This is a genomic window from Pseudomonas fulva NBRC 16637 = DSM 17717 (genome assembly GCF_000730565.1).
In the GTDB taxonomy this organism is placed as follows: domain Bacteria; phylum Pseudomonadota; class Gammaproteobacteria; order Pseudomonadales; family Pseudomonadaceae; genus Aquipseudomonas; species Aquipseudomonas fulva.
This window is the reverse complement of sequence record NZ_BBIQ01000014.1, coordinates 1-56217: the sequence shown is the minus strand read 5'-3', so window position 1 is coordinate 56217 and position 56217 is coordinate 1. Positions and strand designations below refer to the sequence as shown.

The following is a 56217-nucleotide window of genomic DNA, read 5'->3' as shown; positions in this document are numbered from 1 at the left end:
TCACGAGCCAATGCACTGGAGTTGGTAGAGCAAGTGCCTGGGGCGCAGCTGTTGAACTTGGCACTGGCTGATCATTCACCTCATGAAACGCATCCGCAATGGCTATTGCCTGTGATGGAAGCTTTTTTAATCAACGATGAAGGGGGGCGAAATCGGTAATCGCTCAACGAGCATTCGCCCGGTGCCTGCCTCCCACTGCCGGGCTACGCCTTGGGCGCCATGTCAATGACCGCACAGCGACCATTGGCCCTGACTTTCTGCACCACGTGCGCCCTGTCGACAAAAACGTTGATCTCGCAACTGCCTGAGTGCTCGACATCCTGCCAATACTCGCGGTGCACCAATTGGCCATTTTCAGGGCCGGTATAGGTGCCCGCAGCCTCCCGGGAAATATACGTGCTGTCGCGCACGTACCTGAGCACCACCATGTCCTGATCAGGCGCCACCATGATGACCCTGGGCACGCCAAAGTAATCGATCAGCTCGCCGACCGGGCGGCCTTTCCACGCACTGGTTGCCTCCAGCGACGAGCATCCGCCAAGCAGTACAGCGCCCAGGCATAACACAAGCAGACGGATCATGGCTTCTCTCCTTGGTGGACAGTTACTTGGCAGGCATCTGTGTGAAGGCGTCATCGATCTGCCTGATGATCTCGGCCCTGAGCGCCTCGCGTGTCAGTATCTCGAATAGCTGCGGGCCAGAGCGGCTCAACTCCGAAGCTGACATTACGCCCAAGTGCTCCATCTTGAGGGCTTGGCGCTCAGCTGGCTTACAGATGAAATCACGGCTTTGCGCCAACCACGGTTGTTGATCGCCCTGCCATTGGTTGGAGAACTTGGCCTTGCGCAAGGTATTGGCCACGCTGCTGAAGTCGAGCGCTCCTGTGACACGAGCCCGCTTGTTCTTGCAATCGACTTCGACGTCGTAGACCGTGAAATCGGGCTTGCCGGGCTGCTGGTCAAACAGATAGACGCCCACGGATTTGACGCCGCCGGGGCGCTCGTAGATGTTTCCGGGGTCGCCGTCTACAAGGTATGCCTTGCTCTTGCCCAGGCTGGCTTGATGATGAACGACCCAGTAGTCGCCCTTCGGGGCATTGTCCGCGTGGACGGGTAAGGCGCCTAACAGGAGTGCAAGCGACAGCAGATGTTTCACTGGGGAGCGCATGACTGGCCATCTCTCTGCCATTACTTAGACAGAGAATTTTCCCATCCGCAGTATTGGGCAAAGGGCTATCTAGTACACCTGCACTAGGGAGTCGCCCGTTGAGACTTCATCAGAGGGCACTTGCATGTAGAACACTGCCTGTGAAAAAGGCAGAGTCTCTGCCAGACAGGCCATAGGCCAAGCGCTTTGACCAGAAACGAAAAAGCCCGCCGATAGGGGCGGGCTTTTCGTACAGATTTCACACAGAAGCGAGCTGACTGCTCGATTCATACGGTTGCTAGACTTGGCGCTGACCCTGTGGTCTAGCTGAAGTATTCGCAACCGCTGCGAAGATGGTGGGTCGTGTAGGATTCGAACCTACGACCAATTGGTTAAAAGCCAACTGCTCTACCAACTGAGCTAACGACCCGTTGGATGGCGCGTATAATACTGATTTCTATAGAGAAATCAACACCCCTCGGTAAACTTTCTTAAAAATAGCGCGTCGGGTCCGCCACGGCGGCTGCCTTGAAGCCCTCAGCCCGCAGGCGGCAGCTGTCGCACTTGCCACAAGCACGCCCGTCGTCATCAGCCTGGTAGCACGATACGGTCAGGCTATAGTCGACCCCGTGCGCCACGCCGGCCTGGACGATCTGGGCTTTGCTCATGTTCTGCAAGGGTGCCTGAATGCGGAAACCCTGCCCTTCGACGCCTGCCTTGGTGGCCAGGTTGGCCATGCGTTCGAAGGCTTCGACGAACTCGGGGCGGCAGTCCGGGTAGCCGGAATAATCCACGGCGTTGACCCCGATGAAAATGTCACGGGCTTGCAGCACTTCAGCCCAGCCCAGCGCCAGCGACAGAAACACCGTGTTGCGCGCTGGCACGTAGGTCACCGGGATACCCTCGCCCGGCGTTTCCGGCACATCGATGCTGCTGTCAGTCAGGGCCGAGCCACCGATGCCATCCAGGTTCAGCCCAATCACCTTGTGCTCTACCACGCCCAGGTCCTGGGCGACCCGTGTAGCGGCGTTAAGCTCGGCGCGGTGACGCTGGCCGTAATCGAAGCTCATGGTATAGCAGGCATAGCCCTGGGCCTTGGCCATGGCCACTACCGTGGCCGAGTCCAGGCCACCGGACAGAAGAATTACTGCGCGTTTATCAGTCATGTCTCACTCTCTTGCTCAGCGCCCAGGTTCGTCGTTCCACAACAGCTTGTGCAGCTGAAGTTGGAAACGGACAGGCAAGTTGTCGGCAACGATCCAGTCAGCCAGGTCAGTGGCGCTCACCTGGTGGTGGCTCGGCGAGAACAATACTTCGCCGGCGCGCTCGGCCAGGTTGTACTGGATCAGCTTGGACACCGCCCAGTCGTAATCTTCGCGAGAGCAGATGACGAACTTGACCTGGTCGTTGGGCGTCAGGTGCTCGATGTTCTCATAGCGGTTGCGGTGCGATTCTTCCGAACCCGGGGTTTTCAGGTCGACGACGCGGCTGACACGGGTGTCGGTGCCGGCGATATCGAGCGCGCCGCTGGTTTCCAGCGAAACCTCGTAACCGGCATCGCACAAGCGCTGCAACAGGGGCAAGGCGTTAGGCTGGGCAAGGGGCTCACCGCCCGTCACGCAGACATAGCGCGGCTTGAAGCCAGCCACCTGTTCAAGGATCGAATCGAGGCTGCGCAGTGTGCCGCCACTGAAGGCATAGGCGCTGTCGCAGTATTGGCAGCGCAGGGGGCAACCGGTGAGCCGCACGAATACCGTGGGCAGCCCAGCCGTTCGTGTTTCACCCTGCAATGAGTAAAAGACTTCGGTGATGCGTAATGTATCTTGCATGATCGCCACGGGCGTGACAGCAAAACAGGCTGCCCGCCTCCGTCAGGCACTGGCACGGACTCGACATAGCGTTATCCGTGACAGCGTGTTTACGAAAAAAGGGCGGTGATTCTAACGAAAAAACCCGCGCCAGGCGCGGGTTTCTTTCGAACGGCAGGCAAGCGCCGCATCACTTCACAGCTTTTGCAGGTCTCGTTGCGCCAATTGCGCAGCCGATGTGCCCGGATATTGGGTCACCACCTGCTGGAGAATACCCTTCACCTTGTCCGTGTGACCGAGACGACGCTCGACATCGGCCAGCTTGTACAAGGAGTCTGGCACCTTGCTGTGCTTGGGGTACTTCTGGCTTACCTGAGCGAATGCCTGGCTTGCACCCTGCAGGTCACCCTTGGCCAGGTTCACTTCGCCCAGCCAATACTGTGCATTACCGGCATATTGGCTGTTGGGGTACTTGCGCAGGAAGGCGTTGAACGCCTGGCTGGCCTTGTCGAAGTCTTTTTGCTTGATCAGGTCGAAGGCAGCATCGTAGTAGAGCTTTTCCTTGGCCGGATCACCGGGCTCGCTACTGGCGGCCGGTTGTTGGGCAGCAGCACCGGCTGCAGCCCCCGCGGCGGCGCCAGAGGCACCACCGGCGGAAGAATTGTCAGGGGTCGCGGCAGGCGCGGCGCCACTGTTGATGCGACGGTCCAGGTCCTGGTATCGCTCCAGGTTTTCCTGCTTCATGCGAGACACATCGTTTTGCAACTCTTCGATGATGCCTTGCTGGCGGGAAAGCTGATCCTGCATCTGTTGCAGCTGCATGAACAGCTGGCCCTGTGCAGAGGCAGGGGCCGAAGCCCCTGACCCGGCATAGGCGCCGCTCGTGCCATAACCCGCAGGCGGATAGCTGCCTGTGTTGTCATCTACTACAGGGACTGCAGCCCACGCCGAAAGGGGCAGGCTGAGTGCGAGGACGGTTACTGCACGGCGGCACTTACGCATAGGAACTTACTTACGCAGTTCTACGCGACGGTTTTGAGCCCAGGACTGCTCGTCGTTGCCGGTAGCAACTGGACGCTCTTCGCCGTAGGAAACCACTTCCAGCTGAGCAGGGGAAACGCCCTGCAGAACCAGGTAGCGCTGAACGGCCTTGGCACGACGCTCACCCAGAGCCATGTTGTACTCGCGGGTGCCGCGCTCGTCGGTGTTGCCTTCCAGGACAACGCGGTTGCCGTTGGCTTTCAGGTCCTTGGCGTGAACGTCCAGAGCGCGCATGGCTTCTGGCTTCAGGTCCGAGCTGTCGTATTCGAAGTAGAAGGTGGTGATTGCGCGCAGAGCGGCTTCTTCGCTCAGGGAACCGTCGACTGCGCCGGTGTTGGCACCGTAGCCAGCGTTCGGATCAACGGCGCCAGCGCCTTCACCTGCGTTGTCACCGCCCTTGGAGGAGCAACCTACAGCCACAGCCATGGCCAGAGCCAGCGCAGCGAATTTACCAAACTTCAGCATTTCCATCGTGAAACTCCTAATGAAACCCCAGTGTGTTAAGCAAAACGTATTACGCCGCAATCAGTTCAGGTAAGGGGACCAGGACGGTTCTCTGACTTCGCCTTGAGCGGTAGGAAGTGGGAGCCTCACGCGGCCATTAAGCGACACGAGCATCAAGACTCCCCGGCCCTGCTGGCGGGTGGCGTAGATTAGCATGGTGCCGTTGGGCGCAACAGTGGGAGACTCATCAAGACTTGTTTCCGAGAGAATCTTTACACTTCCGCGTTGCAAGTCCTGAGCGGCAACTTTGAAGTTGGTGAAACCCTGTTGGCGGTGAATCATCACCAGGGTCTTTTCGTCTGCCGAGAGTTTCGGGTTGGCGTTGTAATTACCCACGAACGTTACGCGCTCGGCGCTGCCGCCACTGACCGACTGTTTGTAGATCTGCGGTTTGCCGCCACGGTCGGACGTGAAGTACAGGGTGTTGCCGTCCTTACCCCAGAATGGCTCGGTATTGATGCCAGGGCCGGCAGTCACGCGGCTGATCTGACGCGAGGCCACGTTCATCACATAGATGTCCGGGTTCCCATCCTTGGAGAGCACGAAGGCCAGGCGCGAACCATCGGGCGACCAGGCAGGTGCGCCATTGAGGCCCTCGAAGTTGGTGACCTGTTCACGGCGACCGGTGTCGATGTGCTGAACGAAGATACGCGGGCGCTTCTGCTCGAACGATACATAGGCGATGCGTTTGCCATCGGGCGCGAAGCGCGGCGACAGGATCGGCTCGCGGGACTGCAGCAGGGTCACGGCGCGGGCACCGTCATAGTCCGAACGCTGCAGGGTGTAGCGCGTGTTGTTCGTAGAGAAGCGCTCGGCCGTCACGTACAGCATGCGCGTGGAGAAGGCACCCTTGATACCGGTGAGCTTCTCGAACGACTGGTCGGCGATGTAGTGCGACATGTCGCGCAGCTGGTCGGTGGTGCCGGCAACGCTGCCGGTCAGGACCTGCTGCTCGGTGGCGACGTTGAACAGGGCGTATTGCACCTGCAGGCGACCACCGGAGGGCACGATGCTGCCCACCATCACGTACTGGGCACCCAGCGCCTTCCAGTCGCGGAAGATGACTTCGCTGGCCTGGGAGGGCTGGCTGATCATGTTCTGGCGCGGGATGGGCGAGTAGTAGCCGGAGTTGCGCAGGTCGTTGCCGATGATGTCGGCCATGTCTTCAGGCAGCACACTGCCACCCTGAACAGCGAACGGCACCACTGCAATTGGCGTTGCCCGGTCACTGCCACTGGTGACCAGGATGTTCTTTTCCTCTGCTACGGCCATGCCTGCCACGCAGCACAGCATGACCAGCAGTCCTCTCAGACGTTTAATCACAACGCTAGATCCTCAGGTGTAAATGTCATCTTGAACGAGCGATATTGGTTGAAATCGCTCGGCTTCATGCCCTGCATTTCAGTCAGGCGACCGATGTTCTTCACCGCTGCCACCGCCGAGCTGTCATAGGGGCCGTCACCGCTTGACCGGGCCACGCTGACGCTGGTGATGGTGCCATCGGGCAACATGTTGATCTGCAGTACCACCGTCATGCCTTTACGCGCCGATGGCGGGCGAGCCCAGCCTTCTGCCGCGCGCATACGGATCAGGTCGTCGAAGTCGCCGGCCACCTGGTCACCCTGCTCGTCGGCCAGCGCCTGCTGCCGCTCGGTGGTGTCGGACAAGAGCTCGGCCAGGGCCTGTGCCTTCTTGTCTTCAGCCGCCTTGCGAGCTGCTTCCTGTGCCTTTTTCTTCTGGGCATCCGCTGCGGCCTTTTTCTTGGCGTCCTCGGCTGCCTTCTTCTTCGCCTCTTCGGCCGCTGCCGCCTTTTTCTTGGCGTCCTCAGCCGCTTTTTTCTTCGCGTCCTCGGCTGCCTTTTTCTTGGCCTCCTCGGCAGCTTGCTTCTTCGCCTCTTCAGCGGCCTGCTTCTTGGCCTCTTCTTCGGCTTTTTTCTTCGCTTCTTCTTCAGCCTTTTTCTTAGCGATGTCAGCTTGCTGTTTCTCGGCAGCCTTCTTCGCCTCATCGGCCTTCTTGGCTTCGGCCGCTTTCTTGGCTTCAGCAGCTTTGGCCGTTTCGGCAGCCTTGGCCGCGTCCTCGGCCTTTTTGGCCTCGGCAGCCTCGCGTGCCTCCTGGGCCTTTTGAGCAGCGTCGGCTTTCTTTTGTTCCGCGGCTTTCACCGCTTCCTGCTCGACCTTCTTCTGCTCAAGCTGCTCGACCTCGGTCTGACGCGAAGCGGTTTTCTTCGCTTCCCCGGCAATCTTCTGGTTGGTCTGGGTAGTCGCCTGGCTCTTGGACTTGAGCTGATAGAGCGTAGCCTGAACGATCGGCTTGGACGGTGGCAGTTCAGGCGTCATGGCAAAGCTTGCGAACAGCATGCCAAACACCAGCACATGCAGGCCGATGGCCCAGACACTGGGCCAGAAGTAGCTTTCCGAGGCAGAGGGCTCTCGCTGTTGCATCAGGGTGCCTCGGTAATCAGGCCGACGTTACCGACACCGGCTTTCTGCAGCCCGCCCATGGCACCCATGACCGCGCCGTAGTCCACCGCCTTGTCGCCACGGATGAATACCTGGGTCTGTTTGCCCTGGTCGCGACCGGCCGCGATGATCTTGGTAACGGCGTCGGTCATGGCCGGCAAGGTCATAGCCTTGTCCATTTGCTTGTCGGTATCGACTTCGCTGCCAAGGTTCCAGTAGTAGGTCTTGTCGGCCTTGATGGAAATGGTGAGGATCTGGACGTTGTTGTCCTGCGGCAAGGCTTCGCTGGAAACCTTGGGCAGATCGACCTTCACGCCCTGATTGAGCATGGGCGCCGTCACCATGAAGATGACCAGCAGCACCAGCATCACGTCGATGTAGGGCACCACGTTCATCTCGGCGACGGGCTTGCGTTTGTGGCGAACTCGGGCCATGGGCTTGTACCTGATTACTCTTCGCTGGTGTGCACTTTGCGGTGCAGGATCGCCTGGAACTCGTCGGCGAAGGTGTAGTAACGGCTGATCAGCGTTTCACTGCGGGCCGCAAAGCGGTTGTATGCGATGACCGCCGGAATGGCTGCGAACAGGCCGATGGCCGTGGCGATCAGCGCTTCGGCGATGCCGGGGGCAACGGTAGCCAGCGTGGCTTGTTGCGCACTTGCCAGGCCGCGGAAGGAGTTCATGATGCCCCACACGGTCCCGAACAGGCCGATATAGGGGCTGGTCGAACCCACGGTCGCCAGGAACGGTAAACTCTGCTCGAGCTTTTCTTCTTCGCGGGAGATGGCGACGCGCATGGCACGGCCAACCCCTTCCATCACGGCGTCCGGATCAACGCCAGGTTGCTGGCGCAGACGGGAAAACTCCTTGAAGCCTGCACGGAAGACCTGCTCCACACCCGAGTCCGGGTCCGGGTTGCTGCCTGCCTGACGGTACAGCTTGGACAGGTCGATACCCGACCAGAAGCGCTCCTCGAAAGCATCGAGCGCACGACGACCGGCGCGCAGCATGGTGCTGCGCTGGAAAATCATGATCCACGAGGTGACCGAGGCGGCCACCAGGGTCAGCATCACCAACTGCACCACAACGCTGGCGTTACTGACCAGACTCCACATGGAGGTATGGTCGACGACGTTAGCTTCCACGCTTATTCTCCTGCATTCGATTGATTACCCGAGCCGTCTGCCGCAAAGGCGTCGCGCAGCTGGGGAGGTATGGCTCGGGGTTTGAAAGTGTCGGCGCGCACGGCGGCGATCAGAAACCGCCCTTCACAAAGCAGTGCGTCGTCCTTTTCCCGCCACACTTGCTGCACGAAGCGCAAGCTGGCGCGATTGAGTTCAAGTACTTGCGCGGTCACCCGCAATTCATCGTCCAGCCGCGCCGGCACGTGGTAACGCGCTTCGCTGGAATGGACCACGAACAGCAGGTTGTCTTCAGCCAGTTGCGACTGGGAAAAGCCCAGGTGCCGCAAGCGTTCGGTGCGCGCGCGCTCCATGAATTTCAGGTAGTTGACGTAATACACCACACCACCGGCATCGGTATCTTCGTAATAGACGCGACAACGGTGTGCGAACGGTTCCAGGCCTTTTTGCGCGCGCATACTCTAGTGCTTACTCCTTGGCTTGCCAATCCGCTGTGACAACTGTTTTTTCACTATCGATATCCGGGTGCCATCGCCCCCTGGGCATGCCAGCGGTAGGACCACGAAAAGCGTGTTTCGATCTGTCATTCATCACCCGGCTCGGAAAAATCCGCGCCCTCCCCCAATCGCCCGGGAACATTCAGCCCGAAGTGCAGGTAGGCGTGTCGGGTCACCACACGGCCACGGGGCGTACGCATGATGTAGCCCTGCTGGATGAGGTAAGGCTCAAGCACGTCCTCGATGGTGTGACGCTCTTCGCTGATGGCGGCGGCAAGGTTGTCGACGCCGACCGGGCCACCGTCGAACTTCTCGATCATGGTCAGCAGCAGGCGCCTGTCGGAATGGTCGAAGCCGCGCTCATCGACGTCCAGCAGGTTGAGCGCCATGTCGGCCACGGCCTTGGTGATCTGGCCCTTGCCGCGTACCTCGGCGTAGTCGCGCACCCGCCGCAGCAAGCGGTTGGCAATGCGCGGTGTGCCGCGGGCACGGCGCGCGATCTCATAGGCACCGAGGTCCTCGATGACCAGGCCCAGGATGTTGGCCGAACGGCTGACGATGGTCGCCAGGTCCTTGTCGCTGTAGAACTCCAGCCGCTGCACGATGCCGAAACGGTCGCGCAGCGGGTTGGTGAGCATGCCGGCGCGCGTCGTGGCACCGACCAGCGTGAAAGGTGGCAGGTCGAGCTTGATCGAGCGGGCCGCCGGGCCTTCGCCGATCATGATGTCGAGCTGAAAGTCTTCCATGGCTGGATAGAGCACCTCTTCGACGACCGGCGACAGCCGGTGGATCTCGTCGATGAAGAGCACGTCATGAGGCTCAAGGTTGGTCAGCATGGCGGCCAGGTCGCCAGGGCGCTCGAGGATCGGCCCCGAGGTGCTTTTGACCGACACCCCCATCTCGTGGGCGATGATGTTGGCCAGGGTGGTCTTGCCCAGGCCTGGCGGGCCGAAGATCAGCGTGTGGTCGAGCGACTCGCTGCGCCCGCGCGCCGCCTGGATGAACAGTGCCATCTGCTCGCGCACCACGGGCTGGCCAATGTACTCCTCCAGCCGCAAGGGCCGGATGGCGCGATCCTGGACTTCTTCGCGGTCGCGGCCACTGGCAGCGATCAGGCGGTCGGCTTCGATCACTTGGTAATCATCCCCTTGAGGCTGCGGCGAATCAGCTCTTCACTGGAAAGCCCCGACTTGTCCTTGATCGCACCGATGGCCTTGCTCGCTTCCTGGGGCTTGTAGCCCAGGGACACCAGGGCGCTGACCGCATCCGCCTCGGCGGTGGACTCGCTGGCGGCCGGCAATGGCCCATCGGACACCAACGCGAACATGGCCGGGGACGTTTCCCAAGCCTTGAAGCGGTCCTTGAGCTCGACCAGCAGGCGCTCTGCCGTTTTTTTGCCTACACCGGGCACGCGTACCAATACCGAGGCGTCCTGGGCCTGCACGCAGCGCACCAGCTCATCGATCTCAAGCCCGGACATCAGTGCCAGGGCCAGCTTGGGGCCCACACCGTTGAGCCGAATGAGCTCGCGGAACAATTCGCGCTCGCGCTTTTCGGCAAAGCCATAGAGCAGGTGGGCGTCTTCACGCACCACAAGGTGCGTGTGCACCGTTACCGGCTCGCCGACCTTGGGCAGGCGATAGAGCGTCGTCATGGGGACTTCCAGTTCGTAGCCCACGCCATTGACGTCGATGATGAGGTGCGGCGGCTGCTTTTCCGCCAGGGTGCCGCGCAAACGTCCGATCACGTTTCGATCCTTTTCACGGGGAGCTGCCCGATGGCCGCTCAACCCTATCAGCAAATACGGCAGGCGGACGCTCCGCCTGCACAAAATGTGTATCAGCGCATGAAGCGCTTACAGACGCAAGCGCCCACCGCGCCGACGCGCCGTAGACAGCCCATGGGGCACCAGACTCGAACGGGTGTGGGCATGGCACAAGGCAATGGCCAGCGCGTCGGAAGCATCGATCTGGGGCTTTTGGGTCAGCTTGAGCAGGTGCATGACCATCATCATCACCTGGTCCTTGTTCGCCCCGCCCGTACCAGCCACCGCCTGCTTGACCTGGGTGGCGCTGTACTCGGCGATTTCCAGCCCTGCTTCAGCCGCTGCGACGATGGCCGCGCCTCGGGCCTGCCCCAGCTTGAGGGCCGAATCGGCGTTGCGGGCCATGAAAACTCGCTCGATGCCCATGGTCACCGGGCCATGCTGGCCGATGACTTCGCTGACCCCACGAAACACGATCTGCAAACGCTCGTGCAGTTCACCACTGCCTGTGCGGATGCAGCCTGAGGCCACGTACTCGCAACCACGTGCGGTCTGGCGAACAACGCCATAACCTGTGATGCGCGAGCCGGGGTCGATACCTAGAATCAGAGTCATAGCGCCTGTCGTTGAAGTGAAGCGGTGTGCAAACAGTACAGGCCCTTTCGCAGGTCAACCCCCTGGCCAGGTCGCCAGTGCTGCCACCTGTGCCACGGGCGCCCTGCGAAAGGGCCTGTACAAACGCCCGAAGGCGTCAGTATGGTGCGCCAGAAAGCCCTCAGCCGAGGTTTTCCATGATCTCGTCGGAAATCTGCGCATTGGAGTAGACGTTCTGTACGTCGTCCAGGTCTTCGAGCATGTCGATCAGCTTGAGTACCTTCTCGGCCCCCTCCTGATCGAGTTCGGCGCTGGTGGTCGGCTGCATCACGATTTCGGCGTCGGCCGCCTTGAAGCCGGCCTCTTCCAAGGCATTGCGCACGGCGTAGAAGCTGTTGAACGAGGTGAACACGTCAAACGAGCCATCCTCGTGGGCCACCACGTCGTCGGCGTCGGCCTCCATCGCCGCCTCCATCAAGGCATCCTCCTCCACGCCCGGAGCAAAACTGATCTGCCCCTTGCGCTCGAACAGGTAGGCGACCGAACCGTCGGTGCCCAGGTTGCCCCCGCACTTGGTGAAAGCATGGCGCACTGCCGCAGCGGTGCGGTTGCGGTTATCGGTCATGGCCTCGACCATGATCGCCACACCGCCCGGCCCGTAACCTTCATAGCTGAGCTCTTCGACGTTGTCGCTTTCGTTCGTGCCGGCGCCACGGGCCACCGCGCGATCGATGATATCGCGGCTCATGTTGGCACCCAGTGCCTTGTCCAGCGCCAGGCGCAGGCGCGGGTTGGAGGCAGGGTCCGGGCCGCCTTGCTTGGCGGCGACCGTCAGCTCGCGGATCCACTTGGTGAATACCTTGCCCCTCTTGGCATCCTGGCGCTCTTTGCGGTGCTTGATGTTCGCCCACTTGGAATGACCCGCCATAACGACTCCCGATCCTTGTAACAGAAACAGGTTCCGCCCCGAAGGGCGGAACGTGGAAAGACTGCGCCGAAGCGCGTGGGCGCAACCGCCGGCTGCGCCCGGGCCGATTACTCGACCTTGGTCTGCTCGCGCAGACGGATGTGCAGCTCGCGCAATGCCTTGGCGTCGACCATGCCCGGTGCCTGGGTCATGACACACGCAGCGCTCTGGGTTTTCGGGAAGGCAATCACTTCACGAATCGACTGGGCGCCGGTCATCAGCATGACTAGGCGATCCAGGCCGAAGGCCAGGCCACCGTGAGGCGGTGCACCGAACTTCAGGGCATCGAGCAGGAAGCCGAACTTCTCTTCCTGTTCTGCCGCTTCGATACCCAGCAGGCGGAACACGGCCTGCTGCATTTCCTTGCGGTGGATACGGATCGAACCGCCACCGAGTTCGGTGCCATTGAGCACCATGTCATAGGCACGGGACAGGGCCGTGGCCGGGTTGGCCTCCAGTTCCTCGGGCGTGCACTTGGGCGCGGTGAACGGGTGGTGCAGCGCGGTGAAGCTGCCGTCTTCGTTTTCTTCGAACATGGGGAAGTCAACGACCCACATCGGTGCCCACTCGCAGGTGAACAGTTCGAAGTCGTGGCCCAGGCGAATACGCAGGGCGCCCAGCGCTTCGCTGACCACCTTGAACTTGTCGGCACCGAAGAACACGATGTCGCCGTCAACGGCGCCCACGCGGTCGAGGATGGTGTTGAGGTTGGCCTCGGGGATGTTCTTGACGATCGGCGACTGCAGGCCTTCAACGCCCTTGGCACGCTCGTTGACCTTGATGTAGGCAAGGCCGCGGGCACCGTAGATGCCAACGAACTTGGTGTACTCGTCGATCTTGCTGCGCGGCATGCTGGCGCCGCCTGGCAGTCGCAGCGCGGTGACGCGGCATTTAGGATCGTTGGCAGGGCCGGCGAACACCTTGAAGTCCACGTCCTTGAGCTGGTCGGCGACGTCGACCAGTTCCAGCGGGATGCGCAGGTCTGGCTTGTCGGAGCCATAGCGACGCATGGCTTCCTCGAAGGTCATGTGCGGGAATTCGCCGAACTCCAGGTCCAGCACTTCCTTGAACAGCTTGCGGATCATGCTCTCGGTCAGGCCCATGATCTCGGACTCGTCCAGGAAGCTGGTCTCGATGTCGATCTGGGTGAATTCTGGCTGGCGATCGGCACGCAGGTCTTCGTCACGGAAGCACTTGGCAATCTGGTAGTAGCGGTCGAAACCGGCGACCATCAGCAACTGCTTGAACAGCTGTGGCGACTGCGGCAGGGCGAAGAAGCTGCCGGCGTGGGTGCGGCTTGGCACCAGGTAATCGCGCGCGCCTTCAGGCGTGGCGCGGGTCAGAATCGGCGTTTCCACATCGAGGAAGCCGTTTTCGTCGAGAAAGCGTCGAATGCTGCTGGTGATGCGCGAGCGCAGGCGCAGCTTGTCGGCCATCTCAGGACGACGCAGGTCGATGAAACGGTAGCGCAGACGCGTTTCCTCACCAACGTCGGAGTATTCGTTGAGCGGGAACGGCGGGGTTTCGGCTTCGTTCAGCACGTTGAGCTGATAGCCGAGGATTTCGATGGCACCGGAGGCCATGTTGCTGTTCACAGCACCTTCCGGGCGACGGCGGACCTTGCCGGTGATCTGCACGACGTACTCGCTGCGCACACGGTCGGCTGCGGCGAAGGTGTCGGCGCGATCCGGATCGAAAACGACCTGGGCCATGCCCTCGCGGTCACGGATGTCGAGGAAGATCACCCCGCCGTGGTCCCGGCGACGATGGACCCAGCCGCAAAGGGTGACTTCCTGGCCGTCCAGGCTCTCGTTCAGTTGGCCGCAATAATGGCTGCGCATCATGATGGTGGTTTCGCTTCTCGTGATTCGTGTATTCGATGGAGGCCTTGGCCGCCCGGAGGGCTAATACTGCAAGACCCGGTCATAGCATTCAACTCAGTCGGCCTTGTCGCCGCCTGCCAGATTCTTTTTCGCACCGGTCTTGAAGTCGGTTTCGTACCAGCCGTTGCCGCTCAGGCGAAAGCCGGGCACCGACAGCAGTTTCTTCATCGCCGGCGCCTGGCAGGCCGGGCAGTCGGTGAGCGGCGCGGCGCTGATTTTCTGCAGCACTTCCATGCGATGCTCGCAGGATGCACATTGATAGTCGTAAAGGGGCATGGATGTCTCTCGTCAACCATAACGCTGGCTGCCAGGGCAGCAAAAGGCGGGATTATATATGGTTAACCAGCGCTGCGCAGCCCGCCGGGCGATCAGTGCGACGTCGGCGGCTGCTGCAACCAGGCCACGCAGATTACCCGTATGAGGCCGCTGAAGTTGCGCACGCCCCCTTGGCGCAGGTGCACCTCACGGTCTACATAGGACAACACCGCACTGACCGAGCATTGGTTGGCAGCGGCAATGCGCTCGAGGATACCCCAATACACGGCCTCGAGGCGCAGGCAGGTGGAAAAACCGTTGAGCCGCACCGAGCGAGACACAGGCTGGGTCTGCAGCATGTCGAAATCTGCCGTGAATGGGTCGACGCATTGCTTGCCGGGCCAGCGCCCCTGACCTGCCGTCCGTTTCCCAGACTGAGCCATCTGCACACCTCCTGATGATTGAACCAAGGGGTGTATCAAGCGCCGAACGGGCCATTGCAGAGCAGCGGCAAACCCTTCCCGCACAGAAAGCGGCAGGCCCGCCCAGTCACCCTGGAAAGGCCTGCCGGCATGGCCCGGTTATTTCTCGTCGAGCAGTACGCGCAGCATCCATGCGGTCTTTTCGTGCACCTGCATGCGCTGGGTGAGCAGGTCGGCGGTTGGCTCATCGCTGACCTTGTCCACCGCTGGGAAGATACTGCGGGCGGTGCGCACCACCGCTTCCTGCCCTTGCACCAGTTGCCGGATCATCTCGTCGGCTGGGGGGACGCCCTCCTCTTCCTTGATGGAAGAGTGCTTGGCGTAGAACGCGTAGGACCCAGGCGCCGGGAAACCCAGGGCGCGGATGCGCTCGGCAATGGCGTCCACCGCCAGCGCCAGCTCGTTGTACTGCTCCTCGAACATCAGGTGCAGGGTACGGAACGAGGGCCCGGTGACGTTCCAATGGAAATTGTGGGTTTTCAGATACAGCACGTAGGTATCTGAAAGCAGGCGGGAAAGCCCATCGACGATGGACTTGCGATCTTCTTCACTGATGCCGATATCGATTGCCATGATGCTCCCCTTCAGAAAACGTGAAACCCAAGCGGGTGCCGACCACTTTAGCAACACTCTGAGCGCCGTGCCTCTGCCAGGTGGCCGCAGGCAGGGCGCCGGGTGGCAGTTTGAGTACCCTGCAGGTTTACGGTTAAATAGGCAGCGTGCCATTCGTGCGGACTGTAATTGCCGAATGCATAGGCAGAAGGCCACGTGTTCGCGCCAACACTTCATGCGCACCGGGCCGTCAGCTCTTCCCGTGATCAGCTTCAATCAATGTGAGCCAATCCCATGTTCAAGATCGTCCACCTGGTGACAGGCGCGGCAGCCTTGCTGCTAGCGTTCATTCCCAGTCTTAAAACCGAGGCAACGCCTTTCCTGCAACAACCCGACGCGGTCTATCTGGCCCTGTTCGGCTTGCTCAACCTGATCCTGGCCCCTGTCGTACCGCTGTACTACCGAGGTGCCAGGCAGCAACTGCAATATCTAGCCTGTGCCCTGCTGGTGGTGGCTGTGGTACTTCAAACCCTTACCGTGCTCGCTCGACCAGAGCTTGGCAACCTGGCGGCGCTGGTGTGCGCCGCACTGGCTGTGGCCCTGCACCTGGGCGCAGGCTTTGCCCAGGGCGCGCGCAAGGTACGCAGCAGCCAACAGCCACTGACCGAGGCCGGCAACCGAGATACGGGCACGGTCAAGTGGTTCAACACGTCCAAGGGGTTCGGGTTCATTTCCCGGGACTCAGGCGATGACATCTTCGTGCACTTTCGCGCCATCCGCGGCGAAGGCCATCGCATCCTGGTAGAAGGTCAACGCGTCGAGTTCTCGGTGATGCATCGCGACAAGGGCCTGCAGGCCGAGGACGTGGTCGCCGTCACGCGCCGCTGACAGGCGAGCAGACTTAAACACGTTCAAACCAGGCCTGTCGCTCAGCCCAAGGCTGCGACAGGCCTGACGACCAGATGATCAATAGTGAGGCGGCGGCGCCTCTTCACCCTCGCTGCCATACTGACCCGCCATCTCCTCGTAACGCTTGATCAGCTCGGCCATCTGCAACTGCAGCCGCTCGATCACGCGCCCTTGCTCGACCACCACATCGTTGAGCGCCTGCAGGGTGTCGTCCTGGAATGCCTGGCGCGTTTCCAGCTCGACCATTCTTGGCTCAAGCGACATGGGCGGCCTCCTGGAAACCTTCAAGGTGCAGATTTCGCACGCGGGCGCGTACCGCCTGTACTTGTGCGTCGGTATAGGCCACGGCCGGGCATTTGCCCCAGACCGGTGCAGGCCAGGCCACATCATCGTGCTGGCGAACGATCACATGCATGTGCATCTGGCTGACCACATTGCCCAACGTCGCCACGTTCATCTTGTCGGCCCCGTAGCTGCGCTTGAGTGCCTCGGCAAGCTGTGTGGTTTCCTGCCAGAGCAGGTGCTGCTCAGCCAGGCTGAGGTCAAACAATTCGCTGACCTCGGCACGCCTGGGCACCAGGATGAACCAGGGGTAGTTGGCATCTCGGCTCAGCAGCAACTGGCACAGGGCGAAATCGCCCAGCACCCAAGTGTCCTGCTGCAAGCGTGGATCAAGAACGAACACGGCGTACCTCCTTCAGGCAAAGCGACCCGCACGGTGGCGGTAGAGACGGCGGCAAGGATACCTTGCGCGATTGCGGTAACACAGCGCTACTTTTCGCACCAATAAGGTGCTTCGCCACGCTGACTGGCGCCTTGGCCCACCACAATTGACACCGCCTTAACATGTTGCGGTAACACATTGACTTTGATAGCAAGCTAGCCAACTGAATGGACGCGATGAGCGGGCTGGACGCCCAGTCCGACCAACCCCCGTATTTACGGCGGTTAAAACGGTTTCCTGAAAATTTCGTGAAAAATTCATCAATGCAAGCCCAGGTTGAGCACGCTTGTTGCATTGCCTTCACGCCAAGTCGGCATGCTCTCTGCAACACCTGCACACCGGGCGTTACCACCCTCGGATGCGACGCTGAAGTGCCCGACAGCGACACGGCCAAAAAGTTCCATTCAGAGTGCTTTGCGCCATATCGCCAACGACCTTCAGCGTGCTATACATTTTCGCCGACATAACAAGAAAGAGCTGCACCCTATAACTAGAACACCTGGATGCAGCGGTACTCTTCCTAAAAAAACCAAAGGAGCAAGTCACGATGCGCGTGATGAAGTGGAGCATGATCGCCCTGGCCGTTTCGGCGGGGTCCTCGCAGATGGCACTGGCCTCTTCGCAGGATGAGTCCAAAGGTTTCATTGAAGACAGCAAGCTGAGCGTCAAAACTCGCATGCTGTATTTCAGCCGTGATTTCCGCAACAACGAAGGCGGCCAGAGCCGCCGTGAAGAAACCGGCCTCGGCTTCGTGGGCACTTACGAGTCGGGCTACACCCAGGGCACCGTCGGCGTGGGTATCGACGCCATCGGCATGCTCGGGCTGAAACTGGACAGCGGCAAGGGCCGTGCTGGCACCGGCCTGTTCCCGAACGGCTCGGACGGCCGTGCGCAGGATGACTACTCCAAGGGTGGCGGCGCGGTCAAATTCCGTATCTCCGACACCGTGCTGAAAGTCGGCGACCAGTTCACCGCCCTGCCGGTATTCGCCACCGACGATAGCCGCCTGCTGCCGGAAATCGCCCAGGGCGCATTGCTGACCAGCAACGACATCAAGGGCCTGACCCTGCACGCCGGTCGCTTCACCAGCCTGACCGGTCAGGAGCAGACCAACCGCGACAGCCTGCGCCTGAAGGAAGCCGACGTATTCGGCGGCACCTATGCCTTCACCGACAGCCTGTCCACCAGCCTGTACTACTCCAAGGTCGAAGACTACTGGCGCAAGTACTACGCCAACGTCAACTGGGCGCTGCCGCTGTCGGACAAGCAAGGCCTGGTGTTCGACTTCAACTTCTATGACACCAAGAGCGACGGCCAAGGCCTGCAGCGCGCCGAAAAAGACGGCGTGACCAAGCTCGACAACCGTGCGTTCAGCCTGTCCGGTGCGTACAACATCGGCGCTCACACCTTCACCCTGGCCTACCAGAAAGTCACCGGCGACGGCGACTATGGCTACGGCGTCGACGGTGGCGGTACCGTGTTCCTGGCCAACTCCGTGGCCCGTTCCGACTTCAACGCCGAGGGCGAGAAGTCCTGGCAGGCTCGCTACGACCTGAACTTCGCCGAGTATGGCATTCCAGGCCTGAGCTTCATGACCCGCTACGTGCGTGGCAGCGGCGCCGACACCGGCACCACCAGCAACGGCAAGGAATGGGAACGCGACATCGACATCAAGTACGTGATGCAAGAAGGCCCGGCCAAGGACCTGAGCTTCCGCGTTCGTCAAGCCACCTACCGTTCTTCCGATGGCGTCTACTACGGCTCCCCATCCCTGGACGAGCTGCGCCTGATCGTGGAGTACCCGCTGAGCATCCTGTAAGCCTGGCTTGCAACGCTTCGCACCTGAAAAGCCCGGCGACCGCGCCGGGCTTTTTCTTGGCTGACAAGCAGGACGCCCTGGGGCATCCTGTACGCCTTGGCTTCACCCCCGTACAATGCGGGGCTATTTCAACGTCTTAGGCAATCGACACGGCTAACCATGCGCACCAGTCAATATTTGCTCGCCACCCAAAAAGAAACCCCTGCCGACGCAGTGGTCATCAGCCATCAGCTCATGCTGCGTGCCGGCATGATCCGCAAACTGGCTTCCGGCCTGTACACCTGGCTGCCAATGGGCCTGCGGGTAATGCGCAAGGTCGAGAACGTGGTGCGCGAGGAAATGAACGCCGCCGGCGCTCTTGAAGTGCTCATGCCCAGCATCCAGCCTGCCGAACTGTGGCAGGAGTCCGGCCGCTGGGAGCAGTACGGCCCCGAGCTGCTGCGGGTCAAGGACCGGCATCAGCGCGATTTCTGCGTGGGTCCGACCCACGAAGAGGTCATCACCGACCTGGCACGCAACGAGCTGTCGAGCTACAAGCAGCTGCCTTTGAACATGTACCAGATCCAGACCAAATTCCGCGATGAAATCCGTCCGCGCTTCGGCCTGATGCGTGGCCGCGAGTTCATCATGAAGGACGCCTACTCCTTCCATGCCGACCAGGCTTCCCTCCAGGAAACCTACGACCGCATGCACCAGGCGTACACCAATGTGTTCACCCGTCTGGGGCTGGATTTCCGCCCAGTGCAGGCCGACACCGGTTCCATTGGTGGTAGCTATTCCCATGAATTCCACGTCCTTGCACAGTCCGGTGAAGACGATGTGATCTTCAGCGACAGCTCCGACTACGCCGCCAACATCGAAAAGGCCGAGGCCGTGCCGCGCGAAACCGTGCGCCCTGCCCCTACCGAAGAACTGCGCCTGGTCGACACGCCCGATGCCAAGACCATCGCCCAACTGGTCGAAAACTTCGGTCTGCCAATCGAAAAGACCGTCAAGACCCTGATCGTACGCGGCGCCGAGGAAGGCAAGCTGGTCGCCCTGATCGTGCGCGGCGATCACGAGCTCAACGAAATCAAGGCCGCGAAGCTGGAACAAGTGGCTGACCCCCTGGTCATGGCCACCGATGCCGAACTGCGCGAGGCCATTGGTGCTGGCGCAGGCTCGCTGGGCCCGCTGAACCTGCCGCTCGAATGCGTGATCGACCGTTCGGTTGCCTTGATGAGCGACTTCGGTATCGGTGCCAACATCGACGACAAGCACTATTTCGGCGTGAACTGGGAGCGTGACTTGCCAGTGCCACAGGTGGCCGACCTGCGCAATGTGGTCGAGGGCGACCCAAGCCCGGATGGCCAGGGCACGCTGGTGATCAAGCGTGGCATCGAAGTGGGTCACATCTTCCAGCTGGGTACCAAGTACAGCGAGGCACTCAAGTGCCAGGTCCTGGGCGAAAATGGCAAGCCGGTCATGCTGTCCATGGGCTGCTATGGCATCGGCGTGTCCCGCGTGGTGGCCGCTGCCATCGAGCAGAACCACGATGAGAAAGGCATTATCTGGAACGACGCCCTGGCGCCCTTCCAGATTGCCCTGGTACCCCTGCGCTATGAAACCGAAGTGGTTCGCGAAGCCACCGACAAGCTGTATGCCGAGCTGACTGCGGCAGGTTACGAAGTGCTGCTCGACGACCGCGACAAGAAGACCAGCCCCGGCATCAAATTTGCCGACATGGAGCTGATCGGCATTCCGCACCGTATCGTCGTCAGCGATCGCAGCCTGGCCGATGGCAACCTGGAATACAAACACCGTACCGAGCAGGATGCCCAGGTGTTGCCACTCGAAGAAGTGCTGACCTTCCTGCAGGCCCGCGTTCGCCGCTGATAATCAATGCACGAGTGATCATGTCCAAGCGAAGTACCTATAAGCTCAAGGGCGCCGCACTGTGCGGCGTCCTGCTCGTCAGCGGCTGCGCCAACCAGATGCCCCAGCGCAGCGACCACGAGGAGCGCGTCGAGCGCAAACTGCTCGAACACACCCTGCAGATCGACGTTGGCGAGCCGAAGGTGATGGAGCTGCCGCAACGACGTGTACGCGTGCATGAGCAGAAGCGTTTCGAGGTCACCGAGTTCGAGGTGACGCGCCATTACGACCGCTACACCCCTTACCAACCCTGGCGGGAAATCTACGAGATTCCGCTGGGCGCCGTGGCGGTGGTGGCGGGCGTGGGTGCCAACGTGGTCAACGTCTTCGCCCTGGGCAACCTGCCCCAGAGCATTACCCACGATTGGCTCAGTTATGGCGTGGACGGCCTTAATCCGTTCATGAACGTGCCCTCCAATGGCCGCGCCCAGCAGAACCTCGCAGGCATCAGCGAAGTGCAGAAAGCCAAGCGCGAAGAGGCCACGAGCATGCCGTGGAGCGAGCGCCTGGTGGAGGTCAAGGCCGGCAAGAACACCTATGAGCTGACCACTGACCGCGCGGGCATTCTGCGCCTGAACCTGCTCGACAGCCCCTTCTCGGAGCAGAACCTCAACCACGTCGGCACCTTGCACCTGCAAGTGGTCGATGAGGACAATGCCGTGCGCGGTGATGCCAGTTTGTTGATCAGCGCCACGCTGCGCAACAAGCTGCGTGAAGCTCACGAGCTGATTTTCGACGACCTCGAAGATGATGAGGTGAGCCAGTGGGTGCACCGGGTCAAGCGGCTGTCCGAGCTGGGCCTTGAAGAGGAAGCCAGTGAGTTGGAGCAGAGCCTGATCGAGCTGACGCGCAACGATCCTGAGTTGCAGCAGGAGTTCTTGCAGTCCTTGACCAAAGCCACTGGCCGACTGGTTGCCGACCCCGGGCATTGATGGCCGCCTGTGGTTGACCGGCGTTGAACCCGTGGTGGGTTCAACGCCGGCAACTGCTTTTAAAAGGCCTTACGCGCTGCCTGGCCCCATAATGGAAGCCTACATGTCGGCGATAAACCTGAAGTACGCCATGACAGCGGCACTTTCGCGCCTCTCAACACCTTCCTTCAACTGCACGCTATGCCGGCGGGAAAAGCTCCAGCTGTTCATGCGCGCTGCGCAAGTCCCGTAATCTCACCCCTACACCGAGCAATCGCACAGGTTTACCACCGCGCGCGAACGCCTGCGTCACCAGCTGCCGGTAACTGTCCAAGTCCCTGCCGGCGCCTGCCTGCTCAAGGGTGGTCTGGGTGAAGTCATGGAACTTGACCTTGACGAAAGGCTTTTCCGGCCGGTAGGTGCTGTCCATTCGCTCAATGCGCTCGTTCAGGCTCTGCAGCAACTCCGGCAACCGTGCCAGGCAACTGGGCAGGTCCGGCAGGTCGGTGTCGTAGGTATTCTCCACGCTGACCGACTGCCGTCGACTGTCGTTTTGAACCACGCGATCATCGATGCCACGCGCCAGCCCCCACAACCGCTCGCCAAAGGTGCCGAACTCACGCACCAGCGCCAGGCGAGACCAGTCGCGCAACTGCGAGCAGGTCTCGATCCCCAGGCGGGTCAGCTTGTCTGCAGTGACCTTGCCCACACCGTGCAGACGGGTGACCGGCAGCGCCGCCACGAACGCTTCTATTTCATCAGGCTTGATCACGAACAGGCCATTGGGCTTGCGCCAGTCGCTGGCGATCTTGGCCAGAAACTTGTTGGGCGCCACCCCGGCCGAGACGGTGATGTGCAGGGTACGAGCCACGCGCCGACGGATGTCTTCGGCGATGCGTGTAGCGCTGCCGGCATACCATTGGCTTTCGCTGACATCCAGGTAGGCCTCGTCCAACGACAGCGGCTCGATCAGGTCGGTGTAGTCACGAAAGATGGCATGTATCTCTCGAGAAGCCTCACGGTAAGCCTCGAAGCGAGGTTTGACGATCAGCAGGTCCGGGCACAACTTGAGGGCGTGACGGGACGACATTGCAGAACGCACCCCGTAGGCACGCGCTTCATAGTTGCACGTGGCGATGACCCCACGCCTTTCGGCCGACCCGCCCACTGCCATGGGACGACCTGCAAGACGAGGGTCGTCGCGCATTTCGATGGCGGCATAAAAGCAGTCGCAGTCGACGTGAATGATCTTGCGCAGGGACATGTATGACCATAAGCACTGTAAATTCATACAGATAATAGCGCATGGTTTCAGGTTCAAACAGCATGGGCATGGTTGGGCAGCGCCGGCATTCACTGCATGAGCGCTACCCAAGCCCGCGCCTTACACACCTAAAGGATTGAACAAAAAGGGCTTTTCACACTATTTGCTTGACACTGCATGATAAATCCGTAGAATTCGATTTCACAGGCGCGGGATGGAGCAGCCTGGTAGCTCGTCGGGCTCATAACCCGAAGGTCGTCGGTTCAAATCCGGCTCCCGCAACCAGATTCGAGAAAAGGCCACTGTTCACGCAGTGGCCTTTTTCTTTGCGCGCGCGAAAAGCAATTCGTAAAAAACCTCGCTAAATCAATGAGTAGCACTTGACACCACCGGCTGAAGCTGTAGAATCCGCCCCACAGACGCGGGATGGAGCAGTCTGGTAGCTCGTCGGGCTCATAACCCGAAGGTCGTCGGTTCAAATCCGGCTCCCGCAACCAAGTTCAAGAAAAGGCCACTGTTAACGCAGTGGCCTTTTTCTTTGCCTGTCAAACGGCAACAGGGTAAGCATGGATGCGCCCTGCTCTGTTCAAGCGTTGGCCTCGCGCTTCATTAAACGCTTGACACCAATGCGCTTCGCTGTAGAATGCGCACCTCTGACGCGGGATGGAGCAGTCTGGTAGCTCGTCGGGCTCATAACCCGAAGGTCGTCGGTTCAAATCCGGCTCCCGCAACCATATTCGTCAGAACAAACCCCGTGCGTAGCGATACGCGCGGGGTTTTTCGTTTCTACCCCCTTACTTGCAAGCGACGCTTGCATGCCTTGGCGCATACCCGATTAGCGGCGGGCGCTACCCTTGCGTGGATGAACTATCTTTAACCCCTGCCGGGCTGTTAAGCGCCCATGGCCGGAGTAATATTGGATACGTTTTCCAAAGGGACTTTCACTTGGCCGCGCCTCTTCTTCACCTCGTGCCTGACGCCCGAGGTAATCCATGACCGCTCAGAACCCTGAACCTTCGGTGCCGCTGGCCACAGCGCTGCCCGGAGCCGTGCAGCGCCTGCCTTTGCTTGAACGGATAAGCCGCTATCGTCAGCCGATTGGGCTGGCGGTGACGCTGGTGCTGTTCACCATGGCCTTGATCGCCTGCCGCCACCTGCTGAGCGAGCTGGACATCTATGCCTTGCACGATGCCATGCTCGAAGTGCCAGTGCAGTCACTGCTTGGCGCGCTGCTGGCGACCGTGATCGGTTTCGTGATCCTGCTGGGCTACGAGTGGTCGGCCAGCCGCTACGCTGGGGTCAAGCTGCCTGCGCGAACGTTGGTACTGGGTGGTTTCAGCGCCTTTGCCATCGGCAATGCCATCGGCCTGTCCATGCTATCCGGCGGTTCGGTGCGCTACCGGCTGTATGCACGCCAAGGCGTGGGCGCGGGCGAAGTCGCACGCATGACGGTCTTCGCCAGCCTTTCACTCGGTTGTGCTTTGCCACCGCTTGCGGCATTGGCCACCCTGAGCAATCTGCCTGCCGCCTCGACTGCCCTGCGGTTGCCGCAGGGCTTGCTGGCTGGCGTTGCGGTTGCCGTCCTGGCCGCCTGCGCCTTATTGGCAGTTGGCCTGTATCGCAAGCGGTTGGCCGAGCAGCCAGTGCCTGACAACCTGTTGGTGCAACTGGGCCGGCGCACGCTGCGACTGCCCGGCGCACGGCTGACTGGCCTGCAACTGCTGATCACGGCCCTGGACGTGGCCGCCGCGGCCACCGTGCTCTACCTGCTGCTGCCCGAAGCGCCCCCCTTCGGCGCCTTCGTACTGGTCTACCTACTGGCGCTGGCCGCGGGTGTGCTCAGCCATGTGCCCGGTGGTGTTGGGGTGTTCGAGGCCATCCTGCTGGCCGCGTTCGCCAACCAATTGGGCGCTGCCCCGCTGGCAGCCGCATTGCTGTTGTACCGCATCATCTATGTGGTGCTGCCCCTTCTGCTGGCCTGCGTCCTGCTATTGGCCAACGAAGCCCGGCGTCTGCTGTTCGCGCGGCAGGCCATGAAGGCTGCCTCTGGGCTGGCAGCGCCTATCCTGGCCATCATGGTCTTCCTCTCGGGGGTGGTATTGCTGTTTTCCGGCGCCACGCCCGAGATCGATACCCGCCTTGAGCACATGGGCTTTCTGATCCCCCATCGGCTGATCGATGCCTCCCACTTCGGCGCCAGCCTGATCGGCGTGCTGTGCCTGTTGCTGGCCCAAGGCCTGCGCCGGCGCCTGTCGGCCGCGTGGCTGCTGACCACGGTGCTGCTGCTGGTGGGGGCATTGCTTTCGCTGCTCAAGGGCTTCGACTGGGAAGAGGCCTGCCTGCTGACGTTCACGGCCGCGCTCCTGGCTTTGTTCCGCCGCTCGTTCTATCGGCCCAGCCGCTTGATGGAACTGCCGTTCTCGCCGGTGTATCTGGTGGCCAGTGCCTGCGCGGTGGGCGCCTCGGTGTGGCTGCTGTTGTTCGCCTACCAGGATGTGCCCTACAGCCATCAACTGTGGTGGCAGTTCACCCTGGACGCCGATGCCCCCCGTGGCCTGCGTGCGGCGATGGGCAGTGCCTTGCTGCTGGCAGCGCTGGCGCTAACCTGGTTGCTGCGCACCGCACCGCCGGTGATCCACCTGCCCGATGAAGCCGAACTGCAACGGGCTCACCGTATTCTGCAGGCGTCCGACCAGCCTGATGGCGGCCTGGCCCTGACCGGCGACAAGGCGCTGCTGTTCCATCCCCGGGACAACGCGTTTCTGATGTATGCCCGCCGTGGTCGTAGTCTGGTTGCGCTGTACGATCCGATCGGGCCGGCCCAGGAGCGTGCCGAGATGATCTGGCAGTTCCGCGACCTGTGCGACCTGCACCATGCTCGACCAGTGTTTTACCAGGTGCGCGCAGAGAACCTGCCGTTCTACATGGACATCGGCCTGACTGCCCTGAAGCTGGGCGAGGAAGCCCGTGTCGACCTGCGCCGCTTCGACCTCGATGCCAAAGGCAAGGAAATGAAGGACCTGCGCTACACGTGGAACCGAGGCGGCCGTGACGGGCTGAGCCTGGAAATCCATGAGCCAGGCCATGCGCCGCTGGCTGAGCTCAAGGAAATTTCCGATGCATGGCTCAGTGGCAAGAACGTTCGCGAAAAGGGCTTTTCGCTGGGCCGTTTCAGCCCGGATTACCTGCAGCACTTCCGTATCGCCCTGATTCGCTTCCAAGGCCGCCCCGTGGCCTTTGCCAACCTGCTCGAGACCCACAGCAACGAGCTGGCCAGCCTCGACCTGATGCGTGCACATCCGGAGGCCCCCAAGCTGACCATGGAGTTCATGATGATTGGCTTGATCCTGCATTACAAAAGCCATGATTACGGCCGGTTCAGCCTGGGCATGGTGCCGCTGTCGGGGCTGCAACCACGGCGCGGTGCGCCCTTGACCCAGCGTCTGGGCTCGATGGTGTTCCGCCGTGGCGAGCAACTCTACAACTTCCAGGGGCTGCGCCGGTTCAAGGACAAGTTCCAGCCTGACTGGGAACCTCGCTACATGGCCGTGCCTGCCGGGCTCGACCCGCTGGTAGCACTGGCCGACACTGCCGCCCTGATTGCCGGCGGCTTGACTGGATTGGTGAAACGCTGATGACCCGACGCTTTTGGCTTTACCCGTTGATCACCCTGCTGCTGGCCGCCCTGGCCGGCGCCACGGCGTTCTGGTTCTGGACGCGGCCGGCGCCTGAGGCACAGCTTGAGCAACTTCAAATCAACGATGCCAGCATCACCCTCGTTACCCCAGGGGTGCACCCCACCGCCTGGGTGGCGATCGGCGTGCCACAGGACCAGGCCCTGACCCACAAGCAGTTGCTGGACCTTGGCCAGGCGGCCGAAGCGCAATTGGTGCAAGTGGTGCTGCCTGCCGGTGATTGCGCCAAGCAGCAGCAAGCCATGGACACGGCCCTGGCGCAGTTGCCGAGCAAACCGACCCTGGTCGCCGGCATTGGCCCGGGTGCCACCCAAGCCTGGCGCTGGCTGGCGAGCCAGAACGACGACAAGGCCCGGGCAATTTCCGTGGGCTTTACGGTCGAGCAGCCAGGGTGTCAGGTACCGCTGCCAAAGACCGCGCCCCACGGCCACTGGAGCGTGGCGTGGAACGATAATCCGGACGATGCCAGTGCGGCCTTCGTGCGTGACCAGAACAATGCCGAAACCAGCATCAGCGACTATGACATCCACCTGCCGCAAGTGCTCAAGGCACAGCTGACCCAGGCCTTGGTGGGCCAGGATGGCAACGCACTGGCGATTCCCGTGGTCGAGGTCCCTGCCGGTCAAACCACCGATACCGTCACGCTGTTCTTGTCCGGCGACGGCGGCTGGCGCGACCTGGACCGCGACGTGGCCGGGGAGATGGCCAAGCTGGGCTATCCGGTGGTGGGCATCGATACCCTGCGCTACTACTGGCAACACAAGACACCGGAGCAAAGTGCTGCCGACCTGTCCGAACTGATGCACCACTATCGGCAGAAGTGGGGGACCAAGCGTTTCGTCCTGACGGGGTACTCGTTCGGTGCTGACGTACTGCCTGCCATCTACAACCGCCTGCCGGCTGAAGACCAGCAACGGGTGGACGCTGTCATGCTGCTGGCCTTTGCCCGCAGCGGCAGCTTCGAGATCGAAGTCGAAGGCTGGCTGGGCAAGGAAGGTCAAGAGGCGCCCACTGGACCTGAGATGGCCAAGCTGCCGGCTGCGAAAGTGGTGTGCGTATACGGGGTGGAAGAAAGCGACGAAAGCGGTTGCACCGACAAGACCGCCGTGGGCGAGCGTCTGAAACTGCCGGGCGGGCACCACTTCGATGAAAACTACCCTGCCCTGGCCAAGCGGCTGATCGATGAGATCGAGACCCGTCAGGGCAAGTCGAGTGTGGCCGAGCAGAATTGAGGGTTGGGGTAAGGACAGCAGGCACTGGGGTCAGGTCGAGCGGGTGGCTCTGATAGCGCGAATCAGGGGTTACCCTGCCCCCCTGCATGACCTCATGCCGCGATAAGCTGCGCAGCAGCCCTTAGATTTCAGCTTCGCAGCGTATATTGCCGGGGCCGCGCTGCGGCCCATCGCGGCACAAGGGCCGCTCCTACCCGGAAATCTGCTAGCTGTCAGGGGCGGTGCCAGACAGTTGCTCCTACAAAGCCCTGTGAAGCTACTGACTCAGGCGTTACGCGGTCAGTGTCAGAGCGGCCTCGCCGGGGCGCCGGACCGGCCGCGATGGGCTGCGCACCAGCCCCAGTATCTGCGCATCGCCGCAAACATCACTAGGCCCCAGGGGAATGCCCTCAGCCCCTCCCCTGCCCTTTTCAGATCTCGACCTGAGTACCCAGCTCGATTACCCGATTGAGCGGCAGGTTGAAGAACCTCAAATTGCCGTTGGCATTCTTCAGCAAGAACGCGAACAGGTTGCCTCGCCAGCGTGACATGCCTTCGAGCCTGGACGCGATCACGGTTTCGCGGCTCAGGAAATAGGTGGTGCGCATGGGCGTGAAGTCCAGCTCGTCCAGGTGGCAGAGTTTGAGCGCCGCCGGCACGTCCGGCTCATCCATGAAGCCGAAATGCAGGACCACCCTGAAGAAGCCATCACCATAGGCCTCGACCTCGAATCGCTCCTGCTCTGGCACGCGAGGTCGATCTTCGCTGAGCACCGTCAGCAACACGACCTGGCTGTGCAGCACCTGGTTGTGCAGCATGTTGTGCAGCAACGCATGGGGAACGGCGTCCGAGCGGGCGGTGAGAAACACGGCCGTGCCCTCCACCCGGTGCGGCGGCTGGATGCGGATACTGCTGATGAACAGCGGCAGTGGCAGCGCCCCTTCGTCTATACGTTCGACGAGAATTTGCTTGCCACGTTTCCAGGTGCTCATCAGCAGGAACAGCACACCGCCTGCCAGCACAGGGAAGGCCCCGCCCTGGACGATCTTCGGAACGTTGGCGGCAAAAAACAGCCCGTCAACGAACAGAAAGCCCAGCAAGAGGGGCACGGCCAGGATCGGCGGCCACTTCCACAGCAACAACATCACTGCCGCCACCAGAATGGTCGTCATCAACATGGTCCCGGTGACGGCCACGCCATAGGCTGCGGCCAAAGCGCCCGAGGACTCGAAGCCGATCACCAGCAGCACCACGCCCACCATCAACGTCCAGTTGACTGCCGCTACGTAGATTTGCCCTTGCTCGTCACTGGAGGTGTGCTGGATGTGCATGCGCGGGATGTAGCCCAACTGGATGGCCTGTCGGGTGAGCGAGAAGGCGCCGGATATTACCGCTTGCGACGCAATCACGGTGGCCAGGGTGGCAAGGCCGACCAGCGGCAGCAAGGCCCAGCTGGGCGCCAGCAGGTAGAACGGGTTGCGCGCAGCCTCGGGGTTTTGCAGCAGCATGGCGCCCTGGCCAAAGTAGTTGAGCACCAGTGCCGGCAGCACCAGGGCGAACCAGGCCCGTGCGATCGGCTTGCGGCCAAAGTGCCCCATGTCGGCATAGAGCGCCTCGGCACCGGTCAGCGCCAGCACCACCGCGCCGAGGATGGCCACGCCCATGCCAGGATGGACGATGAAGAAGTTGACCGCCCAACCGGGGTTGAAGGCGCGGAGCACTTCGGGCGTCTGTGCGATGCCATGGACCCCCAGCGCGGCCAGCACCACGAACCATAGGACCATGACCGGGCCGAACAGCTTGCCGATTTTCTCGGTGCCGTGGCGCTGCACCAGAAACAGCGCCACCAACACCACCAGCGACACCGGCACCACCCAATGGTCGATGCCATCGAAGGCCAGGCCCAGGCCCTCGACGGCCGAGAGCACCGAGACTGCCGGGGTGATCATGCTGTCGCCATAGAACAGCGAGGCGCCGATCAAACCGCAGATCACCATCAGGGTGCGCAGGCGCGGATGCGCAGCCGTGGCACGCCGCGCCAGCGCGGTCAGGGCCATGGTGCCGCCCTCCCCCTGGTTGTCGGCACGCAGGATGAACACCACGTACTTGAATGACACCACCCACAGCAGCGACCAGAGGATCAACGACAGGATTCCCAGCACACCGTCGTGGTTGACCTGCACCCCATAACCGCCCGTGAACACTTCCTTCAGGGTATACAGCGGGCTGGTGCCGATATCGCCATAAACCACCCCGACCGCCGCCACCAGCAGGCCCAGCGACCGGGTCGCCCCCTGCTTTGCTGCGTGCCCGCCCTCGGCGTGACTGCTTGCCTGAACCATCGACCACTCCCGCAAAAGGCCCTCAGGGCCACTGTTGTCAGCGTGCATGCCAGTTCGCCCATCCGGGCCTGGCGTAACGGCGCGAAGCATAGCGCAGCGTTCGTCGTATTTCTGCTGGTCAATCGATCCATCGCTCGCTAGAATTGCGCACTTTTTGATCAGAGGCGCCAAAAGCGCCCGTCAAGGTCGCCCCCGATCAACGCTGGGCGACCTGTATTCAACGCCGAGGTTAGTCATGTCCACCACGCCCGCCACCCCCAAGGTCGGTTTCGTCAGCCTGGGTTGTCCCAAAGCCCTGGTCGATTCCGAGCGCATCCTCACCCAGTTGCGCATGGAAGGCTATGAAGTCGTGCCAACGTACGAGGATGCCGACGTGGTGGTGGTCAACACCTGCGGTTTCATTGACAGCGCCAAGGCCGAATCGCTTGAAGTGATCGGTGAAGCCATCAAGGAAAACGGCAAGGTGATCGTCACCGGCTGCATGGGTGTCGAGGAAGGCACCATTCGCGACGTGCACCCAAGCGTGCTTTCGGTGACCGGCCCGCAGCAGTACGAGCAGGTGGTCAACGCCGTGCACGAAGTGGTGCCGCCGCGTCAGGACCACAACCCGCTGATCGACCTGGTGCCGCCGCAAGGGGTCAAGCTGACGCCGCGCCACTATGCCTACCTGAAGATTTCCGAAGGCTGCAACCACAGCTGCAGCTTCTGCATCATTCCGTCGATGCGTGGCAAGCTGGTCAGCCGCCCGGTGGGCGACGTGCTGAGCGAGGCCGAGCGCCTGGTCAAGGCCGGGGTCAAGGAAATCCTGGTGATTTCCCAGGACACCAGCGCCTACGGCGTAGACGTCAAATACAAGACCGACTTCTGGAACGGCCGCCCGGTCAAGACCCGCATGCTCGAGTTGTGTGAGGCCCTGAGCAGCCTGGGTGCGTGGGTGCGCCTGCACTATGTGTATCCGTACCCCAATGTCGACGATGTGATCCCATTGATGGCTGCCGGCAAGATCCTGCCGTACCTGGACATTCCGTTCCAGCACGCCAGCCCCAAGGTGCTCAAGTCGATGAAGCGCCCGGCCTTCGAAGACCGGACCCTGGCCCGCATCAAGCAGTGGCGCGAGCAGTGCCCGGAGCTGGTCATTCGTTCGACCTTCATCGTCGGCTTCCCAGGCGAAACCGAGGAAGACTTCCAGTACCTGCTGGACTGGCTGACCGAGGCCCAACTCGACCGCGTGGGCTGCTTCCAGTACTCGCCTGTCGAAGGTGCCCCGGCCAACGACCTGGGCTTGGCCGACGTCCCGGACGACGTCAAACAGGATCGCTGGGACCGCTTCATGGCGCACCAGCAGGCCATCAGCGCCGCCCGCCTGCAGATGCGCATCGGCAAGGAAATCGACGTGCTCATCGACGAGGTCGAAGAGCAAGGCTCGGTGGGCCGCAGTTTCTTCGACGCGCCAGAAATCGACGGCAGTGTCTTCATCGATGGCAACCACGGCTTCAAGCCTGGCGACAAGGTACGTTGCCGCGTGGTGGACGCCGACGAATACGATATGTGGGCAGAGCCCATCTGACAGGGCGCCCTGCCTGCCTCCTGTCGCAGTGGCGCGGCCCGCCCCGGGTCGCGCCCTCCTCCAGCATCTATCCTTGTTTTGACGGCCACTGGAGCAAGGACCCGATGCGCACCTTCTCGACCCTGGAAACGCCTCACCTGAGCGACTACCCCAGGCTGGTCAGCGTATGGGAAGACGCGGTACGTGCGACGCACGCCTTTATGCCCGAACCCTACATCGTGCTGCTGCGCGACAAGGTGCTGCGGCGGTATCTGGACGCGGTGATGCTGGTCTGTGCCCGTGGGCCTGATCGCAGCATCCAGGGTTTCGTCGGCGTGGCAGGCGGGCGCATCGACATGTTGTTCGTGGACCCGCAGTGGCATGGCCGAGGTATCGGCAAACAATTGCTGCAGCATGCGGTGCAGGCGTTGGACGCCCTGACCCTCGACGTCAACGAGCAGAACACCCAGGCGCTGGGCTTTTATCTGCACCAGGGCTTTGAGATCGTGGGCCGTTCGCCCAAGGACGGTCTGGGCCAACCGTATCCCTTGCTGCACATGCGCAGGCACAGCGCGGCCTGATTGACACAGATTCCCGCCCCTCGCCCGGCGGGAAGGGTACAATGCAGCCTTTCTTTGCCTTTGCGAATCGTCGTCATGTCCGAACCCGTCCGTCTGTCCAAACGCCTTGTCGAGCAGCTTGGCTGTTCCCGCCGCGAGGCTGAGTTGTATATCGAAGGAGGCTGGGTGACGGTCGACGGCGTGGTGGTCGAGCAACCGCAGTTCAAGGTCGAGCAGCAGCACGTCGAGCTGCTGTCCGGCGCGCGCGCCGAGAGCCTGGAGCCGGTCACGCTGCTGCTCCACCAAGGCGCGGGCATGGACAACGAAACTGCCCGGCTTGGCCTGAACATGACCAGCCTCAGCGAGGCCCATCGCGAAGGCGTGCGCCCCTTGCACGGGCATTTCACCCGCCAGGCCTGTGTAGCACCGTTGGAACCGGGTGCCAGCGGCTTGCAGGTGTTTACCCAGGACTGGCGGGTAACCCGCAAGATCAACGCCGACCTGCGCAAGCTTGAACAGGAGTTCGTCGTCCAGGTGCGCGGTGAAGCCAGTGCCCAGATGCTCGAGCGCCTGGCACGCGGTGTGACCCGCAATGACCGCGAATTGCCCAAGGCCAAGGCCAGCTGGCAGAACGAAACCCATTTGCGCCTGGTGCTGAAAAACCCGCAACCCGGCCAGATTTCCGAACTGTGCGCCTACCTGCGCCTGGAGTTGCTGGGCATGCGCCGCATACGCCTGGGCGGTGTTTCGATGGGCAAGCTGGCGCTGGGCCAATGGCGCTACCTGATGGGCACTGAACGTTTCTAAGTGAGAGGCCGTGCGATGACGTGCGGCACGAGAACAGGATTTTGCAGCAATGAACCACAATGACGTCCTGCGCAGCCTGCGCTACATGTTGAAAGTCAATGACGCCAAGATGGCCGAGATCATCGGTTTGACCGGCCTGGACGTGAACCCTGTCGTCCTGGCGACCTATGTGAAGAAAGAAGAAGAGGAAGGCTTTGTGCGCTGCCCGGACCGGGTCATGGCGCACTTTCTCGACGGCCTGGTCATCTACCGTCGCGGCAAGGATGAAAGCCGTCCGGCACAACCTGTCGAACTGCCGGTTACCAACAACCAGATCCTGAAGAAGCTGCGAGTGGCTTTCGAACTGAAAGAGGACGACCTGCACGCCATCTTGAAATCGGTCGATTTCCCCGTCAGCAAACCTGAGCTCAGCGCACTGTTTCGCAAGGCCGGCCATGACAACTACCGCCCGTGCGGCGACCAGTTGCTGCGCAACTTCCTGAAGGGCCTGACCCAGCGCGTGCACGGCTGAATGGTCATGCAGCATACGGTGGCGCCGGTGGGGATCGTGCGCTCCTGTTTCAAGGAGAAGTTCGCCATTCCGCGCCAGCCGCAACTGGCGCCGGCCGCACGCGGTGTGCTGGAGCTACTGCCCCCGTTCGACCAAGCCGAGGCAGTCGAAGGGCTGGAACAGGTCAGCCACGTCTGGCTGCTGTTTCTGTTCCACCAGGCCCTGGAAGAAAAACCCAGGCTCAAAGTGCGCCCACCGCGCCTGGGGGGCAACAAGAGCATGGGTGTGTTCGCCACTCGCGCCACGCACCGGCCCAACGGCATCGGCCAGTCGGTGGTGCGGCTGGAGGGCGTTGAACCTGGCCGCTTGCTGTTGTCAGGCATCGACCTGCTCGACGGCACGCCGGTGCTGGACATCAAGCCCTACGTACCCTATGCCGACAGTGTCGAGGGTGCCCATAACCACATGGCCAGCGGTGCGCCAGTGGCCATTACCGTGCAGTGGGCCGACAGCGCCCTGCCCCAGGCCCGCGAGCATGCGTTGCGCCTGGGCGAGCCCCTGGTGGCATTGATCGAGCAATGCTTGGCGCAAGACCCACGGCCAGCCTATCAGGTGCCTGTGGCCGAACGGGTGTATGGGGTCAAGTTCTGGGATGTGCAGGTCAGGTGGCATTATCCGCAGACGGATGTGATCCGTGTGCTGGAGGTGGTGCTGGCTTGAAGGTGCAATAGCGCTGCATCTGGGGGGGTGTGCTGTCGCCATCTGGCTCAAGTACCAACAGCCGCCCATGAAAAAGGCGACCCGCCGGGTCGCCTTTTTTCGTACCGTTACGCTGTAATCAACGTGCTGGACCTTCGGCAACGCCCAGGTCGTCGGTCGGACGGGTGTCGATCAGCGGACCGCCACCCGAAGCCAACTCCGACGCCAGCTTGTCGTTGTCCATCTCGTTGACCCACTTGGCTACGACCACGGTGGCAACGGCGTTGCCCACCAGGTTGGTCAAGGCACGCGCTTCGGACATGAAGCGGTCGATGCCCAGGATCAGCGCCAGGCCGGCAACCGGCAAGTGGCCCACGGCAGACAGCGTGGCCGCCAGCACGATGAAGCCCGAACCGGTAACGCCAGCGGCACCTTTGGAGGCGACCAGCAGCACCAGCAGCAGGGTGATCTGGTGGGTGATGTCCATCGGGGTGTCGGTAGCCTGGGCGATGAACACCGCAGCCATGGTCAGGTAGATCGAGGTGCCGTCCAGGTTGAACGAGTAACCGGTCGGAATGACCAGGCCTACCACGGACTTCTTGGCACCCAGGCGTTCCATCTTGGCCAGCATGCGTGGCAGCGCGGACTCGGACGAGGACGTGCCCAGCACGATCAGCAGCTCTTCACGGATGTAGCGGATCAGCTTGAGTACGCTGAAACCGTGGGCGCGGCAGATGCCACCAAGCACCACCAGCACGAACAGCAGGCAGGTGATGTAGAAGCACGCCATCAGGTAACCCAGCTGCACCAGCGAGCCCACGCCGTACTGGCCGATGGTGAAGGCCATGGCGCCGAAGGCACCGATCGGGGCCAGCTTCATGATCATGTTGATGATGTTGAACATGACATGGGCGAAGCGATCGATCATGTCCAGGAACGGCTTGCCGTAGCTGCCCAGGCGGTGCAGTGCGAAGCCGAACAGCACCGAGAACATCAGTACTTGCAGGATGTCGCCGTTGGCGAAGGCACCGACCACGGTGTTGGGGATGACGTTGAGCAGGAAGCCTACGGTGGTCTGCTGCGCGCCAGCGGCGGCATAGGCAGCCACGCTGCTGGCATTGAGGGTGCTGACGTCGATGTGCATGCCCGCGCCGGGCTTGACCACGTTGACGACCACCAGGCCGATGATCAGCGCGATGGTGGAGACGATTTCAAAATACAGCAACGCATAGCCGCCCGTCTTGCCGACGGATTTCATGCTCTGCATGCCGGCGATACCGCTGACCACGGTGCAGAAGATGATCGGGGCGATGACCATCTTGATCAGTTTGACGAAGCCATCACCCAAGGGTTTGAGGGCAACGCCCGTTTCCGGGTAGTAATGGCCGAGCAGAATACCGATGGTGATGGCAACCAACACCTGGACATACAGGGATTTGTAAAGCGGCTGACGTGTCGTCATGGCTGTTTTTCCTCAAGTGTGCCGCGCCACCCTGTTCCAGGGGTGCAGCACCTGAATCGCTAACCCTCCTGCACTTGGAGGGATTTGTCGTTGTGGTAGAGCTGCCTTCGCAGGCCTCTGCCAATAGCGATAGCAAGGGTGATGCCAAAATGCCCAAACCGGGTGCAGGCAGGGCTATTGCTGGCTTTCCATGCCCAACGTCGGGGCGAAACGTGAGGAAGGGTGGCGGGTTTCCGCCCGCTGGCGGAATTGGAGCGGCCCAGATGGCGGAAAACCGCCTGGGCTCATTCCAGATTGAAGGTGATACGGAAGGCGGCGCCGCCAAGCGCCGAGTCATCCAGGCTCAGTTCGGCATCGTAGCTGTCGATGATGTCCTTCACCACAGCCAGGCCGATGCCTTGCCCCGGGTGCTGACTGTCCAACCGCTCACCACGCTCCAGAATGCGCTGGCGCTGGTTGGCGGGCACGCCTGGACCGTCATCTTCGATACAGAGCGTGAGCCGTCCAGCTTCTCTGAACAGGCTGACCCTTATCTGGCCCAGGCTCAGGCGGTAGGCGTTTTCCAGGAGGTTACCCAGCAGTTCGAGCAATGCGCCCTGCTCCATGGGTACCCGCGCCTGGTCCGGCACCTGCAAGGTCACGTCCACGTGTTTATCGCGGTAGACCTTGGCCAGCGTGCTACACAGGCTGTCGAGCAAGGGGCGTAGCACCACGCTATGACGCACCAGGCCGCTCTTGCGCAGGCTGGCCCGTTGCAGCTGATAGTCGATCTGCTGGCTCATGCGTTCGATCTGGCTCTGCAAGACCCTGGCCTGCTCCCGTTCACCGTTGTGCTGCTGCAGGCTTTCGCCCACCCCCTGCAACACGGCCAAGGGCGTCTTCAGGCTGTGCGCCAGGTCGTCCAGCGAATCCCGGTAGCGCTGGCGTTGCTCGCGCTCGCTTTGCAGCAGGCGGTTCAGCGAACCGGTCAGGCGCAGCAGTTCGCGGGGGTGGTGTGTGCTCAGGCCGTCCCGCGCGCCGGATTCCAGATCGTCGAGCTCGCGGCTAAGGCGGCGCAGCGAGCGCAACCCCCAGGTCAACCCGGCCCAGAGCAGCGCCAGCAGTGCCAGCAAGGCAGCCCCGAAGCCCAGGTAGAGTTTTTCACGCAGGCCATCGAGGGTGCGCTGATAGTCGCGCACCGGCTGCAGGGCCACGATGCTGAAGGCGGCACTCTTGCCGCCCAGCAGCTTAATCTCGACGTCATAAACGAAGAACTCCTCGCCATTGGCCTGGTGGATGCGTGCGAACTCGTTTCCGCGGCCATCGTAGCGAGGCTGATAGTTGATGTTCTGCGCCGCCGTGGCCCGGGACTGCCAGACCAGTTGGCCAGCACGGTCGAAGATGTACCCCAGCAGACCGGTATAGGGCAGGTTGAAACGTTCGTCCGGCAACAACGCCGGCATCTGCAACTGCCCGTTTTCGATACGCGCCGCCGAAATCAGCGTGGTCACGTCCGAAGCCAGGCGTTGTTCGATCGACTCCTGCAAGGCAAGGCTGAAGGCTTTCTGCAAAGCTGGCAGCAGCGCCAGCATGAACAGCACCGCCAACACGGCAGCGGCCAGCATCAGGCGCACACGCAGGGATCGAATCATCGGCAGCGCTCGGTGAACAGGTAGCCAAGCCCGCGCACGGTATCGATGGGCTTGAAGCCGCACTCGCCTTCGAGCTTGCGCCGCAAGCGCCCGATGAGCACTTCGATGACGTTTGGATCACGTTCTTCATCGCCAGGGTAGAGTTGCTCCATCAGGCGATCCTTGGCCACCACCTGCTGGTGATGACGCATCAGGTACTCGAGGATGCGATATTCGTAGGCAGTCAGGCCCAGTGGCTGCTCGTCGAGCGTCGCCTGCTTGCGATTGAGGTCAAGGACCAACGGGCCGGCGGCGATGGTTGACTGGGTGAAGCCGCTGGAGCGGCGCAGCAGCGCATTGAGGCGCGCCTCGAGTTCTTCGAACTGGAACGGCTTGACCAGGTAGTCGTCGGCGCCAGCGGCCAGCCCTTCGACCTTGTCCTGCCAGTTGCCGCGGGCCGTGAGGATGAGGATGGGGAAGGTCTTGGCCTGGTTGCGCAGGCGCGTGATCAGCTCCAGGCCACTGATGCCCGGCAGCCCCAGGTCGACCACCGCCAGGTCGAAGTGGTACTGCTCGGCCTGGTACAACGCCTCCTCGGCATTGGCGACCGCCTCGACCACGTGGCCACTTTCCCCCAGGCGGGTATAGAGGTGATGGCGAAGCAAGGCTTCGTCCTCGACCACCAGCAGTTTCATGTGCAGCTCCTTGATGGATGTGCCTGTACGGTGCCCAATGCTGACAAGCCAGCCCCACCGCGTGCGCCTACCGGCCTGATGGCCCAGCATGGCACTGGTTGGAGCTGGCTTGCCAGACCCGGGTCGCTACAGGATAACGCGACGGGCAGGTCAGAACTTGTAGGAAGCCGCCAGATAGGTCTGCGCGCTGCTGCTCAGGCGCAATGTGCCGGCCTTCGGCGCGCCGTGGGGGCTGACCTCGGTGGCGGCATTGGTGCGCAGGTAGCGGTAGCCCAGTTCGACCGAGGCCTTGTCGGTGATGTCCTGGATGACGCCTGCCTGCAGGCCGTAGGCATAACCGTAGTCGGTGTCGCGGCTCAGGCCTGGCGATTCCTGGGACAGCTTGGTCATGCCGAGGGTGCCGCCGCCGAACAGCTTGGTGGTATCGCCTACGGGCAGGAACAGGTCATAGCTGCCCAGCAAGTTTTCCTGGCGAAGTTTCAAGCCGCTGTGGTCACCGGAAACGTTGTCGTAGGTCATGTAGTAGCGACCCTGGTCATTGATGCGCCCCAGGCGCACGCCCCAGGTACCGTCCTTGGCGATGACGCCGTCGGTGTTGAGGTGGTCGGTGTTGCGTTGCAGCAGGCCTGACTTGCGAACCTTGTCGCTGGTCTGGCCGTAGGTGAGGCTGGCGAAGTTTTCGTCGGCCGCCTGGGCGCTGGTCATGCCAGCGGCGCAGACGGCTACGGCGGCAAGCAGGGTATTGAATGTTTTCATGGTGAGGTTACTCCAGTCGAGTGCGCTGTTGAGGTCTGGAAGCTAGAGTAAGCAGGGCACACTGAACCTCGACTGAACCCTTGCTGAACATTGACTGAACGAACCGATTGCAATCCAGGAGTAGTCACCATGCGCGCCTTGCTGGCCTTGACCTTGATGTGTACTGCCGCCTTTGCCCAGGCGGCGGTACAGACCCGCGAGATCCCCTACCAGGATGCCGACGGCAACCGGCTGGTCGGCTATTACGCTTATGACGACGCCGTCACCGGCAAGCGGCCAGGCATCGTCGTGGTGCATGAGTGGTGGGGGCTCAATGACTACGCCAAACGACGCGCCCGGGACTTGGCAGCGCTGGGTTACAACGCCCTGGCCATCGACATGTACGGTGACGGCAAGCACACCGAGCACCCTCAGGACGCCCAGGCGTTCATGGCGGCAGCACTCAAGGACCCCAAGGCTGCTGCCAGGCGCTTCGACGCCGGGCTGGAATTGCTCAAGTTGCAGCCCAACACCAACAAGCATGACCTGGGCGCTGTGGGGTACTGCTTTGGCGGCAAGGTGGTACTCGATGCCGCCAGGCGCGGCGAGAAGCTCGACGGTGTGGTGAGTTTCCATGGCGCCCTGGCTACCACTACACCCGCAAAGCCTGGGGTGGTGAGGGCGGCAATTCTGGTGGAGCACGGCGCAGCGGACAGCATGGTGACCGCCGAACAGGTGCAGGCCTTCAAGGCGGAGATGGACGCGGCGAAGGTGAATTACCGTTTCGTCAGCCTCGACGGGGCCAAGCACGGGTTCACCAACCCTGATGCCGACCGCCTGAGCCATGGCGCTCACGGCGGGCCCGACATCGGTTATGACAAGGCGGCCGACGAACGCTCCTGGGCAGACATGCAGGCGTTTTTCAAGCAGGTGTTCAATGAGTGATCACGCGGGGCAGCCATGCTGGGACGCCAGCGATCACCGTAATAGGTAGGCAACAGTGGGCGCGTTTTCATGCTTGCGTTGAAAACTGCGCCCATGTGCCGGGCTGCATCGCCCTGCCCCTCCCGCAACCCCTGCTCAGCTGGCACAATAGCGCGCATGACGACCCTTCCTGCCTGCTGTACCTCGCTTCGGCAACACTGGCCCTTGCCCCGTCCCTTGCCTGGCGCGGTACTGGTCAGTTGCGCCTTCGACCCCACAAGCGTGGCCCCGGACGACTTCGCGCGTGCTGGCATCGTGCCCAGTGCGGGCCTGCAACGTTCAGTTGCCAAGCGCCAGGCTGAATACATCGCCGGGCGGGTATGCGCGCGCGCTGCGTTGCAGCAGTTGGACGGCCGGCACTACGTGCCCACCACCCACGAAGACCGCTCCCCCATCTGGCCTGCTGGCATTCGGGGCTCGATTACCCACGGTAAAGGCTGGGCGGCGGCGGTGGTTGCCGCCCAAGGCAGCTGCCGCGGGCTAGGGTTGGACCAGGAAGCGCTGCTCGATGACGAGCGCGCCGAGCGTTTGATGGGCGAGATCCTGACACCGATGGAGCTGGAGCGTCTGGACCACCGGCAGTTGGGCCTGGCCGTGACCCTGACCTTCTCGCTGAAGGAAAGCCTGTTCAAGACGCTCTACCCCCTGACTGGCCAGCGCTTTTACTTCGAACATGCCGAGCTGCTCGAATGGTCCGCTGAAGGGCTGGCCACGCTGCGCCTGCTCACCGACCTGTCCGCCCAATGGCGCAAGGGCGCCCAACTGCAGGGGCAGTTCTGCCTGCAGGATGGCCACTTGCTGAGCCTGGTTAGCGCCTGAGGCCTACAAAGGCGCCTGTTGTCGCGGCCAGGCAAGGCTGAAACAGGCGCCACCCAGGGCCGTGCCATGGCCTACCGTGGCGCGGCCTGCGTGCCAATAGATGATACGGCGCACGATCGACAAACCCAGGCCATGGCCACCGGAGGCCCGGGTGCGGCTGTCATCCAGGCGCATGAAAGGCGTGAAGATGCGGTCCCAGACCCCTTCCGGAATGCCTGGCCCGTCATCTTCCACATTGATACGGCACACGTGCGGGCCTAGCTGATAACTCACGCGCACTTCGTGCTCGGCGTGGCGCAGGGCATTGCTCACCAGGTTCTGCACGGCGCGGTGCAGGTAGCGGGGCTCTGCCTCGACCCAGGCGGTCTCGCCTTCGACGCCCTGGCAATCGCCCCGCAACAAGCGTATGTCGCGACGCAACGGGGCCAGTTCGGCAATGACCTGATCGAGCAAGGCATCCAGGTCGATACGCTGGAACGTCAGGGCCGGGGCGCCTTGCTCGAGGCGCGCGTAGGTGAGCATTTCGTCGACTAGCTTGTCCAGGTCCTGGATGTCGCCGTCCATGCCGGCAAGGTGCTTGGCGCGTGCCTGCTCGGTGGCGGCGCTTTCGACCATTTCCAGGCCAAAACGCAAGCGGGCCACGGGGGTGCGCAGCTCGTGCGACACGGCACGTACCAGCTCGCGCTGCATGGACAGCGAGCGCTGCAAGTGCTCGGCCATGCCATTGAATGCCGCTGCCAGGCGCCCGATCGAATCGGCATCGCCTGCCGGTACACGCGTGTCCAGGCTGCCTTGGGCGATGCCCGCCGCGGCCCGCGCCAGGCCGGAAACGCGCCGCTCCAATTGGCGCACCAGCAGGTAGACCACCAGGCCAATGAGGCTCAAACCAACCAGGGTGATCAACACCAGCAACTGGGGTGGGTAGGGGTTGAGCTGGTGCAAGGGGCCGATCTCCAGCACCCACGGCGAGCCGGAGAGCCCAGCGAACACGCGTATGGAATCGCCATCCATGCCCAGCGCCATCACCGTGTCACCCTCCTCCACCCGGCGCCGCTGATCATCATCCAGGCTGGCCCGCTCGATACGCTGCAAGGCAACCCCAAACCCGAAGCCCTTGTCGTGCTTGATCTGCTCCAGGCGCTGCTGCTGTTCGGTCACCGGATAACGCACCAGCTCGTCGGCCAGTAGATACAGGGTAGCGCGCGCCAGTTGCTCGCTGATCTGCCTGACCTGGGCGACCAGCAGCAGGTCCTGCTGCCCTACCCTGCGCAACACCCGAGCTGCATGCGGGCCGGTCTTCTCGACCACTACGAGGCTGCGGTACAGACGGGCGCGTTGTGCGCCATCAAGGGCGAAGGCCGACATGGGCTGCAACTGCAGTGGCACCCCCAGCAGCCGCCCCCACAGCAGCAGGGAACGCTTGCGCTCGGTGTCGCTCTGTCCGGCCAGGTTATCGGCCATGAGGCTGAACGTGCCTTGCGCCAGGCCCTCGCGGTGCTGGGCGGCGCGCACTTCGTTGACCAGGTGCAGGCTGAGCACCCCCAGCAGCGCCACCAGTACCAGGACCGCCAGCATGCCGCCATAGATGCGCAGGAAAATGGAGTTCACGGGCATTGGCCCACGAACAGATAGCCTTTGCTGCGCAGGGTCTTGATCAGCCGGGGCTGGATAGGGTCGTCGCCGATGCGAGGGCGGATACGGGAAATGCGTATGTCGATGGAGCGGTCCTGGCCGTCATAGCCCACACCGCGCAGCGCCGTGGAGATCTGCTCGCGGGTCAGCACCTTGCCAGCGTTGCTGGCCAGCAGCCAAAGCAGGTCGAATTCGGCGCCGGTAAGCTCGATCTGCCGATCGCCAAGCCACGCCTCACGCACCCGGCTGTCGATGCGCAGCGCACCGAAGGTCAGGTCCTGGCGTTTGCCCGCAGGCGCCTCGCTGCGACGCAACAAGGCCTGGATGCGCGCCAGCAACAGCCGGGGGCGTACGGGCTTGCACACGTAGTCGTCTGCGCCAATGTCCAGTCCTTGCACCTGATCCAGATCGTCGGTGCGCGCCGTGAGCATCAGGATGGGCCCAGGGTACTGGCTGCGCACTCGCCGACAGATGCTCATGCCATCTTCGCCCGGCAACATCACATCCAGCATGACCAGGTCCGGCTGGGTGTCGATGATGCGTCGCGCTGCGCGAGCGCCATCGCCCTCGACACTGACCGCGTACCCTTGGGCGCTCAGGTACTCGGCAGTCAGTTCGGCCAGACGCTGGTCGTCTTCGACGATGAGGATGCGCGGTAGCGTTGGATCCATGGCGTAGGGCCTGTTGGTGTTGTTTTTCCCTGGATAGTACGACCAGGACCCTGTCGAGCCAACCCACTTGGGTGGTTCTGTGGACAATGATCCGGGTGCGTCGGCGGCCCCTGAAAAAAACTGCCCAGCGGCAAGCAGACGCAGAAAAACACTTCAAACCAGTGGGCACAAGGCCTACAGCGAATACTCACGTTTCACTCACAAAGTACCCACAAGATATCCACAGCCGCTCGCCTTGCAAACACCCCCATACCGCATTATCTTGTATCGCGATCGCGACGAACCACTAGATATAGGGGTTCGCGCAAAATCACTTACAAAAGTCAACCCGCAAAATCATCGGATTTTTCGGCTGAACTTACGGTGGTTTCAGCAGCCAAACCGCTCCTGCGGAGGCGACCGAGGCAAGCCCTGTCAGGGCCTTGTTCGGGCATGGGTGAACCAGGCGAGCCTGGCACTCATCAGCAACGGATTCCGGCAACCCGGAACTTTTGACTTCGGCCAGGGAGCGGCAAGCCATTGCCCTTATTCCTGAGTCTGTCCCGAAGTCGGTACGCCCGCGCGGACGGATGCGCTTGCGTTGCGCATCCCCGCCAGGCAATCGAGCAAGTGGACGGAACGGTGGGCGCCCAATTGGGCGCCTGATCAATATAGAAACTGTGGAGACACCCACCCATGCAAACCGACACGACTCGCGAGAACCCGCAGGCCAAGGCCCCGCAGGTTGCCGAATCCAATCAGGATCTGGCCGCCACTGCCCCTGGCCAACTGCGCGTGATCAAGCGTAACGGTACTGTCGTCCCCTACACCGACGACAAGATCACCGTGGCCATCACCAAGGCGTTCCTCGCAGTTGAAGGCGGTACCGCCGCCGCTTCGTCGCGCATTCACGACACCGTCGCGCGCCTGACCGAGCAGGTCTCGGCCACGTTCAAGCGTCGCATGCCATCGGGTGGCACCATCCACATCGAAGAAATCCAGGACCAGGTCGAACTGGCCCTGATGCGCGCCGGCGAGCAGAAAGTCGCCCGTGACTACGTCATCTACCGTGAGCAGCGCGCCAAGGAGCGCGCCACCCGCGTCAGCACCGACGCCGTGGTCGAGCCGCACCCAAGCATTCGCATCACCCTGGCCGACGGTAGCCTGGCGCCGCTGGACATGGCGCGCCTGAACACCATCATCAGCGAAGCCTGCGAAGGCCTGGCCGAAGTCGATGGCGACCTGATCCAGCGCGAAACCCTGAAGAACCTGTACGACGGCGTGGCCATCAAGGACGTCAACACCGCCCTGGTGATGACCGCCCGTACCCTGGTCGAGCGTGAACCGAACTATTCGTTCGTCACCGCTCGCCTGCTGATGGACACCCTGCGCGCCGAAGGCCTGGCCTTCCTGAACGTCGCTGACAGCGCCACGCACCACGAAATGGCCGACCTGTATGCCAAGGCTCTGCCGGCCTACGTCGCCAAGGGCGTGGAGTTCGAGCTGCTCAACCCGGCCCTGGCAGCCTATGACCTGGAGCGCCTGGGCAAGGCCATCGATCACGAGCGTGACCAGCAGTTCACCTACCTGGGCCTGCAAACCCTGTACGACCGCTACTTCATCCACAAGGATGGCGTGCGCTTCGAGCTGCCGCAGGTCTTCTTCATGCGTGTGGCCATGGGCCTGGCACTGGAAGAAAAGGACAAGGAAGCGCGCGCGATCGAGTTCTACAACCTGTTGTCGTCCTTCGACTACATGGCCTCGACCCCGACCCTGTTCAACGCTGGCACCCTGCGCCCGCAGCTGTCGAGCTGCTACCTGACCACCGTCCCGGACGACCTGTCGGGCATCTACCACGCGATCCACGACAACGCCATGCTGTCCAAATTCGCAGGTGGCCTGGGCAACGACTGGACACCGGTGCGTGCACTGGGCTCCTACATCAAGGGCACCAATGGCAAGTCCCAGGGCGTCGTGCCGTTCCTCAAAGTCGTGAACGACACCGCTGTTGCGGTCAACCAGGGTGGCAAGCGCAAGGGCGCTGTGTGTGCCTACCTGGAAACCTGGCACCTGGACATCGAAGAATTCATCGAGCTGCGCAAGAACACCGGTGATGATCGCCGTCGTACCCACGACATGAACACCGCCAACTGGATCCCTGACCTGTTCATGAAGCGCGTCTTCGACGACGGCAAGTGGACCCTGTTCTCGCCCTCGGAAGTGCCGGACCTGCACGACCTGACCGGCAAGGCCTTCGAAGAGCGCTACGAGTACTACGAAGCCCTGACCGAGTACAACAAGATCAAGGTGTTCAAGACCATCCAGGCCAAGGACCTGTGGCGCAAGATGCTCTCGATGCTGTTCGAGACCGGCCACCCATGGCTGACCTTCAAGGACCCGTGCAACCTGCGCTCGCCTCAGCAGCACGTGGGCGTGGTGCACAGCTCGAACCTGTGCACCGAGATCACCTTGAACACCAACAAGGACGAGATCGCGGTCTGCAACCTGGGCTCGATCAACCTGCCGAACCACATCGTCGATGGCAAGCTGGACACCGCCAAGCTGCAACGCACCGTCAACACGGCCGTGCGCATGCTCGACAACGTGATCGACATCAACTACTACTCGGTACCGCAGGCGCGTAACTCGAACCTCAAGCACCGTCCGGTAGGCCTGGGCATCATGGGCTTCCAGGATGCGCTGTACCTGCAGCACATCGCCTACGGTTCCGACGCTGCCGTCGAATTCGCCGACAAGTCGATGGAAGCGGTCAGCTACTTCGCCATCCAGGCCTCCTGCGACCTGGCCGACGAGCGCGGCGCCTACGAGACGTTCCAAGGCTCGCTGTGGTCCAAAGGCATCCTGCCGCTGGACTCGCAACAGATCCTGATCGAGGCCCGTGGCCAGAAGTACATCGACGTCGACCTGAACGAAACCCTGGATTGGGCGCCGGTCCGTGCCCGGGTACAGAAAGGTATTCGTAACTCGAACATCATGGCCATTGCGCCAACTGCGACCATCGCCAACATCACCGGCGTGTCGCAGTCGATCGAGCCGACCTACCAGAACCTGTACGTGAAATCGAACCTGTCGGGCGAGTTCACCGTGATCAACCCGTATCTGGTTCGCGACCTCAAGGCCCGTGGCCTGTGGGACTCGGTCATGATCAACGACCTGAAGTACTACGACGGTTCGGTGCAGCAGATCGAGCGTATTCCGCAAGAACTCAAGGAGCTGTACGCCACGGCCTTCGAAGTGGAAACCAAGTGGATCGTCGACGCCGCTTCCCGTCGCCAGAAGTGGATCGACCAGGCGCAGTCGCTGAACCTGTACATCGCCGGTGCCTCGGGCAAGAAGCTGGACGTGACCTACCGCATGGCCTGGTACCGTGGTCTGAAAACCACCTACTACCTCCGTGCCCTGGCCGCCACCAGCACCGAGAAGTCGACCATCAACACCGGCAAGCTCAACGCCGTGTCCAGCGGTGGCGACAGCGCCCCGGTCCAGGCAGCCGGCCCTGCACCAGTGCCCAAGGCCTGCGCGATCGACGAGCCGGACTGCGAAGCCTGCCAGTAAGGCCAGGCCGAGGCTTCCTGCGGGAAGCCTCTTTTTTGTAGAGCCGTATGCAAGCCTGCGGGTGTGGCGCTGCCGCCCCGCTACCCGATACAAAAGCCGCAGCCACGCCGCTGGGGCCAGCCCGCCATGGGCACCGCTGATTTGCGTGCACCGCACCGCAACCAAGATCTACCGGCCATACTTCACAGATGGCCCTCGAGCAGGAGACTCTCACCATGCTGAGCTGGGACGAATTCGATAAAGAAGATGACGGCGAAGTCGCCGCCAAAGGCAACACCCCTGCGCAGGCTCACGCCGCCGCCACCCTCGACAAACTCGACAGCGCCGGCGGTGCCGCGGCCCTGGAAGCCCGCGCTGCCACGGCGTCGGACTCCGAGGCCGTCAAGCGCGCCAAGGCGGCCCTGGACGCCCTGGACGTTGCCGAAGGCCTGGCTGAGCTGGAAGGTTCCTCGGCCCGTGTGGCGGTGGATGAAAAGCGCATGATCAACTGCCGCGCCGACCTTAACCAGCTGGTGCCGTTCAAGTACGACTGGGCCTGGCAGAAGTACCTCGACGGCTGCGCCAACCACTGGATGCCGCAGGAGGTCAACATGACCGCCGACATCGCCCTGTGGAAGAGCCAGGACGGCTTGACCGAGGACGAGCGCCGCATCGTCATGCGCAACCTGGGCTTCTTCTCCACGGCCGACTCGCTGGTTGCCAACAACCTGGCCCTGGCTGTGTACCGCCTGATCACCAACCCCGAGTGCCGCCAGTACATCCTGCGCCAGGCCTTCGAAGAGGCGATCCACACCCACGCCTATCAGTACTGCATCGAGTCGCTGGGCATGGATGAAGGCGAGATCTTCAACATGTACCACGAGATCCCGTCGGTCGCTAAGAAAGCGGCTTGGGGCCTTAAGTACACCCGCGCCATCTCCGACCCCGAGTTCAACACCGGCACCGTCGAGACCGACAAGGAACTGCTGCGCAACCTGATCGCCTACTACTGCGTTCTGGAAGGCATCTTCTTCTACTGCGGCTTCACCCAGATCCTGTCCATGGGCCGTCGCAACAAGATGACTGGCGTTGCCGAGCAGTTCCAGTACATCCTGCGTGACGAGTCGATGCACCTGAACTTCGGTATCGACGTGATCAACCAGATCAAGATCGAAAACCCGCACCTGTGGGATGCGGCGATGAAGGAAGAAGCCACCCAGATGATCCTGCAGGGGACTCAGCTGGAGATCGAATACGCCCGTGACACCATGCCACGCGGCGTACTGGGCATGAACGCGGCAATGATGGAGGACTACCTCAAGTTCATCGCCAACCGTCGCCTGACGCAGATCGGCCTGAAGGAAGAGTACCCAGGCACGACCAACCCGTTCCCGTGGATGAGCGAGATCATGGACTTGAAGAAGGAGAAGAACTTCTTTGAGACGCGAGTGATCGAGTACCAGACCGGTGGGGCGTTGAGCTGGGATTGATCTTCAAGGCGTAGGTGTTCACCTCCGGCTGAATTTTTTCACCAATACTAAACGTAGTCCTGATACTACAAGCGATGCTGATTAAGTGCACAATGCCCGGATGAGCTCATTGTGCACTTAATCCCTCTGAAATTTTTCTGATTCATCATCCACGCACCCCAGTTCGACCAGGAACAAGGAACGTAAGCGCGATCCCGACATGCACCAGGCGAAGAAAGGTAACTCATATTTCTTCGGCATGAAGGCGCCTGTTAGTGCCGATGCCGAATCGGGCCTGGTGCACCCTGTACACGGTATAGCGGCGAATGTAGCCGCTGTAGCGTCATCTGTGGCGACGCGGGTTGTACCGGCTTGGAGAAGCAGCCGGAGCCTGGAAGAAGGCCGGTGATCTGGCAGATCTGCGGCTGAAATCGGTTCTTTCGTCAAACGATGAGCTTTGCGAATGGATCAAGAGCTTGTCACCTCTCCTGTCGCGTAAGGCCCCTGTGCGCCCTGCGCCGCAGTGATCAGAATGTTTCATTAAGCATTTCAGGATGTGTCCAGCATAATCGAGGGGATTGATCGTTCAACAACGAACAGATTCATGCTGGAGAACCGTCTATGCCTGCTTCGCCTCCCGCCCGGTCCAAGGCCGCGGCGGTTCTACGTGTCACATCTGGTAACTTCCTCGAACAATTTGACTTCTTCCTGTTCGGTTTCTACGCCACCCAAATCGCCTCAGCTTTCTTCCCAGCCTCCAGCGAATTCGCCTCGCTGATGATGACCTTCGCTGTGTTCGGCGCCGGATTCCTCATGCGGCCATTGGGGGCGGTAATTCTGGGCGCTTACATCGACGATGTTGGCCGCCGCAAAGGCCTCATCGTCACGCTGTCAATCATGGCTAGCGGCACGTTGCTCATCGTCCTAGTCCCCGGCTTCGCCACGATCGGCTATTGGGCACCCGCGCTCGTACTGCTTGGCCGCTTGCTGCAAGGCTTTTCCGCCGGTGCTGAATTGGGCGGGGTGTCGGTCTACCTAGCCGAAATGGCTACACCGGGTCGCAAAGGGTTCTATACCAGCTGGCAATCCGGCAGCCAACAGGTCGCCATCGTGGTCGCCGCCGCGTTGGGTTACGGACTGAATCAAAGCCTAGCGCCGGCCGAGATCAGCGAGTGGGGCTGGCGAATTCCGTTCGCCGCTGCCTGCATGATCATCCCGTTCATCTTCTTCCTGCGCCGTAACCTGCAAGAAACCGAAGCGTTCGAGAAGCGTCAGCATCGCCCGACCATGAAGCAAGTGATCGCTACCCTAGGCCGCAACTCATCGGTAGTCATCGCGGGCATGCTGATGGTCGCCATGACCACCAGTGCCTTCTACCTGATCACTGTGTACGCTCCTACCTTTGGTAAGACTGTACTCAACCTGAGCACAAATGACGCGTTGCTGGTGACGCTTCTGGTAGGCGTGTCCAACTTTATCTGGCTACCCATCGGCGGCACGCTCAGCGACCGTTTCGGTCGTAAACCAATCCTGATCGCCATGACCGTACTCACCCTGTTCACCGCTTACCCGGCACTGTCTTACCTGGCCCATGCGGCAAGCTTCGCGCACATGCTTGAGGTACTGCTGTGGTTCTCGTTCCTCTATGCGATGTACAACGGTGCGATGATCCCGGCGCTCACGGAAATCATGCCAGTCGAAGTGAAGGTAGCGGGCTTTTCCCTAGCCTACAGCTTGGCTACGGCCCTGTTCGGCGGTTTCACACCGGTCATGTCGACCTGGTTGATCCATGAAACCGGTGACAAAGCAGCGCCTGCTTACTGGGTCGCATTCGCTGCACTGTGTGCGCTGTGCGCGACGCTTGTGTTGTATCGTCGAATAGCAAGGAAGGACCGGGTTCCAGTTTGAACCCTCCTGAGTCGCTGTTCACCTTATAGTGCAGCGCAAGTCATTATCCACTTTTAGTGATCACCACCCGGCTCCACCCGCTGCACGGCAACCTGCTGGCGGGTGGTCATGTCGGCCAGTATCACTTCCCCTTCCTGATGCGTCGGGGTGATCATCAGCGAGCGGACAAAGTGCTCGTTACCGCCCTTGCGCGCCTGCACATTCTCGAACGCCACGATGATCGTATCGTTGCGCCAGTTGTTGGTATCGAAGCCGCCTGCGGCGACGAACTCGCGGATGTCGCGCACGTCGTTGAAGGTGTTGGCCGGCAGTATCAGTAAGCGACCCTTGAGGAACACCTCGTAGTACTGGTGCGGGCCGGCCGGCCAGTTGTGGGCCACCACGTGTTCGATGCGCCAGTCGTAGACCGTGTTCTGATAAACCAGCACGCGCTCGACTTTTTGGCCGTTACATGCGGCAAGCCATGGCAACAGCAGCGCGGCGAGCCAGGGGCGTATGAAGCGTTTGTTCATCCAGCGGCTTCCTTGCGTAATCTTTTGTGAGCATTGCGCGCTGGCGGGCTGCCAGCGAACAGTTCGGTACTTTACCAGACACACCCACCCCGCCCATGGGCTGGGTAGCAGGTCAATCCAACTGTTGGGCCCTCAGGCTTTGTGCCAGCAGGTCGATGAAGGTCCGGACCTTGGTTGAACCGTATTTGCTCTCCCGATGCAGCACATGAATCGGCCACGGGGCTTCTTCGTATTCAGCCAGGATCACTCGCAGTTGCCCGCTGGCCAGCTCGTCAGCCACCTGGTAGGACAGCAGGCGGGCGATTCCCAGCCCGCCACTGGCGGCGGCAATCGCCCCGTCGTTGCTGGTGACGGTCAACCGTGGCTTGACCCGCACCAACGTCGATTCGTCGGTCACCCCGAAGCGCCAACCAGCGCGCGGTGACAGGTCGGTGGTGCCAATCACCGCATGACTTGCCAAGTCGGAAGGATGTTCGGGTGTGCCATAGCGGGCCAGGTATTCAGGCGAGGCGCACAACATGCGGCGTACCTTGCCCACGCGCAATGCCTTGAGGCCCGAATCGGGCAAGGGGCCGATGCGTACGGCCACGTCCATGCCCTCCTCGACCATATTCACGATGCGGTCCAGGAAGTAGGCGCTAATGTCGACCTCCGGAAATCGTTGCAAGTACTGCACGATGCACGGCATGACGAACTTCTTGCCGAACAGGCTCGGGGCGGTGATGGCCAGATCGCCCTTGGGGGTGGCGTTGATGCCGGCAGCGGCTTCGTTGGCCTCGTGAATGCTGGCGAGGATGTGCCGGGTGTCCTCCAGGTAGCGGCCGCCGGCTTCAGTCAGGCGCACACTGCGGGTGGTGCGCAGCGCCAGCTTGACACCGAGTTGTTCCTCCAGGGCGACGACAGCACGGGTGACGGCCGCTGGGGAGATATCCAGGCGACGCGCAGCCGCGGCGAAGCTTTCCAGTTCGCCTACGGCGACAAACACCTTCATCAGGTGGATCTGGTCCATGCGGGCTCCTGGGGGTGGGAATACAGGCATTATGTTTGATTCAAGGCGCTTGTGCTGCCTGTTCTGGCCGATCAGATATCAAGCACCAGCGCCTGCCCTGGCTCATCCACCTTCGCGGGCACCGCACAACAGATCAGCGCGCTCCCGCTCTGCGGCATTTCGACTGGGAGGTTAGGGTAATGCACCTGGCCACTGAGCAACCGCGTTTTGCAGGTGCCGCAGGTCCCACCCCGGCAACTGAACTCCGGCGACAGGCCATGTGCCTCGGCCAACTCCAGCAGTGTGCCGCTGGAGGGTGACCACTGCGCCTGTTTGGCTGATGCCGCAAAATGGACCGCGACTGACTCGCTGGCAGCAGGCGGTTGCTGCAGGGTCGGCTGGCCGGCGTCGAAGTGGCGGCGAAGGCTAGACGGGCCGAACGCCTCGGCATGAATCCGCGTGTCCGGCACATGCAGGCCGCGTAGCCCCTGGTAGAGGTCCTGGGTGAAGCTGCCTGGGCCGCACAGGTAGAAATCGTAGTCATCCAATGTCAGTGTGGCTTTGACGTGCTCGATACTCAGCCGGCCGGCAAACTGATAATCACGGCCTGGCCGGGCGTGATCTTCGGGTTGGCTCAGGGTGCGGTGCACGTGCAGCAGCCCTGCGGCGTGATGTTGCAAGTGGGCCAATTCCTTGTGGAATGCCAGATCAGCCAAGCTACGGGCGCCCTGGAAAAGATGAATGACCCGCGCCGGCCCTTGCTTCAACTGCTCGCGCAACATGGCCAGCAAAGGGGTGATGCCTACGCCAGCGCCAATCAGCACCAGCGGCCGAGTGCTGTTCAGATCCAGCGTGAAGCCGCCTACCGGCGGCCGCACCTGCAGCACATCGCCTGCCACGACGCGCTCATGCAGGTAGCGCGAAGCGGGCCCCTGTGCCTTGACGCTGATGCGCACATGACCGTCGGAAGGCGCGCTGGACAGGCTGTAGGTGCGGATCAGCGGCTTATGCGGGTCCAGCGGGATTTGCACCGGCACATGTTGCCCTGGCGCGAACGTCACTGCGCTAGCGCCAGGCGGCTCGAGGTAGAACGAGCGGATATCACGGCTTTCCTGCTCCACCCGCAACACGCGCCAGGGTTGCCATTGCGCCTGTTGCGAGCGTTGCGACAGATGGCTCCAGGTGCCAGTCGCCAACGTGGTAGGCGCGTAGTCCTTGAATGCCCAACGCAGGCCAACTGCGCCCGGACGCCATACCACATGCTCGACCTCCAGCGTCCAGAGGCGCTCGGCGCCCTCGAACAATGGGATGTCGGGGCTGTCCAGCAGCAGCTTGGCACGCCCATACAGTTGCAGCACGTTGCCATTGCTGAAGTCGATGAACAGCAGCCCAGCACGGGGGTTTGCCAGCAGGTTGCCCAAAGTATTGAAGTGCAGGTTCCCGGCGTAGTCGGGGATGGTCAGGAGACTGCCTTCAACCCTGACGAACCCAGGTCGTCCGCCGCGGTGGGAGACGTCCACCGCTCGCTGGCCGTCGGCGTGCTCGACATAACTGGCGACGAAGAAGGTATCGGCTGCCTGAATCAGACTGACGGCATCGGCATCCAGCGCTGTGGAATCGATACGCCCTTGGGGCATTTGCGCGACCCGGGTGTAGTCGCGCCGTTGGATGTATTGCGGGCAGTTGCCGAATGACTGAGCCACAGTCACCTGCAACTGCTCATGGGTGGCCTGGTGGATGCGGCCGTTGAGACGGTTGCGCCGACGGGTGTGCAGTTCGATGCCCAACAGGCCGACTGCCTGCCCGGCGGCCAGCCCTGGCGTCGCCGGATCGTCGGCTGGCGGTTGGATATCGATTGTCAGCTCACGAGGATGGGGCGAGCGGATGAAACCTTCCGGCCCCTCCAGCAAGGTCGCCCACGGACGGCCCTGCGCGTCCACGCTGGCGGCAACAATGAACGGCAGCTGGTGGTAGAAGGCGCGGTGCTGATCGGGCATGTAGTCGCGAATGACCTTATGCCCCACCGCCTCCATGCGCGCTGCTACACCCACCTTTTCCTGCAGGGTTTTCTCGCCTGGGTGCCAGGGCGATGGGCGATGGTCGTGTATGTGCTGCATGGCGACGTCCTCGGGGGCGGTACGGTGTCAGGCGTTGGTCTGCAGCCCGATCTGGGTACGTGGCATGGCCACGAAGCCGGGCAACGCTTCGATTCGCATCAGCCAGTCGCGCACATTGGCATAGGGCTCCAGCGACACATTGCCTTCAGGTGCGTGGGCGATGTACGAGTAGTTGGCGATATCGGCGATGGTTGGCGTATGACCTACCAGGAACGGTCTTTTGGCCAGTTCGGTATCGATCACCTTGAGCAGCCCATGGGCGCGTGCAATGACCTCGTCGGTATCGAATGCCGCACCAAACACGGTCACCAGGCGCGCGGCGGCCGGACCGAAGGCCAGCGGGCCGGCAGCCACCGACAACCAGCGTTGCACGGCAGCGGCTGCCACCGGATCTTCGGGCAGCCATGCGCCGCTGTCATATTTCTTGGCCAGGTACACCAGGATGGCGTTGGAATCAGCGATCACCGTGCCGTTGTCATCGATCACCGGCACCTGGCCGAAAGGGTTGAGGGCCAGGAACTCGGGTTGCTTGTGTGCGCCTGCTGCCAGGTCAACGAAAACCAGTTGGGTTGGCAACCCAAGCAGGGAAAGCATGAGCTCGATGCGGTGCGCGTGACCGGACTTGGGGAAGTTGTAGAGCTTTATTGGGGTGGACATCGGCATGGCTCCTGATCAGCGCCGGCATAGCGCTGGTAGAGCCATACTGCATGTATCGGTGCAGGAGCAGAATCAGCGCCTGGAGCAAGCCTCAATTTCGCTGGTCGAAACAATTGGCCTGTGTAGCGCTGGCTATAAAGGGTGATGCAGTGACCGGACACACGTATGTACCAAGCTCTGTGCGGCAGTGACTGCAAGGGCTTGTGTTTCAGGAATGACGGTTGTGGAGATAGAGCCGGTGCACAGCCTCTACGACGCGGGGAACTGTGGCTTGATGTTCCTCAGAGCTCATCTTATCGAGCAATGGAAAACTCTTCTCCTCGCCATGGAGCGCGATTGCATCGAAGTGATGTCGAAGCCCAGCAGGCAAAGGCGGCCACTGACCTACTTCTACCCCTTTCATGTAGCCAAAGCACCAGTCCTTGAGAACCACGACATCGCCGTCTGGAAGTTCTCGTACTTCGAATAGCAGTTCAAGTTCATCGGTTGCCTGCGCAAGCATCTGCAACACACGGTTGTGGAACTTGATGAGTAGATCAAAATAACGCTGGCTCTGCGCCTTGCTTTTGAAATGAGGCAGCTTTCCCCACCTACCACGGGTAGCCATTCGCTTGGGGGTACAACGCGCGGTGTGCTGCACAGCGCGTTCATGAAGCCGTCCAGCTCGGACAGGGTAAGTATGGCGTTGTCGTTACCGTGCTTGAACAACAACTCTCATTGCCTTACCGCTGCTGTGAATGAAATCGGTAAAGCTGGCGAACGGCATCGATGACGTGGGGCACGCACTGCTGGATATCCTGTTCGGACATCTGGTCCAATAACTCGACGTTATCTTCCAGCCCATGCAGCGAGATGGTCTTGAGCAGCGCATCCTGTTCTGGAGGCAGAGCAGCCCAACCCGCGACTTGGGTGCCACGCATGTAGCCAAAGCACCACTCCTCCATGACGACTTCGGTCCCCTGGTCGCCCTCGCCTTGCTCGAAAAGCGGCTGGAAACCATCGACATTGTCTTCCAGGTCTTCGGCCACCTGACTGGCGTAGCGCAGCATCAATGCCGTATAGGCCTCTTCGTCAGCCGGCTTCTTGAACTTGGGAACATGACCGCCGGCTACTGCTGGCAGCCATTCCATAGGCTGGACGGTATTGGGTGAGCTGGCCAGGGCGGTGAAGAACCCGTTGAGCTCTGCCAGATTGATGACCGAGTAATCATTGCCGTAGACGATCAACATGTCTTCGAGGCGATTGAGCTCTTTTTCGGTAAGCGGTAAGAACATGCAGTAGGGTCCTGGCAGTCAGATGTCCGTGCACCCTAACATAAAGACCTCGTGCACAGCGCCTGCGCGCCACATACGCATCATATAGGTCTGCCTGAATGGCGTGCTCAACTCCTTAACGTGGTATGGCCTCATGCAGGCGATAACCGAGGGCTACGTCGTAAAGATCTGTACGTCGATCGCGGGGTACGCCATTCAAGGCGTTGCAAGCGGCCGAGCGAGCACTGCTCAGGTCTATATCGGCGAAGACGGTGGTCTGCTCCTCTGCACTTGCCACCTCGCCGATAGGCCAGCCGTTGGTTCCAGCAATCAGCGAACATCCCAGAAACCGCTTACCTCGCTCGTTCCCGATACGATTGGCAGCGGCGATGCAGACGTTATTGACGTGAGCGGCCGTCATAGTCAGGTAATTGGCCATGCACCGGTCTGTCTGATCGAATAGCGGGGGTGGCGTCCAGACCCAGTTATTGAGGCTGCAGATCAGATCGGCCCCTTGGGCTGACAGCACCCGGGGCACTTCCGGGAACCAGATATCACAACCGATCAAAAGACCAATGCGGCCTATCGATGTTTGGAATACTGGAAAGCCCGAGTTACCTGGGGTACACCACAGGTTTTCCTGGGCTCCCAAGTGAGCCTTGCGGTAATGCCCGAGCAAACCGCTCGGGCCGAACAGCACCGCACTGTCATACAGTTTAAATCCATCCTGTTCGACGAACCCGGCAGCCAGGTAGATCTGATATTGCTCGGCCAGGTCGGCCCAAACCTGCACGCTGGGGCCGTGCTCAAGCGTCTCGGCGTGAGCATATGCTTCTGCTCGCGACACAAAGGTGTAGCCCGTGTTGGTGAGTTCGGGCAGCACAATGAGGTTGGCTCCAGCACGCGCGGCGCTGCGTGCCAATGCCACGCTCTTGGCGAGGTTACCAGCGCAATGTTCAAGCCCGACCTGAGGGGCGAACTGGATGACTGCAATGCGTGCCGGGCTGAATGCGGCCATGATGCCTTCCCTCTTTGATCGTTTAGAAGGAAGCCAGTAGAGCCGGCTTTCGTTAACCGGATACAGTCGGGCGTTTCTGATAGGTCGGTAGGATTCTACGGTTCAGATGGTAGGCGAGGTCTTACAGCTCAAATCACGTCTTCAGCTGCAATAGCTATGGGTAGCCCC

Annotated in this window: 53 protein-coding genes, 4 tRNA genes and 2 pseudogenes (1 of these 59 only partly in view); 21 read left to right on the top strand and 38 right to left on the bottom strand. The window is 61.6% G+C overall.

Annotated elements, in window-relative coordinates:
• On the top strand, positions 1–159 hold the end of the coding sequence (locus tag PFU01S_RS14875; RefSeq protein WP_028687388.1) for an alpha/beta fold hydrolase. It extends 636 nt beyond the left edge of the window; the window shows 159 of its 795 coding nt (coding positions 637–795); the start codon falls outside the window, past its left edge; it ends in the stop codon at positions 157–159.
• Between the two features lie 44 nt (positions 160–203).
• On the opposite strand, the gene PFU01S_RS14870 is transcribed toward PFU01S_RS14875, so the two are convergent.
• From PFU01S_RS14870 to PFU01S_RS14775, 20 genes are all read right to left on the bottom strand, one after another.
• A complete protein-coding gene (locus PFU01S_RS14870; RefSeq protein WP_027914223.1) occupies positions 204–581 on the bottom strand; it encodes a hypothetical protein in 378 nt (125 codons plus the stop codon).
• Between the two features lie 22 nt (positions 582–603).
• Complete coding sequence (locus PFU01S_RS14865; protein ID WP_028687387.1) at positions 604–1167, bottom strand: hypothetical protein; 564 nt, start codon at positions 1165–1167, stop codon at positions 604–606.
• A gap of 333 nt (positions 1168–1500) precedes the next feature.
• Positions 1501–1576 (bottom strand) — tRNA-Lys (locus PFU01S_RS14860).
• Positions 1577–1637: 61 nt separating this feature from the next.
• Entirely contained in the window at positions 1638–2312 is a 675-nt protein-coding gene (gene queC, locus PFU01S_RS14855; RefSeq protein ID WP_028687386.1) for a 7-cyano-7-deazaguanine synthase QueC, read from the bottom strand.
• A 15-nt stretch (positions 2313–2327) separates the two neighbouring features.
• Positions 2328–2975, bottom strand: coding sequence for a 7-carboxy-7-deazaguanine synthase QueE (gene queE, locus PFU01S_RS14850; RefSeq protein ID WP_028687385.1), 648 nt, complete (start codon positions 2973–2975; stop codon positions 2328–2330).
• A 174-nt stretch (positions 2976–3149) separates the two neighbouring features.
• Positions 3150–3956 (bottom strand): tol-pal system protein YbgF, encoded by an 807-nt coding sequence (gene ybgF, locus PFU01S_RS14845; RefSeq protein WP_028687384.1) that lies wholly within the window; start codon positions 3954–3956, stop codon positions 3150–3152.
• A gap of 6 nt (positions 3957–3962) precedes the next feature.
• Complete coding sequence (gene pal, locus PFU01S_RS14840; protein WP_023536326.1) at positions 3963–4466, bottom strand: peptidoglycan-associated lipoprotein Pal; 504 nt, start codon at positions 4464–4466, stop codon at positions 3963–3965.
• A 54-nt stretch (positions 4467–4520) separates the two neighbouring features.
• Positions 4521–5792, bottom strand: a complete 1272-nt coding sequence (tolB, locus tag PFU01S_RS14835) for a Tol-Pal system beta propeller repeat protein TolB (protein WP_023536327.1) — start codon at positions 5790–5792, stop codon at positions 4521–4523.
• Between the two features lie 26 nt (positions 5793–5818).
• Complete coding sequence (tolA, locus tag PFU01S_RS14830; RefSeq protein ID WP_033694990.1) at positions 5819–6940, bottom strand: cell envelope integrity protein TolA; 1122 nt, start codon at positions 6938–6940, stop codon at positions 5819–5821.
• Positions 6940–7392: a protein TolR gene (gene tolR, locus PFU01S_RS14825; RefSeq protein ID WP_003254760.1), complete on the bottom strand. Its 453-nt coding sequence runs from the start codon at positions 7390–7392 to the stop codon at positions 6940–6942. Before tolR ends, tolA begins: the two co-directional genes overlap by 1 nt.
• Positions 7393–7406: 14 nt before the next feature.
• Positions 7407–8102, bottom strand: coding sequence for a protein TolQ (gene tolQ, locus PFU01S_RS14820; RefSeq protein WP_027914217.1), 696 nt, complete (start codon positions 8100–8102; stop codon positions 7407–7409).
• A gap of 2 nt (positions 8103–8104) precedes the next feature.
• Positions 8105–8557 (bottom strand): tol-pal system-associated acyl-CoA thioesterase, encoded by a 453-nt coding sequence (ybgC, locus tag PFU01S_RS14815; RefSeq protein WP_027914216.1) that lies wholly within the window; start codon positions 8555–8557, stop codon positions 8105–8107.
• 125 nt (positions 8558–8682) lie between these two features.
• Entirely contained in the window at positions 8683–9729 is a 1047-nt protein-coding gene (gene ruvB, locus PFU01S_RS14810) for a Holliday junction branch migration DNA helicase RuvB (protein ID WP_023536242.1), read from the bottom strand.
• Positions 9726–10343: a Holliday junction branch migration protein RuvA gene (ruvA, locus tag PFU01S_RS14805; RefSeq protein ID WP_023536259.1), complete on the bottom strand. Its 618-nt coding sequence runs from the start codon at positions 10341–10343 to the stop codon at positions 9726–9728. Before ruvA ends, ruvB begins: the two co-directional genes overlap by 4 nt.
• 108 nt (positions 10344–10451) lie before the next feature.
• Positions 10452–10976, bottom strand: a complete 525-nt coding sequence (gene ruvC, locus PFU01S_RS14800) for a crossover junction endodeoxyribonuclease RuvC (RefSeq protein ID WP_023536229.1) — start codon at positions 10974–10976, stop codon at positions 10452–10454.
• Positions 10977–11136: 160 nt separating this feature from the next.
• A complete protein-coding gene (locus PFU01S_RS14795) occupies positions 11137–11883 on the bottom strand; it encodes a YebC/PmpR family DNA-binding transcriptional regulator (RefSeq protein WP_023536325.1) in 747 nt (248 codons plus the stop codon).
• A gap of 107 nt (positions 11884–11990) precedes the next feature.
• The gene (aspS, locus tag PFU01S_RS14790) at positions 11991–13766 is read right to left on the bottom strand and encodes an aspartate--tRNA ligase (RefSeq protein ID WP_027914214.1); all 1776 of its coding nucleotides are present in this window, start codon (positions 13764–13766) and stop codon (positions 11991–11993) included.
• A gap of 93 nt (positions 13767–13859) precedes the next feature.
• On the bottom strand, positions 13860–14081 hold the full coding sequence (locus PFU01S_RS14785) for an FmdB family zinc ribbon protein (protein WP_023536249.1): 222 nt from the start codon (positions 14079–14081) through the stop codon (positions 13860–13862).
• A 92-nt stretch (positions 14082–14173) separates the two neighbouring features.
• Positions 14174–14503 (bottom strand): ribbon-helix-helix domain-containing protein, encoded by a 330-nt coding sequence (locus tag PFU01S_RS14780; RefSeq protein ID WP_027914213.1) that lies wholly within the window; start codon positions 14501–14503, stop codon positions 14174–14176.
• Between the two features lie 138 nt (positions 14504–14641).
• On the bottom strand, positions 14642–15115 hold the full coding sequence (locus PFU01S_RS14775) for a Dps family protein (protein ID WP_023536324.1): 474 nt from the start codon (positions 15113–15115) through the stop codon (positions 14642–14644).
• A 273-nt stretch (positions 15116–15388) separates the two neighbouring features.
• On the opposite strand from PFU01S_RS14775, the gene PFU01S_RS22785 reads away from it, so the two are divergent.
• Positions 15389–15982 (top strand): cold-shock protein, encoded by a 594-nt coding sequence (locus tag PFU01S_RS22785; protein WP_027914212.1) that lies wholly within the window; start codon positions 15389–15391, stop codon positions 15980–15982.
• Positions 15983–16060: 78 nt separating this feature from the next.
• On the opposite strand, the gene PFU01S_RS14765 is transcribed toward PFU01S_RS22785, so the two are convergent.
• Positions 16061–16267: a SlyX family protein gene (locus PFU01S_RS14765; RefSeq protein WP_027914211.1), complete on the bottom strand. Its 207-nt coding sequence runs from the start codon at positions 16265–16267 to the stop codon at positions 16061–16063.
• Complete coding sequence (locus PFU01S_RS14760) at positions 16257–16688, bottom strand: HIT domain-containing protein (protein ID WP_028687382.1); 432 nt, start codon at positions 16686–16688, stop codon at positions 16257–16259. The genes PFU01S_RS14765 and PFU01S_RS14760 overlap by 11 nt, the downstream gene beginning before the upstream one ends.
• A gap of 586 nt (positions 16689–17274) precedes the next feature.
• Here PFU01S_RS14760 and PFU01S_RS14755 point away from each other — a divergent pair.
• From PFU01S_RS14755 to PFU01S_RS14745, 3 genes are all read left to right on the top strand, one after another.
• Positions 17275–18546: an OprD family porin gene (locus PFU01S_RS14755; RefSeq protein ID WP_027914209.1), complete on the top strand. Its 1272-nt coding sequence runs from the start codon at positions 17275–17277 to the stop codon at positions 18544–18546.
• Positions 18547–18705: 159 nt separating this feature from the next.
• Positions 18706–20421 carry a proline--tRNA ligase gene (locus PFU01S_RS14750; protein ID WP_027914208.1) on the top strand — a complete coding sequence of 572 codons (1716 nt, stop codon included), beginning with the start codon at positions 18706–18708 and terminating at the stop codon, positions 20419–20421.
• A gap of 20 nt (positions 20422–20441) precedes the next feature.
• Entirely contained in the window at positions 20442–21392 is a 951-nt protein-coding gene (locus PFU01S_RS14745) for a hypothetical protein (protein WP_027914207.1), read from the top strand.
• 178 nt (positions 21393–21570) lie between these two features.
• On the opposite strand, the gene dinB is transcribed toward PFU01S_RS14745, so the two are convergent.
• A complete protein-coding gene (gene dinB / locus PFU01S_RS14740) occupies positions 21571–22635 on the bottom strand; it encodes a DNA polymerase IV (protein WP_027914206.1) in 1065 nt (354 codons plus the stop codon).
• A 208-nt stretch (positions 22636–22843) separates the two neighbouring features.
• On the opposite strand from dinB, the gene PFU01S_RS14735 reads away from it, so the two are divergent.
• The 5 genes from PFU01S_RS14735 to PFU01S_RS14715 all read left to right on the top strand — a co-directional run bounded on the left by PFU01S_RS14735 (position 22844) and on the right by PFU01S_RS14715 (position 27562).
• Positions 22844–22920: transfer RNA gene (locus PFU01S_RS14735), tRNA-Met, on the top strand.
• A 135-nt stretch (positions 22921–23055) separates the two neighbouring features.
• Positions 23056–23132, top strand: a tRNA-Met gene (locus PFU01S_RS14730).
• Positions 23133–23292: 160 nt separating this feature from the next.
• A tRNA-Met gene (locus tag PFU01S_RS14725) sits at positions 23293–23369 on the top strand.
• Positions 23370–23627: 258 nt separating this feature from the next.
• Positions 23628–26270 (top strand): bifunctional lysylphosphatidylglycerol flippase/synthetase MprF, encoded by a 2643-nt coding sequence (mprF, locus tag PFU01S_RS14720; protein WP_027914205.1) that lies wholly within the window; start codon positions 23628–23630, stop codon positions 26268–26270.
• Positions 26270–27562 carry a virulence factor family protein gene (locus PFU01S_RS14715; protein WP_028687381.1) on the top strand — a complete coding sequence of 431 codons (1293 nt, stop codon included), beginning with the start codon at positions 26270–26272 and terminating at the stop codon, positions 27560–27562. The genes mprF and PFU01S_RS14715 overlap by 1 nt, the downstream gene beginning before the upstream one ends.
• Before the next feature lie 410 nt (positions 27563–27972).
• Here PFU01S_RS14715 and PFU01S_RS14710 read toward each other — a convergent pair whose 3' ends face one another.
• Positions 27973–29883: a potassium transporter Kup gene (locus tag PFU01S_RS14710; RefSeq protein WP_028687380.1), complete on the bottom strand. Its 1911-nt coding sequence runs from the start codon at positions 29881–29883 to the stop codon at positions 27973–27975.
• A gap of 235 nt (positions 29884–30118) precedes the next feature.
• On the opposite strand from PFU01S_RS14710, the gene rimO reads away from it, so the two are divergent.
• From rimO to tsaA, 5 genes are all read left to right on the top strand, one after another.
• A complete protein-coding gene (gene rimO, locus PFU01S_RS14705) occupies positions 30119–31450 on the top strand; it encodes a 30S ribosomal protein S12 methylthiotransferase RimO (protein ID WP_028687379.1) in 1332 nt (443 codons plus the stop codon).
• A 104-nt stretch (positions 31451–31554) separates the two neighbouring features.
• Entirely contained in the window at positions 31555–32010 is a 456-nt protein-coding gene (locus PFU01S_RS14700; protein ID WP_027914202.1) for a GNAT family N-acetyltransferase, read from the top strand.
• 75 nt (positions 32011–32085) lie between these two features.
• On the top strand, positions 32086–32796 hold the full coding sequence (locus tag PFU01S_RS14695) for an rRNA pseudouridine synthase (protein WP_028687378.1): 711 nt from the start codon (positions 32086–32088) through the stop codon (positions 32794–32796).
• A gap of 49 nt (positions 32797–32845) precedes the next feature.
• Positions 32846–33307, top strand: a complete 462-nt coding sequence (locus PFU01S_RS14690; RefSeq protein WP_027914201.1) for a YehS family protein — start codon at positions 32846–32848, stop codon at positions 33305–33307.
• Positions 33308–33313: 6 nt separating this feature from the next.
• Positions 33314–34006, top strand: a complete 693-nt coding sequence (gene tsaA / locus PFU01S_RS14685; protein WP_027914200.1) for a tRNA (N6-threonylcarbamoyladenosine(37)-N6)-methyltransferase TrmO — start codon at positions 33314–33316, stop codon at positions 34004–34006.
• 118 nt (positions 34007–34124) lie between these two features.
• Here the strand turns inward: tsaA and PFU01S_RS14680 are convergent, their stop codons facing one another.
• The 4 genes from PFU01S_RS14680 to PFU01S_RS14665 form a co-directional block, all read right to left on the bottom strand.
• Positions 34125–35447 (bottom strand): dicarboxylate/amino acid:cation symporter, encoded by a 1323-nt coding sequence (locus tag PFU01S_RS14680; protein WP_027914199.1) that lies wholly within the window; start codon positions 35445–35447, stop codon positions 34125–34127.
• Between the two features lie 284 nt (positions 35448–35731).
• Positions 35732–37078, bottom strand: coding sequence for an ATP-binding protein (locus tag PFU01S_RS14675; RefSeq protein ID WP_028687377.1), 1347 nt, complete (start codon positions 37076–37078; stop codon positions 35732–35734).
• Entirely contained in the window at positions 37075–37752 is a 678-nt protein-coding gene (locus tag PFU01S_RS14670) for a response regulator (RefSeq protein WP_023536231.1), read from the bottom strand. Before PFU01S_RS14670 ends, PFU01S_RS14675 begins: the two co-directional genes overlap by 4 nt.
• Positions 37753–37902: 150 nt before the next feature.
• Entirely contained in the window at positions 37903–38508 is a 606-nt protein-coding gene (locus PFU01S_RS14665; RefSeq protein ID WP_023536250.1) for an outer membrane beta-barrel protein, read from the bottom strand.
• 129 nt (positions 38509–38637) lie between these two features.
• On the opposite strand from PFU01S_RS14665, the gene PFU01S_RS14660 reads away from it, so the two are divergent.
• Complete coding sequence (locus tag PFU01S_RS14660; protein ID WP_027914197.1) at positions 38638–39432, top strand: dienelactone hydrolase family protein; 795 nt, start codon at positions 38638–38640, stop codon at positions 39430–39432.
• Positions 39433–39588: 156 nt separating this feature from the next.
• Positions 39589–40290, top strand: coding sequence for a 4'-phosphopantetheinyl transferase family protein (locus PFU01S_RS14655; RefSeq protein WP_027914196.1), 702 nt, complete (start codon positions 39589–39591; stop codon positions 40288–40290).
• Positions 40291–40293: 3 nt separating this feature from the next.
• Here the strand turns inward: PFU01S_RS14655 and PFU01S_RS14650 are convergent, their stop codons facing one another.
• Together PFU01S_RS14650 and PFU01S_RS14645 are read right to left on the bottom strand one after the other, a co-directional pair.
• Entirely contained in the window at positions 40294–41865 is a 1572-nt protein-coding gene (locus PFU01S_RS14650; protein WP_280076972.1) for an ATP-binding protein, read from the bottom strand.
• Positions 41866–41894: 29 nt separating this feature from the next.
• Positions 41895–42593: a response regulator gene (locus PFU01S_RS14645; protein WP_028687375.1), complete on the bottom strand. Its 699-nt coding sequence runs from the start codon at positions 42591–42593 to the stop codon at positions 41895–41897.
• Between the two features lie 675 nt (positions 42594–43268).
• Here PFU01S_RS14645 and PFU01S_RS14640 point away from each other — a divergent pair.
• The 4 genes and pseudogenes from PFU01S_RS14640 to PFU01S_RS14630 all read left to right on the top strand — a co-directional run bounded on the left by PFU01S_RS14640 (position 43269) and on the right by PFU01S_RS14630 (position 49504).
• Positions 43269–46148: a ribonucleoside-diphosphate reductase subunit alpha gene (locus PFU01S_RS14640; protein ID WP_027914193.1), complete on the top strand. Its 2880-nt coding sequence runs from the start codon at positions 43269–43271 to the stop codon at positions 46146–46148.
• A 215-nt stretch (positions 46149–46363) separates the two neighbouring features.
• Entirely contained in the window at positions 46364–47617 is a 1254-nt protein-coding gene (locus PFU01S_RS14635; protein WP_023536270.1) for a ribonucleotide-diphosphate reductase subunit beta, read from the top strand.
• A 139-nt stretch (positions 47618–47756) separates the two neighbouring features.
• Positions 47757–48016 (top strand): annotated as a pseudogene (locus PFU01S_RS22680) (IS5/IS1182 family transposase); the annotation flags it as partial.
• A gap of 201 nt (positions 48017–48217) precedes the next feature.
• Positions 48218–49504, top strand: coding sequence for an MFS transporter (locus tag PFU01S_RS14630; protein ID WP_027914192.1), 1287 nt, complete (start codon positions 48218–48220; stop codon positions 49502–49504).
• 53 nt (positions 49505–49557) lie between these two features.
• On the opposite strand, the gene PFU01S_RS14625 is transcribed toward PFU01S_RS14630, so the two are convergent.
• The 8 genes and pseudogenes from PFU01S_RS14625 to PFU01S_RS14595 all read right to left on the bottom strand — a co-directional run bounded on the left by PFU01S_RS14625 (position 49558) and on the right by PFU01S_RS14595 (position 56049).
• Positions 49558–50016 (bottom strand): hypothetical protein, encoded by a 459-nt coding sequence (locus PFU01S_RS14625; protein ID WP_028687374.1) that lies wholly within the window; start codon positions 50014–50016, stop codon positions 49558–49560.
• Positions 50017–50128: 112 nt separating this feature from the next.
• Positions 50129–51025 carry a LysR family transcriptional regulator gene (locus PFU01S_RS14620; protein WP_027914190.1) on the bottom strand — a complete coding sequence of 299 codons (897 nt, stop codon included), beginning with the start codon at positions 51023–51025 and terminating at the stop codon, positions 50129–50131.
• 71 nt (positions 51026–51096) lie between these two features.
• Positions 51097–53121, bottom strand: coding sequence for a pyridoxamine 5'-phosphate oxidase family protein (locus PFU01S_RS14615; RefSeq protein WP_028687373.1), 2025 nt, complete (start codon positions 53119–53121; stop codon positions 51097–51099).
• A gap of 27 nt (positions 53122–53148) precedes the next feature.
• Positions 53149–53778, bottom strand: a complete 630-nt coding sequence (locus PFU01S_RS14610; protein ID WP_027914188.1) for a glutathione S-transferase family protein — start codon at positions 53776–53778, stop codon at positions 53149–53151.
• Positions 53779–53986: 208 nt separating this feature from the next.
• Positions 53987–54418, bottom strand: coding sequence for a UPF0149 family protein (locus tag PFU01S_RS21830; RefSeq protein ID WP_304650366.1), 432 nt, complete (start codon positions 54416–54418; stop codon positions 53987–53989).
• A pseudogene (locus PFU01S_RS22675) lies at positions 54418–54486 on the bottom strand (UPF0149 family protein); the annotation flags it as partial. The pseudogene PFU01S_RS22675 and the gene PFU01S_RS21830, both read right to left, overlap by 1 nt.
• Before the next feature lie 14 nt (positions 54487–54500).
• Entirely contained in the window at positions 54501–55052 is a 552-nt protein-coding gene (locus PFU01S_RS14600; RefSeq protein WP_027914186.1) for a UPF0149 family protein, read from the bottom strand.
• A 115-nt stretch (positions 55053–55167) separates the two neighbouring features.
• Positions 55168–56049 carry a nitrilase family protein gene (locus PFU01S_RS14595; protein WP_033736966.1) on the bottom strand — a complete coding sequence of 294 codons (882 nt, stop codon included), beginning with the start codon at positions 56047–56049 and terminating at the stop codon, positions 55168–55170.
• Positions 56050–56217 lie beyond the last annotated feature (168 nt).

What these genes read in the sequence shown, in the direction of transcription:
- PFU01S_RS14870 (WP_027914223.1), bottom strand. Translation starts at nt 581, where the DNA reads ATGATCCGTCTGCTTGTGTTATGCCTGGGCGCTGTACTGCTTGGCGGA.
- PFU01S_RS14865 (WP_028687387.1), bottom strand. Translation starts at nt 1,167, where the DNA reads ATGCGCTCCCCAGTGAAACATCTGCTGTCGCTTGCACTCCTGTTAGGC.
- queC (WP_028687386.1), bottom strand. Translation starts at nt 2,312, where the DNA reads ATGACTGATAAACGCGCAGTAATTCTTCTGTCCGGTGGCCTGGACTCG.
- queE (WP_028687385.1), bottom strand. Translation starts at nt 2,975, where the DNA reads ATGCAAGATACATTACGCATCACCGAAGTCTTTTACTCATTGCAGGGT.
- ybgF (WP_028687384.1), bottom strand. Translation starts at nt 3,956, where the DNA reads ATGCGTAAGTGCCGCCGTGCAGTAACCGTCCTCGCACTCAGCCTGCCC.
- pal (WP_023536326.1), bottom strand. Translation starts at nt 4,466, where the DNA reads ATGGAAATGCTGAAGTTTGGTAAATTCGCTGCGCTGGCTCTGGCCATG.
- tolB (WP_023536327.1), bottom strand. Translation starts at nt 5,792, where the DNA reads ATGCTGTGCTGCGTGGCAGGCATGGCCGTAGCAGAGGAAAAGAACATC.
- tolA (WP_033694990.1), bottom strand. Translation starts at nt 6,940, where the DNA reads ATGCAACAGCGAGAGCCCTCTGCCTCGGAAAGCTACTTCTGGCCCAGT.
- tolR (WP_003254760.1), bottom strand. Translation starts at nt 7,392, where the DNA reads ATGGCCCGAGTTCGCCACAAACGCAAGCCCGTCGCCGAGATGAACGTG.
- ybgC (WP_027914216.1), bottom strand. Translation starts at nt 8,557, where the DNA reads ATGCGCGCGCAAAAAGGCCTGGAACCGTTCGCACACCGTTGTCGCGTC.
- ruvC (WP_023536229.1), bottom strand. Translation starts at nt 10,976, where the DNA reads ATGACTCTGATTCTAGGTATCGACCCCGGCTCGCGCATCACAGGTTAT.
- PFU01S_RS14795 (WP_023536325.1), bottom strand. Translation starts at nt 11,883, where the DNA reads ATGGCGGGTCATTCCAAGTGGGCGAACATCAAGCACCGCAAAGAGCGC.
- aspS (WP_027914214.1), bottom strand. Translation starts at nt 13,766, where the DNA reads ATGATGCGCAGCCATTATTGCGGCCAACTGAACGAGAGCCTGGACGGC.
- PFU01S_RS14785 (WP_023536249.1), bottom strand. Translation starts at nt 14,081, where the DNA reads ATGCCCCTTTACGACTATCAATGTGCATCCTGCGAGCATCGCATGGAA.
- PFU01S_RS14780 (WP_027914213.1), bottom strand. Translation starts at nt 14,503, where the DNA reads ATGGCTCAGTCTGGGAAACGGACGGCAGGTCAGGGGCGCTGGCCCGGC.
- PFU01S_RS14775 (WP_023536324.1), bottom strand. Translation starts at nt 15,115, where the DNA reads ATGGCAATCGATATCGGCATCAGTGAAGAAGATCGCAAGTCCATCGTC.
- PFU01S_RS22785 (WP_027914212.1), top strand. Translation starts at nt 15,389, where the DNA reads ATGTTCAAGATCGTCCACCTGGTGACAGGCGCGGCAGCCTTGCTGCTA.
- PFU01S_RS14765 (WP_027914211.1), bottom strand. Translation starts at nt 16,267, where the DNA reads ATGTCGCTTGAGCCAAGAATGGTCGAGCTGGAAACGCGCCAGGCATTC.
- PFU01S_RS14755 (WP_027914209.1), top strand. Translation starts at nt 17,275, where the DNA reads ATGCGCGTGATGAAGTGGAGCATGATCGCCCTGGCCGTTTCGGCGGGG.
- PFU01S_RS14750 (WP_027914208.1), top strand. Translation starts at nt 18,706, where the DNA reads ATGCGCACCAGTCAATATTTGCTCGCCACCCAAAAAGAAACCCCTGCC.
- PFU01S_RS14745 (WP_027914207.1), top strand. Translation starts at nt 20,442, where the DNA reads ATGTCCAAGCGAAGTACCTATAAGCTCAAGGGCGCCGCACTGTGCGGC.
- dinB (WP_027914206.1), bottom strand. Translation starts at nt 22,635, where the DNA reads ATGTCCCTGCGCAAGATCATTCACGTCGACTGCGACTGCTTTTATGCC.
- mprF (WP_027914205.1), top strand. Translation starts at nt 23,628, where the DNA reads ATGACCGCTCAGAACCCTGAACCTTCGGTGCCGCTGGCCACAGCGCTG.
- PFU01S_RS14715 (WP_028687381.1), top strand. Translation starts at nt 26,270, where the DNA reads ATGACCCGACGCTTTTGGCTTTACCCGTTGATCACCCTGCTGCTGGCC.
- PFU01S_RS14710 (WP_028687380.1), bottom strand. Translation starts at nt 29,883, where the DNA reads ATGGTTCAGGCAAGCAGTCACGCCGAGGGCGGGCACGCAGCAAAGCAG.
- rimO (WP_028687379.1), top strand. Translation starts at nt 30,119, where the DNA reads ATGTCCACCACGCCCGCCACCCCCAAGGTCGGTTTCGTCAGCCTGGGT.
- PFU01S_RS14700 (WP_027914202.1), top strand. Translation starts at nt 31,555, where the DNA reads ATGCGCACCTTCTCGACCCTGGAAACGCCTCACCTGAGCGACTACCCC.
- PFU01S_RS14695 (WP_028687378.1), top strand. Translation starts at nt 32,086, where the DNA reads ATGTCCGAACCCGTCCGTCTGTCCAAACGCCTTGTCGAGCAGCTTGGC.
- PFU01S_RS14690 (WP_027914201.1), top strand. Translation starts at nt 32,846, where the DNA reads ATGAACCACAATGACGTCCTGCGCAGCCTGCGCTACATGTTGAAAGTC.
- tsaA (WP_027914200.1), top strand. Translation starts at nt 33,314, where the DNA reads ATGCAGCATACGGTGGCGCCGGTGGGGATCGTGCGCTCCTGTTTCAAG.
- PFU01S_RS14680 (WP_027914199.1), bottom strand. Translation starts at nt 35,447, where the DNA reads ATGACGACACGTCAGCCGCTTTACAAATCCCTGTATGTCCAGGTGTTG.
- PFU01S_RS14675 (WP_028687377.1), bottom strand. Translation starts at nt 37,078, where the DNA reads ATGATTCGATCCCTGCGTGTGCGCCTGATGCTGGCCGCTGCCGTGTTG.
- PFU01S_RS14670 (WP_023536231.1), bottom strand. Translation starts at nt 37,752, where the DNA reads ATGAAACTGCTGGTGGTCGAGGACGAAGCCTTGCTTCGCCATCACCTC.
- PFU01S_RS14665 (WP_023536250.1), bottom strand. Translation starts at nt 38,508, where the DNA reads ATGAAAACATTCAATACCCTGCTTGCCGCCGTAGCCGTCTGCGCCGCT.
- PFU01S_RS14660 (WP_027914197.1), top strand. Translation starts at nt 38,638, where the DNA reads ATGCGCGCCTTGCTGGCCTTGACCTTGATGTGTACTGCCGCCTTTGCC.
- PFU01S_RS14655 (WP_027914196.1), top strand. Translation starts at nt 39,589, where the DNA reads ATGACGACCCTTCCTGCCTGCTGTACCTCGCTTCGGCAACACTGGCCC.
- PFU01S_RS14650 (WP_280076972.1), bottom strand. Translation starts at nt 41,865, where the DNA reads ATGCTGGCGGTCCTGGTACTGGTGGCGCTGCTGGGGGTGCTCAGCCTG.
- PFU01S_RS14645 (WP_028687375.1), bottom strand. Translation starts at nt 42,593, where the DNA reads ATGGATCCAACGCTACCGCGCATCCTCATCGTCGAAGACGACCAGCGT.
- PFU01S_RS14640 (WP_027914193.1), top strand. Translation starts at nt 43,269, where the DNA reads ATGCAAACCGACACGACTCGCGAGAACCCGCAGGCCAAGGCCCCGCAG.
- PFU01S_RS14635 (WP_023536270.1), top strand. Translation starts at nt 46,364, where the DNA reads ATGCTGAGCTGGGACGAATTCGATAAAGAAGATGACGGCGAAGTCGCC.
- PFU01S_RS14630 (WP_027914192.1), top strand. Translation starts at nt 48,218, where the DNA reads ATGCCTGCTTCGCCTCCCGCCCGGTCCAAGGCCGCGGCGGTTCTACGT.
- PFU01S_RS14625 (WP_028687374.1), bottom strand. Translation starts at nt 50,016, where the DNA reads ATGAACAAACGCTTCATACGCCCCTGGCTCGCCGCGCTGCTGTTGCCA.
- PFU01S_RS14620 (WP_027914190.1), bottom strand. Translation starts at nt 51,025, where the DNA reads ATGGACCAGATCCACCTGATGAAGGTGTTTGTCGCCGTAGGCGAACTG.
- PFU01S_RS14615 (WP_028687373.1), bottom strand. Translation starts at nt 53,121, where the DNA reads ATGCAGCACATACACGACCATCGCCCATCGCCCTGGCACCCAGGCGAG.
- PFU01S_RS14610 (WP_027914188.1), bottom strand. Translation starts at nt 53,778, where the DNA reads ATGTCCACCCCAATAAAGCTCTACAACTTCCCCAAGTCCGGTCACGCG.
- PFU01S_RS14600 (WP_027914186.1), bottom strand. Translation starts at nt 55,052, where the DNA reads ATGTTCTTACCGCTTACCGAAAAAGAGCTCAATCGCCTCGAAGACATG.
- PFU01S_RS14595 (WP_033736966.1), bottom strand. Translation starts at nt 56,049, where the DNA reads ATGGCCGCATTCAGCCCGGCACGCATTGCAGTCATCCAGTTCGCCCCT.